This window comes from Rhodococcus sp. 114MFTsu3.1, assembly GCF_000383555.1.
Classification (GTDB): Bacteria; Actinomycetota; Actinomycetes; order Mycobacteriales; family Mycobacteriaceae; genus Rhodococcoides; species Rhodococcoides fascians_E.
The window spans coordinates 55768-112815 of the sequence record NZ_KB911556.1; the positions used below are offsets into that span (position 1 = coordinate 55768).

General features: G+C 65.2%; 54 protein-coding genes and 1 pseudogene (2 of these 55 cut by a window edge). 24 read left to right on the plus strand and 31 right to left on the minus strand.

Features of this window, described 5'->3' with window-relative positions:
* From ychF to edd, 3 genes are all read right to left on the minus strand, one after another.
* On the minus strand, nucleotides 1-1061 hold the 5' portion of the coding sequence (gene ychF, locus H292_RS0120900; RefSeq protein WP_019665448.1) for a redox-regulated ATPase YchF. It extends 19 nt beyond the left edge of the window; only the first 1061 of its 1080 coding nucleotides appear in the window; the start codon lies at nucleotides 1059-1061; its stop codon lies off the left edge, out of view.
* Nucleotides 1062-1152: 91 nt separating this feature from the next.
* Nucleotides 1153-1770, minus strand: a complete 618-nt coding sequence (eda, locus tag H292_RS0120905; protein WP_020112628.1) for a bifunctional 4-hydroxy-2-oxoglutarate aldolase/2-dehydro-3-deoxy-phosphogluconate aldolase — start codon at nucleotides 1768-1770, stop codon at nucleotides 1153-1155.
* 46 nt (nucleotides 1771-1816) lie between these two features.
* Entirely contained in the window at nucleotides 1817-3640 is a 1824-nt protein-coding gene (gene edd / locus H292_RS0120910; RefSeq protein ID WP_020112629.1) for a phosphogluconate dehydratase, read from the minus strand.
* Between the two features lie 148 nt (nucleotides 3641-3788).
* Between edd and H292_RS0120915 the strand changes: the two genes are divergently transcribed.
* The 6 genes and pseudogenes from H292_RS0120915 to H292_RS0120940 all read left to right on the plus strand — a co-directional run bounded on the left by H292_RS0120915 (nucleotide 3789) and on the right by H292_RS0120940 (nucleotide 11131).
* Nucleotides 3789-4964 (plus strand): ROK family protein, encoded by a 1176-nt coding sequence (locus tag H292_RS0120915; protein WP_020112630.1) that lies wholly within the window; start codon nucleotides 3789-3791, stop codon nucleotides 4962-4964.
* Between the two features lie 137 nt (nucleotides 4965-5101).
* Nucleotides 5102-7388, plus strand: a pseudogene (locus H292_RS27285) (carbon starvation CstA family protein).
* A gap of 1 nt (nucleotide 7389) precedes the next feature.
* Nucleotides 7390-7560 carry a YbdD/YjiX family protein gene (locus H292_RS0120925; protein WP_442978572.1) on the plus strand — a complete coding sequence of 57 codons (171 nt, stop codon included), beginning with the start codon at nucleotides 7390-7392 and terminating at the stop codon, nucleotides 7558-7560.
* Between the two features lie 74 nt (nucleotides 7561-7634).
* Nucleotides 7635-9080, plus strand: coding sequence for a DNA-3-methyladenine glycosylase 2 family protein (locus tag H292_RS0120930; RefSeq protein ID WP_037158478.1), 1446 nt, complete (start codon nucleotides 7635-7637; stop codon nucleotides 9078-9080).
* Nucleotides 9077-9589 carry a methylated-DNA--[protein]-cysteine S-methyltransferase gene (locus H292_RS0120935; protein ID WP_020112635.1) on the plus strand — a complete coding sequence of 171 codons (513 nt, stop codon included), beginning with the start codon at nucleotides 9077-9079 and terminating at the stop codon, nucleotides 9587-9589. Before H292_RS0120930 ends, H292_RS0120935 begins: the two co-directional genes overlap by 4 nt.
* A 321-nt stretch (nucleotides 9590-9910) precedes the next feature.
* A complete protein-coding gene (locus tag H292_RS0120940; RefSeq protein WP_019665456.1) occupies nucleotides 9911-11131 on the plus strand; it encodes an AI-2E family transporter in 1221 nt (406 codons plus the stop codon).
* Here H292_RS0120940 and H292_RS0120945 read toward each other — a convergent pair.
* Together H292_RS0120945 and H292_RS0120950 are read right to left on the minus strand one after the other, a co-directional pair.
* Nucleotides 11110-14112, minus strand: coding sequence for an AAA family ATPase (locus H292_RS0120945; protein ID WP_020112636.1), 3003 nt, complete (start codon nucleotides 14110-14112; stop codon nucleotides 11110-11112). The genes H292_RS0120940 and H292_RS0120945 overlap by 22 nt on opposite strands.
* Nucleotides 14109-15305 carry a metallophosphoesterase family protein gene (locus H292_RS0120950; RefSeq protein WP_020112637.1) on the minus strand — a complete coding sequence of 399 codons (1197 nt, stop codon included), beginning with the start codon at nucleotides 15303-15305 and terminating at the stop codon, nucleotides 14109-14111. The genes H292_RS0120945 and H292_RS0120950 overlap by 4 nt, the downstream gene beginning before the upstream one ends.
* Nucleotides 15306-15583: 278 nt before the next feature.
* Between H292_RS0120950 and H292_RS0120955 the strand changes: the two genes are divergently transcribed.
* Together H292_RS0120955 and H292_RS0120960 are read left to right on the plus strand one after the other, a co-directional pair.
* Entirely contained in the window at nucleotides 15584-16750 is a 1167-nt protein-coding gene (locus H292_RS0120955; RefSeq protein ID WP_019665459.1) for a DNA recombination protein RmuC, read from the plus strand.
* A 20-nt stretch (nucleotides 16751-16770) separates the two neighbouring features.
* The gene (locus H292_RS0120960; RefSeq protein WP_027498959.1) at nucleotides 16771-17739 is read left to right on the plus strand and encodes a DUF6542 domain-containing protein; all 969 of its coding nucleotides are present in this window, start codon (nucleotides 16771-16773) and stop codon (nucleotides 17737-17739) included.
* A 31-nt stretch (nucleotides 17740-17770) separates the two neighbouring features.
* On the opposite strand, the gene H292_RS0120965 is transcribed toward H292_RS0120960, so the two are convergent.
* Nucleotides 17771-18781 (minus strand): 4-hydroxy-3-methylbut-2-enyl diphosphate reductase, encoded by a 1011-nt coding sequence (locus H292_RS0120965; protein WP_019665461.1) that lies wholly within the window; start codon nucleotides 18779-18781, stop codon nucleotides 17771-17773.
* Between the two features lie 91 nt (nucleotides 18782-18872).
* On the opposite strand from H292_RS0120965, the gene H292_RS0120970 reads away from it, so the two are divergent.
* The 3 genes from H292_RS0120970 to H292_RS0120980 are packed head-to-tail and all read left to right on the plus strand — an operon-like array spanning nucleotide 18873 to nucleotide 20903.
* Nucleotides 18873-19454: a lipid droplet-associated protein gene (locus tag H292_RS0120970; protein WP_020112640.1), complete on the plus strand. Its 582-nt coding sequence runs from the start codon at nucleotides 18873-18875 to the stop codon at nucleotides 19452-19454.
* Nucleotides 19451-20671, plus strand: coding sequence for an exodeoxyribonuclease VII large subunit (xseA, locus tag H292_RS0120975; protein ID WP_020112641.1), 1221 nt, complete (start codon nucleotides 19451-19453; stop codon nucleotides 20669-20671). Before H292_RS0120970 ends, xseA begins: the two co-directional genes overlap by 4 nt.
* A gap of 10 nt (nucleotides 20672-20681) precedes the next feature.
* Nucleotides 20682-20903, plus strand: coding sequence for an exodeoxyribonuclease VII small subunit (locus H292_RS0120980; RefSeq protein WP_019665464.1), 222 nt, complete (start codon nucleotides 20682-20684; stop codon nucleotides 20901-20903).
* On the opposite strand, the gene H292_RS0120985 is transcribed toward H292_RS0120980, so the two are convergent.
* Complete coding sequence (locus H292_RS0120985; protein ID WP_020112642.1) at nucleotides 20900-21469, minus strand: DUF4245 domain-containing protein; 570 nt, start codon at nucleotides 21467-21469, stop codon at nucleotides 20900-20902. The genes H292_RS0120980 and H292_RS0120985 overlap by 4 nt on opposite strands.
* A gap of 157 nt (nucleotides 21470-21626) precedes the next feature.
* Between H292_RS0120985 and glpX the strand changes: the two genes are divergently transcribed.
* On the plus strand, nucleotides 21627-22667 hold the full coding sequence (gene glpX, locus H292_RS0120990; RefSeq protein WP_026347852.1) for a class II fructose-bisphosphatase: 1041 nt from the start codon (nucleotides 21627-21629) through the stop codon (nucleotides 22665-22667).
* Between the two features lie 80 nt (nucleotides 22668-22747).
* On the plus strand, nucleotides 22748-24151 hold the full coding sequence (locus H292_RS0120995; protein WP_019665467.1) for a class II fumarate hydratase: 1404 nt from the start codon (nucleotides 22748-22750) through the stop codon (nucleotides 24149-24151).
* An 85-nt stretch (nucleotides 24152-24236) separates the two neighbouring features.
* Here the strand turns inward: H292_RS0120995 and H292_RS0121000 are convergent, their stop codons facing one another.
* Complete coding sequence (locus tag H292_RS0121000) at nucleotides 24237-25094, minus strand: acyl-ACP desaturase (RefSeq protein WP_020112643.1); 858 nt, start codon at nucleotides 25092-25094, stop codon at nucleotides 24237-24239.
* 135 nt (nucleotides 25095-25229) lie between these two features.
* Between H292_RS0121000 and H292_RS0121005 the strand changes: the two genes are divergently transcribed.
* Nucleotides 25230-25598 carry a limonene-1,2-epoxide hydrolase family protein gene (locus H292_RS0121005; RefSeq protein WP_020112644.1) on the plus strand — a complete coding sequence of 123 codons (369 nt, stop codon included), beginning with the start codon at nucleotides 25230-25232 and terminating at the stop codon, nucleotides 25596-25598.
* Between the two features lie 37 nt (nucleotides 25599-25635).
* Here the strand turns inward: H292_RS0121005 and H292_RS0121010 are convergent, their stop codons facing one another.
* The 3 genes from H292_RS0121010 to H292_RS0121020 form a co-directional block, all read right to left on the minus strand.
* Nucleotides 25636-26961: a PhoH family protein gene (locus H292_RS0121010; protein WP_170947447.1), complete on the minus strand. Its 1326-nt coding sequence runs from the start codon at nucleotides 26959-26961 to the stop codon at nucleotides 25636-25638.
* Between the two features lie 452 nt (nucleotides 26962-27413).
* Complete coding sequence (gene glyA / locus H292_RS0121015) at nucleotides 27414-28697, minus strand: serine hydroxymethyltransferase (RefSeq protein ID WP_020112646.1); 1284 nt, start codon at nucleotides 28695-28697, stop codon at nucleotides 27414-27416.
* Between the two features lie 58 nt (nucleotides 28698-28755).
* Nucleotides 28756-29952 carry a hypothetical protein gene (locus H292_RS0121020; RefSeq protein WP_026347853.1) on the minus strand — a complete coding sequence of 399 codons (1197 nt, stop codon included), beginning with the start codon at nucleotides 29950-29952 and terminating at the stop codon, nucleotides 28756-28758.
* Nucleotides 29953-30109: 157 nt separating this feature from the next.
* Here H292_RS0121020 and coaA point away from each other — a divergent pair, with 157 nt between their 5' ends.
* On the plus strand, nucleotides 30110-31033 hold the full coding sequence (gene coaA / locus H292_RS0121025) for a type I pantothenate kinase (protein ID WP_026347854.1): 924 nt from the start codon (nucleotides 30110-30112) through the stop codon (nucleotides 31031-31033).
* Nucleotides 31034-31102: 69 nt separating this feature from the next.
* On the opposite strand, the gene H292_RS0121030 is transcribed toward coaA, so the two are convergent.
* The gene (locus H292_RS0121030; protein WP_019665474.1) at nucleotides 31103-31885 is read right to left on the minus strand and encodes an isoprenyl transferase; all 783 of its coding nucleotides are present in this window, start codon (nucleotides 31883-31885) and stop codon (nucleotides 31103-31105) included.
* Nucleotides 31886-32085: 200 nt separating this feature from the next.
* Between H292_RS0121030 and trhA the strand changes: the two genes are divergently transcribed.
* Nucleotides 32086-32751 (plus strand): PAQR family membrane homeostasis protein TrhA, encoded by a 666-nt coding sequence (gene trhA, locus H292_RS0121035; protein WP_019665475.1) that lies wholly within the window; start codon nucleotides 32086-32088, stop codon nucleotides 32749-32751.
* Here the strand turns inward: trhA and H292_RS0121040 are convergent.
* The 3 genes from H292_RS0121040 to mca are packed head-to-tail and all read right to left on the minus strand — an operon-like array spanning nucleotide 32748 to nucleotide 35886.
* Nucleotides 32748-34757 (minus strand): thioredoxin domain-containing protein, encoded by a 2010-nt coding sequence (locus H292_RS0121040; protein ID WP_020112647.1) that lies wholly within the window; start codon nucleotides 34755-34757, stop codon nucleotides 32748-32750. The two genes, trhA and H292_RS0121040, sit on opposite strands and share 4 nt — an antisense overlap.
* 2 nt (nucleotides 34758-34759) lie before the next feature.
* Nucleotides 34760-35011, minus strand: coding sequence for a hypothetical protein (locus tag H292_RS0121045; protein ID WP_019665477.1), 252 nt, complete (start codon nucleotides 35009-35011; stop codon nucleotides 34760-34762).
* Nucleotides 35008-35886 carry a mycothiol conjugate amidase Mca gene (gene mca, locus H292_RS0121050; protein ID WP_026347855.1) on the minus strand — a complete coding sequence of 293 codons (879 nt, stop codon included), beginning with the start codon at nucleotides 35884-35886 and terminating at the stop codon, nucleotides 35008-35010. The genes H292_RS0121045 and mca overlap by 4 nt, the downstream gene beginning before the upstream one ends.
* 124 nt (nucleotides 35887-36010) lie before the next feature.
* Here mca and H292_RS0121055 point away from each other — a divergent pair, with 124 nt between their 5' ends.
* On the plus strand, nucleotides 36011-36436 hold the full coding sequence (locus tag H292_RS0121055) for a DUF4307 domain-containing protein (protein ID WP_020112648.1): 426 nt from the start codon (nucleotides 36011-36013) through the stop codon (nucleotides 36434-36436).
* A 264-nt stretch (nucleotides 36437-36700) separates the two neighbouring features.
* Complete coding sequence (greA, locus tag H292_RS0121060) at nucleotides 36701-37195, plus strand: transcription elongation factor GreA (RefSeq protein WP_026347856.1); 495 nt, start codon at nucleotides 36701-36703, stop codon at nucleotides 37193-37195.
* A 61-nt stretch (nucleotides 37196-37256) separates the two neighbouring features.
* Here greA and H292_RS0121065 read toward each other — a convergent pair whose 3' ends face one another.
* Entirely contained in the window at nucleotides 37257-38048 is a 792-nt protein-coding gene (locus H292_RS0121065; RefSeq protein ID WP_019665481.1) for an ABC transporter permease, read from the minus strand.
* Nucleotides 38045-39013: an ATP-binding cassette domain-containing protein gene (locus H292_RS0121070; protein ID WP_026347857.1), complete on the minus strand. Its 969-nt coding sequence runs from the start codon at nucleotides 39011-39013 to the stop codon at nucleotides 38045-38047. Before H292_RS0121070 ends, H292_RS0121065 begins: the two co-directional genes overlap by 4 nt.
* A gap of 185 nt (nucleotides 39014-39198) precedes the next feature.
* Between H292_RS0121070 and H292_RS0121075 the strand changes: the two genes are divergently transcribed.
* Complete coding sequence (locus H292_RS0121075; RefSeq protein WP_019665483.1) at nucleotides 39199-39573, plus strand: VOC family protein; 375 nt, start codon at nucleotides 39199-39201, stop codon at nucleotides 39571-39573.
* A gap of 26 nt (nucleotides 39574-39599) precedes the next feature.
* Here the strand turns inward: H292_RS0121075 and ilvA are convergent, their stop codons facing one another.
* Nucleotides 39600-40757, minus strand: coding sequence for a threonine ammonia-lyase (ilvA, locus tag H292_RS0121080; protein ID WP_231383883.1), 1158 nt, complete (start codon nucleotides 40755-40757; stop codon nucleotides 39600-39602).
* 59 nt (nucleotides 40758-40816) lie between these two features.
* Entirely contained in the window at nucleotides 40817-41965 is a 1149-nt protein-coding gene (locus H292_RS0121085) for an NAD(P)/FAD-dependent oxidoreductase (RefSeq protein ID WP_020112650.1), read from the minus strand.
* Nucleotides 41966-42040: 75 nt separating this feature from the next.
* Here H292_RS0121085 and H292_RS0121090 point away from each other — a divergent pair, with 75 nt between their 5' ends.
* The 5 genes from H292_RS0121090 to H292_RS0121110 are packed head-to-tail and all read left to right on the plus strand — an operon-like array spanning nucleotide 42041 to nucleotide 44483.
* Nucleotides 42041-42484 (plus strand): Asp23/Gls24 family envelope stress response protein, encoded by a 444-nt coding sequence (locus H292_RS0121090; protein ID WP_019665486.1) that lies wholly within the window; start codon nucleotides 42041-42043, stop codon nucleotides 42482-42484.
* Nucleotides 42481-42804: a hypothetical protein gene (locus tag H292_RS0121095; protein ID WP_020112651.1), complete on the plus strand. Its 324-nt coding sequence runs from the start codon at nucleotides 42481-42483 to the stop codon at nucleotides 42802-42804. The genes H292_RS0121090 and H292_RS0121095 overlap by 4 nt, the downstream gene beginning before the upstream one ends.
* Nucleotides 42801-42980 carry a hypothetical protein gene (locus tag H292_RS0121100; RefSeq protein ID WP_019665488.1) on the plus strand — a complete coding sequence of 60 codons (180 nt, stop codon included), beginning with the start codon at nucleotides 42801-42803 and terminating at the stop codon, nucleotides 42978-42980. The genes H292_RS0121095 and H292_RS0121100 overlap by 4 nt, the downstream gene beginning before the upstream one ends.
* Entirely contained in the window at nucleotides 42973-43947 is a 975-nt protein-coding gene (locus tag H292_RS0121105; RefSeq protein WP_020112652.1) for a DUF6286 domain-containing Asp23/Gls24 family envelope stress response protein, read from the plus strand. The genes H292_RS0121100 and H292_RS0121105 overlap by 8 nt, the downstream gene beginning before the upstream one ends.
* Nucleotides 43944-44483, plus strand: a complete 540-nt coding sequence (locus H292_RS0121110; protein ID WP_020112653.1) for a hypothetical protein — start codon at nucleotides 43944-43946, stop codon at nucleotides 44481-44483. Before H292_RS0121105 ends, H292_RS0121110 begins: the two co-directional genes overlap by 4 nt.
* Before the next feature lie 171 nt (nucleotides 44484-44654).
* Here the strand turns inward: H292_RS0121110 and tuf are convergent, their stop codons facing one another.
* From tuf to H292_RS0121170, 12 genes are all read right to left on the minus strand, one after another.
* Nucleotides 44655-45845, minus strand: a complete 1191-nt coding sequence (tuf, locus tag H292_RS0121115) for an elongation factor Tu (RefSeq protein WP_019665491.1) — start codon at nucleotides 45843-45845, stop codon at nucleotides 44655-44657.
* 123 nt (nucleotides 45846-45968) lie between these two features.
* The gene (fusA, locus tag H292_RS0121120; RefSeq protein WP_019665492.1) at nucleotides 45969-48080 is read right to left on the minus strand and encodes an elongation factor G; all 2112 of its coding nucleotides are present in this window, start codon (nucleotides 48078-48080) and stop codon (nucleotides 45969-45971) included.
* Between the two features lie 135 nt (nucleotides 48081-48215).
* The gene (gene rpsG / locus H292_RS0121125; RefSeq protein WP_003941856.1) at nucleotides 48216-48686 is read right to left on the minus strand and encodes a 30S ribosomal protein S7; all 471 of its coding nucleotides are present in this window, start codon (nucleotides 48684-48686) and stop codon (nucleotides 48216-48218) included.
* Nucleotides 48686-49060: a 30S ribosomal protein S12 gene (rpsL, locus tag H292_RS0121130; RefSeq protein WP_008714048.1), complete on the minus strand. Its 375-nt coding sequence runs from the start codon at nucleotides 49058-49060 to the stop codon at nucleotides 48686-48688. Before rpsL ends, rpsG begins: the two co-directional genes overlap by 1 nt.
* A 301-nt stretch (nucleotides 49061-49361) precedes the next feature.
* Nucleotides 49362-49880: a DUF3558 domain-containing protein gene (locus H292_RS0121135; RefSeq protein ID WP_020112654.1), complete on the minus strand. Its 519-nt coding sequence runs from the start codon at nucleotides 49878-49880 to the stop codon at nucleotides 49362-49364.
* Entirely contained in the window at nucleotides 49877-50389 is a 513-nt protein-coding gene (locus H292_RS0121140) for a DUF3558 domain-containing protein (protein ID WP_020112655.1), read from the minus strand. The genes H292_RS0121135 and H292_RS0121140 overlap by 4 nt, the downstream gene beginning before the upstream one ends.
* A gap of 35 nt (nucleotides 50390-50424) precedes the next feature.
* Entirely contained in the window at nucleotides 50425-51813 is a 1389-nt protein-coding gene (locus H292_RS0121145) for a guanine deaminase (protein WP_027498961.1), read from the minus strand.
* Nucleotides 51814-51924: 111 nt separating this feature from the next.
* A complete protein-coding gene (locus tag H292_RS0121150; protein ID WP_026347861.1) occupies nucleotides 51925-52548 on the minus strand; it encodes a TetR/AcrR family transcriptional regulator in 624 nt (207 codons plus the stop codon).
* 35 nt (nucleotides 52549-52583) lie between these two features.
* Nucleotides 52584-53351: an enoyl-CoA hydratase family protein gene (locus H292_RS0121155; protein WP_019665497.1), complete on the minus strand. Its 768-nt coding sequence runs from the start codon at nucleotides 53349-53351 to the stop codon at nucleotides 52584-52586.
* Entirely contained in the window at nucleotides 53351-54511 is a 1161-nt protein-coding gene (locus tag H292_RS0121160; RefSeq protein WP_019665498.1) for an acyl-CoA dehydrogenase family protein, read from the minus strand. The genes H292_RS0121155 and H292_RS0121160 overlap by 1 nt, the downstream gene beginning before the upstream one ends.
* A gap of 51 nt (nucleotides 54512-54562) precedes the next feature.
* Nucleotides 54563-56554 carry an acetyl/propionyl/methylcrotonyl-CoA carboxylase subunit alpha gene (locus H292_RS0121165; RefSeq protein ID WP_020112657.1) on the minus strand — a complete coding sequence of 664 codons (1992 nt, stop codon included), beginning with the start codon at nucleotides 56552-56554 and terminating at the stop codon, nucleotides 54563-54565.
* A 7-nt stretch (nucleotides 56555-56561) separates the two neighbouring features.
* Nucleotides 56562-57048: the 3' portion of an acyl-CoA carboxylase subunit beta gene (locus tag H292_RS0121170; protein ID WP_019665500.1), read on the minus strand. 1112 nt of this gene lie beyond the right edge of the window; the window shows 487 of its 1599 coding nt (coding positions 1113-1599); its start codon lies off the right edge, out of view; it ends in the stop codon at nucleotides 56562-56564.

Consider the following 57048-nt stretch of genomic DNA (forward strand, 5'->3'; position numbering starts at 1 on the left):
TCGACGACGTCGCCGTCGACCATGATGTAGTCCTTGCCCTCCATACGGACTTTGCCTGCGGCCTTGGCCGAGGCCATGGAGCCGGCTTCGATGAGGTCGTCGTAGCTGACGATTTCGGCCTTGATGAAGCCACGCTCGAAATCGGTGTGGATGACTCCCGCAGCCTGGGGAGCGGTGTCGCCCTGGTGGATCGTCCACGCGCGGGCTTCTTTCGGTCCTGCCGTGAGGTAGGTCTGCAGACCGAGGGTGTGGAAGCCGGCGCGGGCGAGAGCATCGAGGCCCGGTTCGGTCTGGCCGACGCTCTCGAGCAGTTCGGCGGCCGATTCGGCGTCGAGTTCGAGGAGCTCGGATTCGATCTTGGCGTCGAGGAACACCGCGTCTGCGGGTGCGACGGATCGTGCGAGCTCGCCGACGCGTGCGTCGTCGGTGAGGATCGATTCATCGGCGTTGAAGACGTAGAGGAACGGCTTCGTGGTGAGCAGCTGGAACTCCTTGAGGAGCTCGAAGTCGAGCTTGTCCTTCGCGGAGAACAGAGTCTTGCCGTCGTTCAGTACTGCCTGCGCAGCGATGGCGGCGTCGAGTGCAGGCTTGCGGTCCTTCTTGATCCGCGCTTCCTTCTCGACGCGCGGGATGGCCTTTTCGAGCGTCTGGAGGTCGGCGATCGCGAGCTCGGTCTCGATGACCTCGATGTCGGCGGCGGGATCGACGCGGCCGTCGACGTGCACCACGTCGTCGTCGGCGAAGACGCGCACCACCTGGCAGATAGCGTCGGCCTCACGGATGTTGGCGAGGAACTTGTTGCCGAGGCCAGCGCCTTCGGACGCGCCCTTGACGATGCCGGCGATGTCGACGAACGACACGAGCGCCGGAACCTCCTTCTCGGAGCCGAAGACCTCAGCGAGCTTGCCCAGCCGCGGATCCGGCAACGGCACGACACCGACGTTGGGCTCGATGGTCGCGAACGGGTAGTTCGCGGCCAGCACATCGTTCTTGGTCAATGCGTTGAAGAGGGTGGACTTGCCGACGTTGGGCAGTCCGACGATTCCGAGGGTGAGGCTCACGGTCTATGGAGTCTACTTTGACGTCGGGACCAGCACCGCGTCGCCCAGGATCTTCGTCGGAGGACGTGACGACGGGAGAATCATCGCCACCCTAGGTGAGGGCGCGTGCCGCGTGGGCGAGGGTGGTCACGGCGTCCCAATCTTCGGCAGCGAGAACGGGCGCCGGGGTGATCCATGACCCTCCGACGCATCCGACGTTCGGCAGCGACAGGTACGTCGACGCATTGGCCGTGGAGATCCCGCCCGTCGGGCAGAAGCGGGCCGCTGGAACGGGTGAGTGGATCGACTTCAGGAAGTTCGCGCCGCCCGACGCCTCGGCCGGGAAGAACTTCAGGTCGGTGTAGCCGGCTTCCAGCAGGGCGAGCACCTCGGACACGGTGGCGGCACCGGGTAGGTGGGGCAGACCGGTGTCGCGCATCGCCTGTGTCAACCCTGGTGTGCTGCCGGGTGAGACGAGGAACTGCGCGCCGGCGTCGGATGCCTGCTTCGCCTGGCCGGGCGTGACGATCGTGCCCGCACCGAGAAGGATCTCGGGCACCTCGGCGGCAATGCGTTCGATCGCGTCGAGGGCCACCGGGGTGCGCAGGGTGAGTTCGATGACGGGCAGGCCGCCGGCGACGAGGGCGCGGGCGATCGGCACGGCGTGGTCGAGATTTTCGACCACCACCACGGGGATGACGGGTACGCGGTCCAGCAGGGATTCGGTCATGTGTAGTCCTTCTTCTGTGCGTCGGGTCTTCTGAACGGCGGAACTGTCAGCGCATCACGAACATGGCGCCTTCGTCGGCGGGGCCGACAAGAGCGCGCATGCCGGAGAACAGGTCTCGGCCGGTGGAGACCCACTCGTCCTGCGCCGGCGCCCGGCCGGTGACCACTCTGACCTCGAAGTCCGCAAGTGGCACGTCGATGTCGAGCGTTCCGGCGACGGAGTCGAGGGTGATCATGTCACCGTCCTCGATCTTCGCGATCGCACCCCCACTGGCTGCTTCGGGCGTGAGATGAATTGCTGCAGGAACTTTCCCGGACGCTCCGGACATGCGCCCGTCGGTGATGAGCGCGACGCGGTAGCCGCGATCCTGCAGGATTCCCAAGGCCGGCGTCAGCTTGTGTAGTTCAGGCATTCCGTTGGCCTGCGGCCCCTGGTAACGCAGCACTGCGACGAAGTCGCCTTCCAGATCTCCTGCGTCGAACGCTGCAAGGAAGTCCGCCTGGTCGTCGAACACCTTCGCGGGCGCGGTGACCACGCGGTGCTCGGCCGCCAGCGCGGAGGTCTTGATGACGCTCTTCCCGATCGGGCCGGTCAGCATCTTCAGGCCGCCGTCGGCGCTGAACGGTTCGTCGGCGCCGCGAAGCACACTGTCGTCGTGGCTCATTCGCGTACCGTCTTGCCACATCACACCCTCGCCGTCGAGCTTGGGTTCCTGCGTGTAACGCCGAAGACCGAATCCCGCAATGGTTTTCACGTCGTCGTGCATCAGACCGGCATCGAGAAGCGAACCGATCACGAAACCGAGGCCGCCTGCGGCGTGGAAGTGGTTCACGTCCGCCTTGCCGTTGGGGTAGATCCGTGCCATCAGTGGCACGACAGCCGATAGATCCGACAGGTCTTGCCAGGTCAGCGTGATACCGGCGGCGCGGGCGATCGCAACGAGGTGCATGGTGTGGTTGGTCGAGCCGCCGGTGGCCAGGAGTGCAACACAGCCGTTGACGATCGCCTTCTCGTCGACGATTTCGCCGACCGGTGTGTAGTTCTCACCGAGATCGGTCAGACCGGTGACGACATGGGCGGCTTCGCGAGTCAGGGCGTCGCGCAACGGGGTTCCGGGATTGACGAAGGACGAGCCGGGTAGGTGCAGACCCATGACCTCCATCAGCAACTGATTGGAATTCGCAGTTCCGAAGAACGTGCACGTGCCACTGCCGTGGTACGACGCCGCCTCCGCGTCCAGCAACGCTTCTCGTCCCACCTTGCCTTCGGCGTAGAGCTGGCGAGCTTTCGCCTTCTCGCCGTTGGGAAGTCCGGAGGTCATCGGGCCCGCGGGGACGAACACGGCGGGCAGGTGGCCGAAGCTCAAGGCGCCCATGAGCATTCCTGGCACGATCTTGTCGCACACGCCCAGCATGAGGGTGGCGTCGAACATGTCGTGCGACAGCGCAATTGCGGTGGACATCGCGATGATGTCACGACTGAAGAGCGAGAGTTGCATCCCGTCGCGGCCCTGGGTGATGCCGTCGCACATCGCGGGCACTCCCCCGGCGAACTGCGCGATTCCGCCTGCTTCGATGACAGCGGCCTTGAGTGCAGCCGGGTAGGTCTCGAACGGCTTGTGCGCCGAGAGCATGTCGTTGTACGCGGACACGATGGCGATGTTCGGCTTCACCATGCCGCGCAGGGCTTGCTTGTCGGCTTTTCCCGACGCGGCGAAACCGTGGGCGATGTTGGCGCAGGCAAGCCGCCCGCGAGCGGGGCCTCGACTTCCTGCTGCGGCGATGCGATCGAGGTAGGTGGCCCGGGCGGACTGGCTGCGGGCTGCGATGCGGTCGGTGACCTGACGCAGGACCGGGTGGATGGTGTCCATGAGGTGTCTCCCTGTTCGGTCTTTCACGATTCAGACTAGAGGCACTTACGCGTCACGACAACCCAACTTACGTTTTTCAAAGTCCTAAGTCCGCGATCTTGCGTTGTTGCCGCAAAGGTTGCGGATTGGTTGAATGACGTATATGCGAATGTCACGTGCAAGTGCTCCACCTGCGACAGCAGGTGAGATGTTCGCGCTGATCCGTGACGGTGATGCCGACACCCGAGCGGACCTCGGAAAGACGACCGGCCTGTCGCGATCGGCCGTCGCCGCACGCGTCACTGCGCTCACCACACTCGGATTGATCGTCGAAACCGAGGACACTCTCTCGACCGGGGGCAGGCCACCTGCCCGGTTGTCGTTCGACGTCGACGCGGGAATCGTGCTCGCTGCAGCCATCGGCCGAAGTCGTTCACAACTGGGCGTGTTCACCCTCGGTGGCGAATTCCTCCTCGGCGACACCGTCGACCAGGAGATCGGCATCGGACCGGACGAGTTGATGCCGCAGATCACCAAGCGACTGGAAGCGCTCGTCGACGACGCTGCACGCAGTGATCACCGCATTCTCGGAGTCGGCCTGTCCATCCCCGGCACCGCGGACACCGCTCGTGGGTGCAGTCTCGACTCCCCGATCATGCACGGCTGGGACGGAGTTCCCCTCGCACCGTTCTTCGCCGACACGACCGACGCGCCGGTCTTTCTCGACAACGACGCCAACGCGATGGTGCTGGCCGAACGCCGCGACAACCGGCATCGATTCACGAATGCGCTGCTGGTCAAGGCGTCGACGGGTCTCGGCGCGGGGATTGTCGCCGGCGGCGAACTGCAGCGCGGATCGCTCGGCGCAGCAGGAGAATTCGGCCATACCAAAACCTCCGCCGCGGCCGGAGTCGCATGTCGATGCGGAGACAGCGGCTGCCTGGAAGCCATCGCAGGCGGCTGGGCACTGGTACGCGCATTGCAGGAACAGGGCAGAAGTGTCGGCCACATTCGAGGCGTCGTCGACCTGGCGGTGAGCGGCGACCCCGAGGCGCGTCGGCTCATTCGCGACAGCGGCCGCCACATCGGCGAGACGCTGGCAGGCGCCGTGAACCTACTCAACCCCGAGGTCCTCATCGTCGGCGGAGACATGGCCAAGGCCTACGACATCTTCGTCGCCGGGTTACGTGAGACCGTCTACGGAAATGCGACGGCACTGGCCACCAAGGCCTTGACCATTCAAGCGACAACACACGGCGACTACTCCGGTGTCATAGGTAGCGCGGCAATGGTATTGGACCAGGTACTGAGCGCGCGAGCGGTCGACGACGCACTGGGCGGCTGACGTCCGCCCACGGCGCTTCTCCCGTTCGGCGCAGGATCGGAACCATTGACCGCAGCTACACCGGAATGTGGCCGGGCTGTCACCAGGAGCGTCTAGGGTGATCGCTGTCACATTCGCGAATGCTGAAAGCGGTCCCCATGGCTTTGAAAGCGGCAGACGATCCGAACATCGAGTTGTTGAAGACCGATGCGGATCTGCCCCCGGTCGGAGTAGTCGACAAATCTCCGATGACTCCCGCCAAACGCGTCCTGTTCGTCCTCATCGGATTGCTCGGTGGTGTGGCCTGGACGGTCGTCGCGATCGTCCGAGGCGAGAACCCCAATGCGGTGTGGTTCGTGATCGCAGCGGTCTGCACCTACATCATCGCGTTCCGGTTCTACGCACGGTTGATCGAGCGTAAGATCGTCTTCCCTCGCGACGACCGAGCCACGCCTGCCGAGATCCTCGAGAACGGCAAGGATTACATGCCGACGGATCGGCGGGTGCTCTTCGGTCACCACTTCGCCGCGATCGCCGGTGCAGGCCCCCTCGTCGGCCCTGTTCTGGCCGCTCAGATGGGCTACCTTCCGGGCACGATGTGGATCATCATCGGCGTCGTGTTCGCCGGTGCCGTGCAGGATTTCCTCGTCCTGTGGATCTCGACGCGACGCCGGGGCCGCAGCCTCGGCCAGATGGCCCGCGGACGAGCTGGGAGTGGTCGGCGGCACCGCGGCACTCATCGGCGTCTTCGTCATCATGATCATCATCATCGCCGTGCTCGCGCTGGTGGTCGTCAACGCTCTCGCGGAGAGCCCGTGGGGCGTCTTCTCCATCGCACTGACCATCCCCATCGCGTTGTTCATGGGCGTCTACCTGCGCTACCTGCGTCCCGGCAAGGTGTCCGAGGTGTCGTTGATCGGCGTCGTGCTGCTGCTGTTCGCCATCGTCGCCGGCGGCTGGGTCGCCGAAACCGAATGGGGCACCGATTGGTTCACTCTCTCGAAGGTCACCGTCGCCTGGTGCCTGATCGGATACGGCCTCGCCGCCTCGATCCTGCCGGTGTGGCTGCTTCTCGCTCCGCGTGACTACCTGTCCACGTTCATGAAGGTCGGCACCATTGCACTGCTGGCCGTCGGCATCCTCATCGCACGGCCCGAGATCCAGATGCCCGCGATGACGTCGTTCGCCACCGAGGGCAACGGTCCTGCGTTCTCCGGCTCGCTGTTCCCGTTCCTGTTCATCACCATCGCCTGCGGCGCCCTGTCCGGGTTCCACGCCCTCATCTGCTCCGGCACCACTCCGAAGCTGCTGGAGAAGGAAAAGCAGATGCGGATGATCGGCTACGGCGGCATGCTCACCGAATCCTTCGTCGCGATCATGGCGCTCGTCACCGCATGTGTTCTCGATCAGCACATCTACTTCGCGCTCAACGCTCCGGCGACGCTCACCGGCGGAACCCCGGAAACCGCGGCGGACTACGTCAACGGGCTCGGCTTGAGCGGCGGGGACATCACCGCAGCGGAATTGAGCCAGGCGGCATCCGACGTCGGCGAGGAATCGATCATTTCCCGCACCGGTGGTGCACCGACGCTCGCATTCGGTATGTCCGAGGTGCTGCATCAGGTCTTCGGCGGCGAAAGCCTCAAGTCGTTCTGGTACCACTTCGCGATCATGTTCGAGGCACTGTTCATTCTCACGACGGTCGACGCAGGCACGCGCGTTGCACGCTTCATGCTCTCCGACAGCATCGGCAACCTGCCCGGCTCGTCGGCCAAGAAGTTCAAGGACCCGTCGTGGCGACCCGGCGCATGGGTGTGCTCATTCATCGTCGTCGCAGCGTGGGGCGCAATCCTTCTCATGGGCGTCACCGACCCGCTCGGCGGCATCAACACGCTGTTCCCGCTCTTCGGCATCGCAAATCAGTTGCTCGCCGCGATCGCCTTGACGGTGGTCCTGACCATCGTGATGAAGCGCGGCCTGTTCAAGTGGGCCTGGATTCCCGGTGTCCCCCTTGCCTGGGATCTGATCGTGACGATGACCGCGTCGTACCAGAAGATCTTCTCGTCGGTGCCCGCCATCGGATACTGGGCGCAGCACTCCCAGTTCGTCGACGCCAAGAACCAGGGCCTCACCGAATTCGGCAGCGCCAAGTCCGCCGAAGCAATCGACGCCGTCATCAGGAACACGTTCATCCAGGGAACGTTGTCGATCATCTTCGCCGTGCTGGTCATCATCGTCGCCGCAGCCGGCATTCTGGTCTGCATCAAGGCTGTTCGAGCAGGCGGACTCCCGGACAACGAAGAACCCGAGGTTCCGTCGAAGATCTTCGGACCCGCAGGCTTCGTCCCGACCGCGGCAGAGAAGGAAATCCAGGGCGAATGGGACAAGCTCATCGCCGACGGCACCGTCCGCGCACCGGGTGCGGCGCACGCAGGGCATCACTGACATGCGCGGGCTTCTGTGGTGGATCACTTCGGTGATGGGCGACAAGGACTACGAGCGCTACGTCGCCCACATGCAGCGGGTCCACCCCGACGAACCGGTTCCGTCCGAACGTCAGTTCTGGCGGGACCGCTACGCCGACGCCGACACGAACCCCGGCGCCCGCTGCTGTTGAGGTGAACTGGCGTCGTACATGCGTGTCCGATTCCCGCTAGCGACTACAGGGGGCGCGGTGACACAGTGGAGTCCATGGAATTGGACTTCGACCGGTGTTACCGCGCCGTCTCGGCACGAGACACCCGTTTCGACGGGCAGTTCTTCACTGCCGTGCGCACGACGGGCATCTACTGTCGCCCGTCGTGCCCGGCGACCACCCCCAAGGCACAGAACGTCACGTTCGTTCCGACCGCTGCCGCCGCGCAGCACGAGGGATACCGTGCGTGTCGACGCTGTCAGCCCGACGCCACTCCGGGCTCACCGCGATGGAACATCCACTCGGATCTGACGTCGCGCGCCATGCGCTTGATTTCCGACGGCGCGGTGGAGCGCGGTGGCGTCGACGCCCTCGCCGATACTCTCGGGTACTCGACCCGGCAGTTGACGCGGGTGCTGACCACAGAGATCGGCGCGGGCCCGCTCGCGCTGGCCAGGGCCCACCGCGCCCACACGGCCCGCACCCTGATCCAGACGACCGACATGTCGATGAGCGACATCGCATTCGCATCGGGGTTCTCGAGCATCAGGCAGTTCAACGACACCGTTCGGGAAGTATTCGCCGTCAACCCCACGACGTTGCGCGACGAAGCGAATCGCCGAAAGACCATCTCGTCCAACGGAACCGTGTCGGTGAGACTCCCCTATCGGCAGCCGATGGACACCGGGTGGCTCGAGTGGTTCCTCGAAGGCCACGCGGTACCCGGCATCGAATCGTTCGAGAACGGCCTCTACCGGCGGTCACTGCGTCTCCCCCACGGTCATGCCGTCGTCGGGATGCGCTTCGTCGACGGGTACGTCGAGGCAACGCTGAGCCTGATGGACATGCGAGACCTCGCCCCCGCCGTCGCCCGGATCCGTCACCTGCTCGATCTGGACGCCGACCCCGAAGCCGTCGACTCCGCGCTGTCCGAGGACCAGGCGTTGGCGTCGAACATCGCCGCACACCGCGGGATGCGAGCGCCCGGCAGCATCGACGGTGAGGAACTGTTGCTGCGCACCATGATCGGGCAGCAGATCTCACTACGCGCCGCCGCCACCCACACCGCGCGCCTGGTCGACGCGCTCGGCGACCACATCGAGGATCCACTCGGCGGCACCGTCACGCGGTTGTTTCCCAGCGCGGCCGTCATCGCCGAACGCGGACACGAGGTACTCACCGGCCCGCGTGCACGGGTCAGTTCGATCATCGGCGTCGCCGACGCGGTGGCGTCGGGCAAGATCGTCCTTCATCCGGCCCGGCCGGCCGAGGAGCTGGAACGGGACTTGCTCGCGCTCAAAGGGATCGGCCCGTGGACGGCGCGGTACGTCGTCATGCGCACTCTCGCCGACCCGGATGTATTGCTCGACACCGATCTCGTCGTCCGCCAGGGCGCCGAGGCACTCGGACTTTCGCTGAAGGACTCGGACCGCTGGGCGCCGTGGCGGTCCTACGTCTCCATGCACCTGTGGAACATCGCCCTGACAAGGAGAGCAGCATGACTGCATCGTTCGCCACCACCGACACCCCGATCGGCCCGTTCACGACCGTCGTCGACGACGCGGGGTCGGTGCTCGCCGCCGGATGGACGGACTCGATCGACAATCTGGGCCCGCTGATCCACGCAAGTCTCCGGCCTACCGATCTTCGGCAGGCCTCGACGCTCGGCAGCGTGACCGCAGCCGTCGACGCCTATCACCGCGGCGACGTGCACGCCATCGACGACGTACCGGTATCGCAACAGTCGGGAGAATTTCTGGTCCACGCCTGGAAGGTTCTGCGGACAGTGCCTGCCGGGTCGCCGGTGACGTACTCGCAATTCGCGGAAATGGCCGGGCGCCCGGCGGCAATTCGAGGGGCTGCGTCCGCCTGCGCGCGCAATGCTGCCGCACTGTTCGTGCCGTGCCACCGAGTGTTCCGAATCGGCGGCGCGCTCGGCGGATTCAGATGGGGTCTGCCGGCGAAGGAATGGCTCCTGACACACGAAGCAGGAGTGGAGCCTGCGGAATGACCAGGGAAGCAGGAGTGGAGCCTGCGGAATGACCAGGCACGCAGGAGTGGAGCCTGCGGAATGACCGGTGGAGGCAGGAGTGGAGCCTGCGGAATGACCAGGCACGCAGGAGTGGAGCCTGCGGAATGACCGGTGGAGGCAGGAGTGGAGCCTGCGGAATGACCAGGCACGCAGGAGTGGAGCCTGCGGAATGACCGGTGGAGGCAGGAGTGGAGCCTGCGGAATGACCAGGGGAGCGGGAGTGGAGTCATGAAACGTTAAGGTCACTCGGGTGGATCGAACGATGCACCGAGCGGCGGGGCGACGGAAGGAACGTGCAGCGTGACGGACAAGACAGCGCCCGAAGTGAAACCGGGGCGTGATCGTGGCGACCTCATCGGTGTCGGCGGAATCTGGTTGGCGAAATGGTCGCTGATCCTGGTGTCCGTCTCGGCGGGTGCCTGGGTTCTCGGCTGGCTCATCTCGGCGTTGTGGGTGGTGATCCTGCCGGCTCTGCTCGCGATCATCGTCGCGACGGTCCTGTGGCCACCGACCAAATGGATGATGCGCGTCGGGCTGCCTCCGGCGTTGTCCGCGACTGCCGCACTCGTCGTGTTCTTCCTCGTCATCGGCGGCATCATCACGTTGATCGTGCCGTCGGTGGTGGACTCGGCACCCGAACTCGCTGACAAGGCGACCGACGGCGTCGCGCAGGTTCAGGATTGGCTCAAGGGCCCGCCGGTCAACTTGCAGGACGAGCAGATCGACAACGCCGTGTCGGCGATCACCTCGCGACTGCAGGACAGTGGCACCGCGATCGCCTCGGGCGTGTTCACCGGCGTCTCCGCTGCGGGTTCGATTCTCGTCACGCTCGCGTTGGTGCTCGTTCTGTCGTTCTTCTTCGTCAAGGACGGCGTCCGGTTCATTCCGTGGCTGCACGGAATCGCCGGCGGCCGCGCTGGTCGCCACCTCGCCGAGGTCCTCGCGCGTATGTGGGCGACGCTCGGCGGCTTCATCCGCACTCAGGCCATCGTGAGTCTGATCGACGCCTTCTTCATCGGCCTCGGCTTGGTCATTCTGGGCGTGCCGCTGGCCCTGGTGCTGGCGACGTTGACGTTCCTGGGTGGCTTCATCCCGATCGTCGGTGCGTTCGTCGCAGGTGCGTTGGCCGTGTTGGTCGCGCTCGTCGCGAACGGGCCGACTACGGCACTCATCGTGCTCGTCATCATCATCGCGGTGCAGCAACTCGAAGGTAATGTGCTGCAACCGATTCTGCAGAGCCGCAGCATGAACCTGCATCCCGCGATCGTTCTGTTGGCGGTCACCGGCGGTGGTTCCGTCTTCGGCATCATCGGCGCGTTCCTGGCTGTCCCCGCAGCAGCCGTGGCAGCTGTGCTGATCCGCTACGTGTCGGAACAGATCGACAGGCACTCCAACGAATCAGACCGAGTGGAGCTCGAGGAACAGGCTCCGGACACGGAGGATCTCGTCACCGACGAGGACGGTGTCAACAAGGATTCCAAGGAGAAGAAACAGAAGGATCAGGACGCCGCGAAGAGCTGAAGCCTCGATCCCTCTCGCTCACGAATGACGTGCAGGCGCGTCGGGATGCGTTGACGCATCTCGTCGACGTGGCTGACAATGCCCACCACCCGGCCGCCTGCACGTAGTTCGTCCAGAACTCCCATCACCGATTCCAGGGTGTCGGCGTCCAGCGTGCCGAAGCCCTCGTCGATGAACATGGTGTCCAGGACGACACCGCCGCTCTCCGCTGCGACGACGTCGGCAAGGCCGAGTGCCAAAGCCAGCGAGGCCAGAAACGATTCGCCCCCGGACAGAGTCTTCGCCGAGCGCACGGCACCGGTGTAGTCGTCGCGGATGTCGAGACCGAGCCCACCGCGTCGACCCCGCGATTCCGCCTCGTCGGAGTGGACGAAATCGTATCGGCCCGAGGACATTCGACGCAGTCTCGCCGACGCGGATTCCGCGACCTCCTCCAACCGCGACGCCAACACGTACGACCGGAGGGACATCTTCCGCGAGTTCTGACCGCGTCCGGCCACTACGTCGGCGAGTGCCGCGAGTTCGTCGTGCTTGGTCTGCATGGGCGCAGCACGGTCGATGGCCGCCCACAAGCCTGCCGTCAACTCCTCCAACTGTTCGGCCCGCCGCTTGCACTCGGCGTGCTCGGCAACGGCAGCATGCAAGCGTACTTGCGCGTCCTCGACGGCGACCCGCGCCGCCGCGGTGTCGACGGGGTCGAGGTTCGCGACGGCCGCGATCGCGGGTTCGGCGAGCACTTGCTCGGCGTGGGCGCGGATGTCGTTGGCTTGCGCGAGCTGCTTTTCGATGGACTGCGCCCGCGCCGGAGACACCACGGCGGCCGCAGCCTCGCGGGCAGTCGAGAAGCCCGACTCCGCGATCAGCGCATCCAGCCTTCGAGTCACGTCCTCCATGTCGAGGAGCGCGCGCGAAGCCTCCTCTCGCCGCTCGACGACGACGGACGACAGTGAGATGAGCGTCTCCAGCCGCTTCACCTCGGCGTCGATTCCCTCCGTCCCGTCGACGGCTGCGGCAATCGTGGCTCTCATCTGCGCCACGTCGTCGGCCATCTGCGCGGCCCGCGCACTCAATCCTGCTGCCGCGGCCTGCTCATCGGCTATCGCGGCGGCGAGTCTCTGATCCTCGCCGCGCAGGTGCGTCAGCCGTGCGTCCAGGCTCTCTCGTTGCTCCGCGGCCGTCCGTGCGGATCGGAGCGCTACGGAGACCTTGTCCAGGGAAGCGACCAACTCTGCGCTGTCACGGTCTCCCGATTGCTGAACCAGCACGTCGCGGGTACGCAGCAGGGCGGTGACCTCCTCCGCCTTCTTCTCGGCGATGGTTCCCGCCCGACGCTCGCTGGCTGCGGCGTCCGCCTCGTCGTCCTTGGTGACGGTCGACTCCTCGGCGCGGGTCGGCGCGGGATGCGACAGTGACCCACACACTCCGCACGGCGCACCGTCGACCAGGCTCGACGCCAACTCGGCGGCCATTCCGGACAGCCGTTGCTCGCGCAGGTCCAGGGTGTGAGCGCGCGCATCGTTGAACGACGCGACCGCTACGTGATGCGCCTTCTCCGCAGCAACGAGCCGCTTCCGAGTCTTCGCGAGTTCGATCGCTGCTTCCACGGCGCTCGTGATACGAGACCACTCTGCCTCGAGCGCAGGCACTTCGGCAGCCGCGTGCACGGCCGCGCGCAACGACGATTCGGCCTGAGCGATCTGCTCGGGCAGGACGTTGCGATCGGCGCGGTGAGCGCTCGACTTCTTCTCGACGGCTGCGTGCTCGGCCAGAAGAGACCGAGCCGATCTGTCCGCTGCGTCGGCCTTGCGCGTCAGCACACGAAGCTCTTCGAAGGCCGCGACCTCCGTCGTCCACTGCCGTACTGCTGCCGCGACGACGGCCCGGGCCTCGGGCGTGTCCGAGGCGTCGGGCGACCGATCCACCGCCAGGGCGTCGAGCACGACGGTCGATCCTTCGGTGCGCTCGAACAGCGTTCGGACGGAGTCGAATTCCCGCGTCGCGGCCTCGCTCGCCGAGGTGATACGCGCGCAGTCCGCGGCAAGAGCTGCGATGGGGCCTGCCGCTGCGGATTGCTCCAGTTCCTTGGCGAGTGCGTCCCTCGCGGACGCGGCGGCGTGGAATTCCGCCAGCTGCTGCCGGGCCAGCTCTCTGCGTGTCTGCAGTTGCCGAGTTGCGTCCAGTGCCGCGAGTTCTTTGGTTGCCGACTCGGACACCTCACGGGCGAGGGCCAGCGTGCGCGCAGCGTCCACCGATGCGTGCCGCGCCGATTCGAGAACGTCGCCCGCCCACTCCACCGGCGGTCGATCCAGCTCCTCCGCCACGCCCGACGCCGTGGAAATCTGCCCCAGTAGTTTGTCCGTTGCAATCCGGCTCGATTCGAGAGCCGCGGCGCTGGTACGACGTTGCTCCGCGAACCATTCCTCGATGTCACCGAACCGTGCCGTGTCGAACAATCGCTCGAGCAAGTTGCCGCGCTCGTCGCTGTCCGCCCGGAGGAACCGGGCGAACTCACCCTGGGGAAGCAACACCACCTGGAAGAACTGATCCGCACTCATACCAAGAGCCGCGCCGACGGCGTCGCCGATCTCGTCCAGCCGCGTCAAGTTCTGACTCTTGCCGTCCAGCCACGTCATCGACGCCTTGGCGTTCTGCTTCGTGGTGCCCGTTCCGCGCTTCTTCGGGCGGTGGAACTCCGGGCTGCGAACGATGCGAATCCGCCTGCCGCCCAACGTCGCTTCCAATGTGACCGTGGGGACGGCGCCGATCTCCGCGTGATCGGACAGCAGACGCTTGCCTTCTTTCCTGGCACCGGGCACCGTCCCGTACAGGGCGAACGCAACGGCGTCGAGCACAGTGGTCTTGCCGGCGCCGGTACGACCGTGCAGCAGAAAAAGCCCGTCTGCTCCGAGAGCGTCGAAATCCACTTTCTCCGTACCGGCGAACGGCCCGAATGCAGTGATCTCCAGAGAATGCAGCCTCACGCGGACTTCCCGAACAGCTCGTACTGGCCGGTCGCCTCGTCGGCTGTGACCTCGTCTCGCTGAACGCTGGCCAGGGCGCGTTCGAGCAAGCGGATCTCCGACGCACTGGGCGCGCTGCGCATGTCCGTCACGAACGAGGCCATGATCTCGCTGTCGGTCCGGCCGCGCACGCGGTCACGGTAGCGAACAGTGGAATCGTCTGCGGGACGCTTCCATTCGAGGTGAATTGCATGGGGAAACCTCGTCTGCAAGGAACGCATCGCGTCGACCGGCCGTACGGCGTCGGTCAGCACGGCAGAGACGTAATGATCCTCGGCCTCGGTGAAGCGATCGTCGGTGAGCAGTTCCTCGACCGTCCCCTGGACCTGGCTCAGTCCGCGAACGATGGGAAGGTCCACGCGTTCGACGTCGGCGAGACCCTGAGCGTCGAGATCGAGAATCCAGACGGCCTTACGGTGGCTGCGCTCGCCGAACGAATACGGCAGCGGCGACCCGGAGTAGCGGACCCGGTCCGTCAGAGTCTGCGGAGAATGCAGGTGACCCAGCGCCACGTAGTCCACACCGTCGAACGCCGATGCCGGCGCCGTCTCCACCCCGCCGACGGAGATCGACCGTTCCGAGCCGGTTGCTTCCCCGCCGACGACGAACGCGTGCGCCAGTACGACCGACCGCACCGCATCACCGTTGCTGCGTCTCTGCTCCAGGTCTGCCGTCACTCGACTCATCGCGGCCTCGAGCACCTCGGCGTGGCTACGTGCGCCCGGGATGTCGAGCTCGCCGCGGGTGGTCTCCGGCTCGAGATACGGGATGCCGTAGAACGCGACGGGGCCGAACCGGTCCTCGAGCAGCACCGGTGTGCCCACCTCGGACACGCGGGTCATCAGATGCAACCCGCCTGCAGCGGCGAACGCGGACCCAGCGCCCAGGCGTGCAGGCGAATCGTGGTTGCCCGACGTCGCGACGATGACCGCTCCCGCGGCACGGATGGCCTCGAGCCCGCGGTTGCACACGAGCACAGCGTCGGCGCTGGGCACCGCCCTGTCGTAGATGTCGCCCGGCACGACGACGACGTCCACAGTGCGCTCGGCAACCAGATCTGCAATGGCGCTCAACGCAGCAGCCTGGTCGGCAAGCAGATCGGTGCCGTGAAACGTGCGGCCGATGTGCCAGTCCGACGTGTGCAGGATCCTCATGGAACAAGACGCTAACTTCACCTACCGACAAACTCCGTGACGTGGCGCGGCCTGTCGGCGGGAGTGGAGCCTGCGGAACGACCCGGGGGGCGGGAGTGGAGCCTGCGGAACGACCCGGGGGGGCGGGAGTGGAGCCTGCGGAACGACCCGGGGGGCGGGAGTGGAGCGTCCGGCGGAACTGTGTGCCGCAATCGTCGGACTGCGGAACGACCTACAGGGTCGGGAGTGGAGCCTGCGGAGCGGCTGGTGTGTCGGTGCCCTCGTGCATCATCGGCGTCATGAACGCTCTGACTGCCCTCGGGATGATGCTGGCGCTGCTCGTCGGGGCCGCCATCGGGTGGCTGCTGCACGCGTCCCGCACCGGGGATCGCGCGGTTCGAGCCGAAGCGCAGTTGGCCGCGTTGCGGGACAACGAGGCGCTTCTTCGTCGGTCTCTCGCTGCGGTGAACGAGGACTCGGCACGCAGACACTCGGGAGCCATCGGCCAGCAGGTCTCGCATCTCGTCGAGCCGTTGCACGACGCTGTCGACGCGTTGACCGAGCACGTTCGCCAGGTCGAGCACAATCGCATCCGCGCCTACGCGGGGCTCAGCGAGCAGGTGACGGGTATGCACCGTGCGTCGGTGCAGCTGTCGACCCAGACTTCGCAGTTGGTCACTGCGCTGCGGGCTCCGCAGATCCGCGGCCGGTGGGGTGAGATGCAGCTGGAGCGTGTGGTCGAGCTGGCAGGCATGGTCAAACACTGCGACTTCGACACGCAGGTCTCCAAGGACGGGATTCGTCCGGACATGATCGTCAGGCTCGCCGGTGGTCGGCAGATCGTCGTGGACGCCAAGGTTCCGTTCGCCGCCTACCTCGACGCAGCGCAGGAGGAGGACCCGGAGCGGCGCGGCAAAGCGATGACGCGTCACGCACGCCACCTCAGGACCCACGTCGATCAGTTGGCGGCCAAGGAGTACTGGCGTTCGTTCGAGCCGACGCCGGAGTTCGTCGTTCTGTTCGTTCCCGGAGACCCGTTCCTCGACGCAGCGTTGACATCCGATTCGTCGCTTCTCGAGTACGCCTTCACCAGGAACGTGATACTTGCCACCCCGACCACTTTGGTCGCGCTGCTGCGGACGGTGGCGTACACGTGGAAGCAGGAATCACTCGCCGAGGACGCTGCTCGTATCCAGCAGCTCGGACGCGAGCTGTACACCCGGCTCGGCGTCGTGTCCTCGCACCTCGACAAGCTCGGATCGCATCTCGGCAAGGCCGTCGACTCCTTCAACTCGACGGTGTCCTCGGTGGACGCACGTGTAGGCGTCACCGCCCGCAAGCTTCACGAACTGGAACTGTTCGACGCGGACGTCGTGGACGTGAAGCGGATCGATCAACGCCCGAGAACGTCCGATTCGTCGCACTCTCGGGGGCAGTTCGGTCATGTCAGCGACGCGGTGGGGTGAACAGCCGCTAACCTCGAGGGGTGTCTACCTCCCAACGTGCCCGTTCCGGGGTACCGCTGGATCAACGTTCAGCTCTCGCTTCCGTGCCCGGCGTCCCTGCTTGGGGGGCAGTGGCCATCGCCGTCGGCGCGACGTTTCTCGGTGTCGCCATCGATGCTGCACGCGGATCGGAACTGACGTCGGCTTTCGCGTCCTTCTACATCGTCGGCACCGTCGCTGCCGTCGTGCTGGTGCGCTACCGCGGGTTGTTCACCGCGATGGTGCAAGCACCGCTGATTCTGTTCGTCGCTGTGCCGCTCTCGTATCAGTTCATGATCGAGAACGCAGGGACGAGCCTGCGCGACATTCTGCTGAACGTTGCGATTCCGCTGGTCAACCGGTTCCCGCTGATGCTGCTCGGCACGGTACTTGCCCTTGCCGTCGGCGGGGCACGCATCTTCCTGAAGAAGCAGGCGAGCCACGCACCGGCAGGCGCTGCCAAACGAACCATCCGTGACCGAGCGCAGGAAACCCGCCAGCGCGCCCGTGACAACCGTCAGACAGCACAAGACAACCGCCGGGCGGCACAGGACAGTCGTCGGACGTCCCGAGACGGCGGCCAGAGGACGCAGACCAGAGCTGCCGAGCGCCGGGGCGCCGACACTCGCGCTGCCCACGGCCGCGGCGAAGCCGTGACCGCGACGCGTGCCGATGCAGGCGAGGGTCGCAGGAGCCGTCGCGAACGCGTCGATCCTCTGCTCGATCGGCCGGCCGCTGATCCGTACCGGCCTGCGCGGACCGAACAGCCTGCTGCAGATCCCGCGCGCCGACCTGTCCCCAGGTCACAGCCCCCGCGGGTTCCTCGGCCACCCGAGGTGGACCCGTACTCGGCCCCTCGCGCTGCCACACCCAGACCGACTCCGACACCCCGACCCGCTTCGCAAGGCGGCGCGCACATCCCGCCGCATCCCGTACCGCAGGTGCGCTACCGCGATCGCGGAGACGCCTGAGGCGTCGCGATCGGGGCTGACCGGAACCGGCTCAGGCCTTCGCCGGGCGCAGCTCGCGGGGAAGGGAGAACACCAAGGTTTCGTTGGCCGTGGTGACCGGTTGAACATCCCCGAAGCCGTGCTCGGCGAGCAATTCGATGACGCCCTGCACCAGGATCTCCGGCACCGACGCGCCCGAGGTGATGCCCACGGTGGTGATGCCGTCCAACCAGGCGGTGTCCACCTCCTTGGCGTAGTCGACGAGGTAGCTGGCGCGAGCGCCTGCCGTCAGTGCGACCTCGACGAGGCGCACCGAGTTGGACGAGTTCTTCGATCCCACCACGATGACGAGGTCGCACTCGGGTGCCATCGCCTTGACGGCGACCTGACGGTTCTGCGTCGCGTAGCAGATGTCGTCGCTCGGCGGATCCTGCAGCGTCGGGAACTTCTCGCGCAGGCGAGCAACCGTCATCATCGTTTCGTCGACACTGAGCGTCGTCTGGGACAGCCAGATCACCTTGTTCTCGTCGCGCACGGTGACGTTGTCGACCGAGTCGGGGCCGTCGACGAGCTGAACGTGGTCCGGAGCCTCGCCTGCTGTGCCCTCGACCTCTTCGTGTCCTTCGTGACCGATCAGCAGAATGTCGTAGTCGTCACGGGCGAAGCGCTTGGCTTCCTGATGCACCTTCGTCACCAGCGGGCAGGTGGCGTCGATGGTGCGGAGCTGGCGCTCGGCCGCCGATGCGTGCACAGCCGGGGACACCCCGTGCGCGGAGAAGACGAGCAGAGAGCCCTCGGGAACTTCGTCGGTCTCCTCGACGAAGACGGCGCCGCGGTCCGCCAACGTCTCCACGACGTGCCTGTTGTGCACTATCTCCTTGCGGACGTAGACGGGCGCACCGTGCTTCTCCAGCGCTTTCTCCACCGTCTCGACGGCGCGGTCCACCCCAGCGCAGTAGCCGCGTGGCTCTGCGAGGAGGACTCGTTTGGCACCGGAGTACGCAGGTGCGCCGTCGCCGGACGGACGTGCGATACCGAGATTCAAGGGAACAGCCGAAGACATGTCCCCAAGGATACGTGCCCGGCTCGGCTTCACCGGCCGAGCACAGCATGTCGGCTACCCAAACACTCGGAATTCAGGCACTCTGGTGCGCATGACTCGTGTTCCGTTCGCCGCACGCGTAGCTGCCGGTGTGGCCGTGACGGTCGTCGAAGAAGCTCGCAAACTCCCCAGTACTGCGATCACGCTTCCGATGACCGTCGTCAGCGAAGTCCTGGCGAGCACGATGCGCTTTCAGCAGCAAGTGACGGCGCTGGCCATCAAGGGCGATCAGGCGATCTCGTCGCTTCCGCTCATCGGGACACCGGATCAGGAGCAGCCGTCCTGGGCGGTGTTCGAGGACGACGTTCCCGGGGCCACCGACGGTGACGTCGACATCCCCGATCACGACGATGTCGCCGGCGAGCCGGTCGCTGCGTCAGGGCGCTTCGCGCTGTACTCGACGCCTCCGGAGGAGATCCAGAAAGACGACGTGCCGACGGTCGCAGCCGACCGTCCGGAAATCGTCGAGATGGTGGATTACGACACCCTCGCCCTCGCTCAGCTGCGTGCCCGGCTGCGGTCGCTGTCTCTCGCGGACCTCGAGGCCCTGCGTGAGTACGAGGATGCGTCGCTGCGCCGCGCTCCGTTTCTGACCATGCTCGACAATCGAATCACCACCGCGAAGGCCAAGTGACCGCAAGTACTGCAGAGGAGCCGTGGCCTGTCCGAACCGTCGCCATGAAGGTGGCGGGATGGATCGACAAGCTCGGCAGCGTATGGGTCGAAGGTCAGCTGACGCAGATCAACGCTCGGCCGGGTACACGCACTGCATTTCTCGTTCTTCGTGATCCGTCCGCGGACATGTCGCTGTCGGTGACGTGTTCGCCTCAGTTGCTCGACCGCTCCCCCGTCCCGCTCACCGAGGGCGCGCGGGTGATCCTGTACGGCAAGTTGTCGTTCTACACGGGCCGTGGAACTATCTCGTTGCGCGCCACCGACATTCGCGCCGTCGGCGTCGGCGAACTGCTGGCACGCATCGAACGCCTGCGGGCCCTTCTCGCCGCCGAGGGACTGTTCGATCCTCGCCTCAAGCGCCCGTTGCCGTTCCTCCCCCGCACCATCGGACTGGTCACGGCCCGCGCGTCGGCAGCCGAGAAGGACGTTCTCACTGTCGCCCGACGGCGTTGGCCCGCAGTGCACTTCGAGGTTCGGCACACCCCGGTCCAAGGGCCGACCGCAGTACCGGCGATCCTCGACGCACTCTCCGACCTCGACGGCACTGTCGACGTCATCATCCTCGCTCGCGGCGGCGGCAGCGTCGAAGACCTCCTGCCGTTCTCGGACGAGGCCCTGTGCCGTGCCATCTCGAAGGCCACGACCCCGATCGTCAGCGCCATCGGACACGAACCCGACAGCCCGCTCAGCGACCACGTCGCCGATCTCCGCGCCGCAACACCGACCGACGCGGCCAAGCTGGTGGTTCCCGACGCCGTCGCCGAACAGAATCTGATCGCCGAGCTGCGCTCCAGAACAGCTGCTGCACTGCGCAACTGGGTCCAACGTGAAGCACGTGCGCTCGAGATGATCCGACACCGGCCCGCACTGGCCGACCCCGTCGCGGGCATCGACCGGCGCAGCGAAGAGATCACCAGACTCGTCGACGCAGGGAGGCGCGACGTCCTGCGCGAGTTGGCGAAGCAGGAGACTCTCGTCGAACATCTGCGGGCACGTCTGCAGACGCTCGGGCCCGCAGCGACGCTGGCGAGGGGTTATGCCGTCGTCCAGCGCGTGGTGGCGGGCACCGATCCAGAGGTGTTGAGGTCGGTGGACGACGCCCCTCCGGGTACCCAGATCCGAGTACGAGTGGCCGACGGCGCAGTCACCGCCGCGGTCATGGGCAAAGTCAAATGAGAGGAACACCATGAGCGAGGAAACACCGGTCACCGAACTCGGCTACGAAGCAGCCCGCGACGAACTGGTCGACGTGGTGAAGGTCCTGGAGCAGGGCGGACTGGATCTCGACGCCTCGCTTGCGCTGTGGGAGCGCGGCGAACAGTTGGCCACCCGGTGCGAGGAACACCTTGCCGGTGCACGCAAGCGCGTCGAGAACGCACTCGCGCACATCGAGGAAGAAGAGAACTAGGGAGTGAGCGGCTCGGCGCTCGTCGTTGCGGCGGCAAGCGTCGTGAATTCCTCGGTGCTGCCGCTACCGGTCACCAACAATCGGACGTCACCCAGATCGGTGACCCATACCGCCTCGCTTCCCTCCTGGTCGTAGACGATCCACTCCGCACCGTCGATCGATTCGGTGCCGGACGCGTAGCGCGCCTCGCCGACGGCGAACGGAACGAGGACCTCCTCGCTCGCGCTGGACTGCGTCAACTTGATGTAGCGACCAGCGTCGGAGATGAAACCGACGTTGCTGACGTCGCCGCCCTGATCCCCCGCGATGGACTGGCGGCTGCCGGAGTTCGGAGTCCACCCTTCAGGCACCCGAGGGTTGCGGACCGGGAAGTTCAGCTCGGAGGCGTCGTACTGCAGGGCAGCGTCGACGTCGAAGTTCGGGATGGGGCCCTGCGTCGGTCCGCCGGGGCTGAGAGAGCACTGGGAGGCGATACCGGCGATCAGCAGACAGGCGATGACAAGCGGAATGAGGGACCACACCATGTCGCGGTTGTTGTTGAGGATCCGGGGTTTGCTGTTCGCCACGCCTCCAGTATCCCGCGAGAGCAGCCTGCGGAACGACCCAGGGTGTCCGCTGCATGCCAGCGCTCGGTCGGCGCATGCCCTAGCTCGCATGACGCGGCTCACGAATGAGATAATCGCGCCTGGGTAAGACCCCCATCTACCAGGAGGCTACAAACCGATGACGGCCAGCACCGAGTCCACTCGCGCCATGGCGCCAGATCGCAACCTCGCCCTCGAGCTCGTTCGTGTCACCGAGGCCGGTGCGCTCGCGTCGGGTCGCTGGGTGGGACGTGGCGACAAGGAAGGTGGCGACGGGGCCGCTGTCGACGCCATGCGTCAGCTGGTCAGTTCCGTCTCGATGCGCGGCGTCGTCGTCATCGGCGAAGGCGAGAAGGACGAAGCGCCGATGCTCTACAACGGCGAGCAGGTCGGTAACGGCAACGGTCCCGACGTCGACTTCGCCGTCGATCCCGTCGACGGAACCACGTTGATGGCCAAGGGCATGCCCAACGCGATCTCGGTGCTGGCTGTCGCCGAGCGCGGCGCGATGTTCGATCCGTCGGCGGTGTTCTACATGGAGAAGATCGCCGTCGGCCCCGAGTACGCCGATGTCGTCGATATCACTGCACCGGTCAAGGAGAACATCGCTCGGATCGCGAAGGTCAAGAAGGGCTCCGCATCCGACGTCACGGTGTGCATCCTGGACCGTCCGCGCCACGCCGAACTGATCCAGCAGGTCCGCGACGCCGGCTCCCGCATCCGTCTCATCTCCGACGGTGACGTCGCGGGCGCCATCGCCGCAGCACGCCCCGATTCCGGCACCGATCTGCTCATCGGTATCGGCGGAACTCCCGAGGGCATCATCGCCGCCGCCGCGATGCGGTGCATGGACGGCGCCCTGCAGGGACGCCTCGCCCCGACCGACGACGCCGAGCGACAGAAGGCCATCGACGCAGGTCACGACCTCGATCGCGTCCTGAACACCCGCGACCTGGTCTCCGGCGAGAACGTCTTCTTCACTGCCACCGGCGTCACCGACGGCGACCTTCTGCGCGGCGTCCGCTACGCAGGCGGTGGTGCACACACCCAGTCCATCGTGATGCGCTCCAAGTCCGGCACCGTGCGCATGATCGACGCCTACCACCGCCTCGAAAAGCTACGCGAATACAGTTCCGTCGACTTCGACGGCGACGAATCAGGGCAAGCTCCGTCGTTCTGATCCGGGTCGTTCCCGCAGGCTCCACTCCCGGCCCAGGGCGCGCTCACCCCTCCGCAACTTCAACTGGCAAAGTAAGGCTCATGACGCAGACAGACGAACAGCAGTACCGGATCGAGCACGACACCATGGGAGAGGTTCGCGTCCCCGTCGACGCCCTGTGGCGTGCACAGACGCAGCGCGCGGTGGAGAACTTCCCCATCTCCTTCCGCCCCCTCGAGCGCACTCAGATCCGCGCAATGGGCTTGCTGAAGGCTGCTTGCGCACAGGTCAACAAGGACCTCGGGCTGCTCGACGGCACCCTCGCCGACGCCATCATCTCCGCGGCAACCGAGATCGCCGACGGCAAGCACGACGATCAGTTCCCCATCGACGTCTTCCAGACCGGTTCCGGCACCAGCTCCAACATGAACGCCAACGAGGTCATCGCGTCCATCGCCAAGGCCAACGGTGTCGAGGTTCACCCCAACGACCACGTCAACATGTCGCAGAGCTCCAACGACACCTTCCCGACGGCCACGCACGTCGCCGCCACCGAGGCAGCCGTCACCTCACTGGTGCCTGCGCTGAAGCACCTGCACGAGGCACTGGCCGCCAAGGCGACCGAGTGGAAGACCGTCGTGAAGTCCGGCCGCACGCACCTCATGGACGCCGTGCCGGTCACGCTCGGTCAGGAATTCGGCGGCTACGCCCGTCAGATCGAAGCAGGCATCGAGCGCGTCGAGGCCACCCTTCCCCGCCTGGGCGAGCTGCCCATCGGCGGCACCGCCGTCGGCACCGGCCTCAACGCACCCGACGGCTTTGGCCCCAAAGTTGTTGCCGAACTGGTGAAGTCGACCGGAATCGACGCCCTGACCGCAGCGAAGGACTCCTTCGAGGCACAGGCAGCACGCGACGGCCTCGTCGAGGCATCGGGCGCACTGCGCACCATCGCCGTGTCGCTGACCAAGATCGCCAACGACGTCCGCTGGATGGGCTCGGGACCACTCACGGGCCTCGGCGAAATCGCCCTCCCCGACCTGCAGCCCGGTAGCTCCATCATGCCCGGCAAGGTCAATCCCGTTCTGCCCGAGGCAGTCACGCAGGTCGCCGCACAGGTCATCGGCAACGACGCCGCCGTCGCATTCGGCGGTGCATCGGGTGCCTTCGAGCTCAACGTCTACATCCCGATGATGGCGCGCAACGTCCTCGAGTCGTTCAAGCTCCTCGCCAACGTCTCGGTCCTCTTCGCGGACAAGTGCATCGTCGGCCTCGAAGCCAACGTCGACCACCTCAAGACCCTCGCCGAGTCCTCGCCGTCCATCGTGACGCCGCTGAACTCCGCAATCGGCTACGAGGAAGCAGCCGCCGTCGCCAAGCAGGCTCTGAAGGAGAAGAAGACCATCCGTCAGACCGTCATCGACCGCGGGCTCATCGGCGACAAGCTCAGCGAGGAAGAACTGGACAAGCGTCTCGACGTCCTCGCCATGGCAAAGGTCAAGGACTAGTTTCGTCCGCTCCCTTCCGGCATGAATGTGCCACCGCAACGGTCATACAGTTGCGGTGGCACAGTCATGTTCGGGGGGGTCGAGCTCAGGCGAGGTGAGCTAGCTCCTCACGAGCTTTCTTGCCGTCGTCGCCGAGGTCGTCGCGGCCGAAGAAGTTCCAGCGCTCCAGAAGCGGCTTGAACACCTTGTCTCGCTGCTGGTCCTCGTCGTAGATGCCGGCTTCCGCGAGAGCCTCGGTGCTGTTCTTCTTGCTCGGCAGGTCGACGACGGGGATCGCGAAGCCGCTCACTCGATCCGCGATAGCACGAGCCATCTGGTCCGGTGCGACGCCGAACGCCTCGTTGACGACATTGACGTAGAACGTTGCCTGACGGGTGTCGTCGGCCGCGATCTTGGTCAGGATCTTGCCCAGCACCTCGTCGCCGCCGAGGGCGACGGTGTTGGTGTTGCGCAACGCTGCCGCGGTCTCGTCGATGGCGAAGTGCGAGATGATGTCCAGCACGTGCAGGCTCGGGGCGCTGTAGCCCCTCGTCATTTCCTCCATGCGCACCCGTTCGAGCGCGACGGGGTCCACTGCGCGCGTCAGTACCAGGTAGTCGCGCAGCACGATGGCTTGACGGTTCTCTTCCGACGTCCAGCGACCCGTCCACTTCCACCAGGCGCCGAGGCCGGAGAGCGCACGAGCGAGTTCGCGGTGGTATGCGGGCAGATTGTCTGCGACCAGTACCCCGACGGTTGCGGACAGGATCTCCACATCGGACAGGTGCGACTGCTCGGGAGCCCAGTCCTCGCCGCCGAGGAACGCGAAGTTGCGGCCCTCGTCCCAGGGTGCGAAGTCGTGCGGATGCCAGTCCTCCGCCTCCTCGATGTGGCGGCTGAGGTTCTCTTCGACGGCTGGCTCGAGTCGAAGCAGCAGGTCACCGTCCGTCAGATTCGTAGACATACAAGCAACCGTAGCGTCTGGCCCGGTGAGCGCGGAGTAGTGCCCCGGACGTCTGTGAACTTTCATAGACTGCGGGCTCACGTCCTAGGTGAAGGAGCGGACCGAGTGATCGATACGACGAAGGCGAACGAGGTAGTGGAGGGCATGTTCGACGCCCTGAGGAACCGCGACGTCGAGAGGGTCGTCGACCGTCTCGACGACGCGGTGGTGTGGCACAACGTGGGATTGCCTCGGGTTCGCGGCAAGAGAAGGGTCGGCAAGTTCATGCGACTTCTCGCGAAACCCCAGTACGGCTTCGACGTCACCATCCACAACATCGCGTCCGACGGCGACACCGTGCTCACCGAACGAACCGACGTGCTGATCTGGCGGCGGCTGCGGATCGAGTTCTGGGTGTGCGGCACCTTCGAACTACGCGACGGCAAAATCCTCGTCTGGCGTGATTACTTCGACAACGTCGATTTCCTCAAGGGCCTGATCAGAGGCGCGCTCCGCGCGCTGTGAGTGGAAATGTAGGCCAGGGCCTACATTTCCACTCATGTCAGGCGCCGGCGGGGCCGAACTCTTCGAGCATTTCGGTCACCAGTGCCGCGATCGGGGACCGCTCGCTTCGGGTGAGGGTGATGTGCGCGAAAAGCGGATGACCTTTGAGCTTTTCGATGACGGCAGCGACGCCGTCGTGACGCCCGACGCGCAGGTTGTCTCGCTGCGCGACGTCGTGGGTGAGGACCACGCGTGAGCCGCTTCCGAGCCGGGACAGTACGGTCAGCAGCACGTTGCGTTCGAGTGACTGTGCCTCGTCGACGATCACGAAGGAGTCGTGCAGCGAACGGCCGCGAATGTGCGTCAGCGGCAGCACTTCCAGCATTCCGCGGGCAATGACCTCTTCCATCACCTCGGGGCTGGCGAGACCGTCGAGGGTGTCGAAGACTGCCTGGGCCCACGGACCCATCTTCTCGCTTTCGCTGCCCGGCAGGTAACCCAGCTCTTGACCACCGACGGCGTACAGCGGTCGGAACACGACGACCTTCCGGTGGGTTCGGCGTTCGAGGACGGCTTCGAGACCTGCGGTCAACGCCAGCGCGGACTTGCCGGTTCCGGCCTTGCCGCCGAGCGAGACGATGCCGATGCTCTCGTCGAGCAGAAGGTCGAGTGCGACGCGCTGTTCCGCTGATCGACCGTGCAACCCGAATGCTTCACGCTCGCCGCGGACGAGCTGGATCTGCTTATCTGCCGTGACGCGTCCGAGTGCGCTCGAGCGTCCACCGAGCAGTCGAACACCGGTGTGGCACGGCATGTCCCGTGCACCGTCGAGGTCGATGACGCCTTCGGCGAACAGTCGATCGATGTCGCTTGCCTGCACGTCGAGCTCGGCCATTCCGGTCCAGCCCGACGGGACGACGTCGTGTGCGTGGTACTCGTCGGCAGGGAGGCCCACAGCACCTGCTTTGACGCGAAGTGGGATGTCCTTGCTGACCAGGACGACGTCCTTGCCTTCGGCGGCTAGGTTGAGGGCGCAGGCGAGGATGCGAGAGTCGTTGGAGTCGGTGCGGAACCCGACGGGAAGCACGGACGGATCGGTGTGGTTGAGCTCGACTTGCAGTGTGCCCCCGTCGGTTCCGATGGGAACCGGCTGATCGAGGCGGCCGTGCTCGACGCGAAGATCGTCGAGCATACGCAAGGATTCCCGCGCGAACCATCCCAATTCGTGGTGGTGGCGTTTACCCTCCAGTTCGCTGATCACGATCAGCGGAAGAACCACATTGTGCTCGGCGAACCGGATGACAGCCCAGGGATCCGACAGCAGAACCGAGGTGTCCAGCACGAATGTCCGAAGGGGGGCGGAAACGGAGCGTGAAGTGGTCACGTGGGGCTCCTACGTCCGGCGCGGCACCGCGCGGACATTTGTCGCTCGGCCGGTCGGTCCTGGCGTGTCAGATGACACGAGGGCCGGGTGCCGGCCCTCTCGCGCTCACTAGCTCAGTCACGTATCAGAACCTCCCGCACAGGTAGCTTCCCCGCTGCCTGTTACTGCCGACGGTACAGCCGAAACCAGCAATTGGCTCGGCGAGTTCAGGGCGTGTCGGTGAACAACACGTTAACCGGGTCAGGCGTACCAGAATGGCTGAAACGCAACGAAACCAGGCGTGTCCGCGTACGTTCTGCGGCGCCCGGTCGGTGAGCACTCGACGTTCGACTGCTCCTTCTTCTACATGTACCACCTCCGCACTGTCCGGGCGGGACCAAACGGCGAAAAACGGACCAGAACGCACGAAAGGCCCACTCGAACGAGTGGGCCTTTCGTGCGACGACGGGTGCCTATCCCAGCAGTCCCCAGTCCTCGAGACCGTCGTAGAGCGGCTTGGACTGAGCGACCTTGACGACGCGCTCCTTGAGCGAGTCGCTTGCCTCGCCGGTGGCGAGAGCAGTGGCGATGATGTCCGCGACCTCGGTGAACTCGGCTTCGCCGAATCCGCGGGTAGCGAGTGCCGCGGTTCCGATGCGCAGACCCGAGGTGATCATCGGCGGGCGAGGATCGAACGGAACGGCATTGCGGTTCACGGTGATTCCGACCTCGTGCAACAGATCCTCTGCCTGCTGGCCGTCGAGGTCCGAGCTACGCAGGTCGACGAGCGCGAGGTGGACGTCGGTGCCACCGGTGAGGACGGAGATGCCCTTGTCCGCGACGTCCTTGGCGTTCAACCGATCGGCGAGGAGGGATGCACCGAGCAGGGTGCGCTCCTGACGTTCCTTGAACTCCGGCGTCGCCGCGATCTTGAAGGCAACGGCCTTCGCTGCGACGGCATGCATGAGCGGCCCACCCTGCTGACCGGGGAAGACGGCGGAGTTGATCTTCTTGGCCCATTCCTTCTTGGCGAGGATCAGGCCGGAGCGGGGGCCACCGAGCGTCTTGTGCACCGTCGAGGACACGACGTCGGCGTACGGCACGGGGGACGGGTGGACACCCGCGGCGACCAGACCGGCGAAGTGGGCCATGTCGACCCACAGGAGGGCACCGACCTCGTCGGCGATGGAACGGAACGCCTTGAAGTCCTGGTGGCGCGGGTAGGCGGACCAGCCGGCGATGAGAACCTGCGGCTTGGACGTCAGTGCCTGCTTGCGCACCTCGTCCATGTCGATGCGGTGGTCTTCCTTGCTGACTCCATAGGACTCGACCTCGTACAGCTTGCCGGAGAAGTTCAGCTTCATACCGTGCGTCAGGTGACCGCCGTGCGCCAGGTCGAGGCCCATGATCTTGTCACCCGGGTTGATCAGTGCCATCAGGACCGCGGCGTTGGCCTGCGCGCCCGCGTGGGGTTGCACGTTGGCGAATTCGGCACCGAACAGTTCCTTGGCACGATTGCGCGCCAGATCCTCGACGACGTCGACGTGCTCGCACCCGCCGTAGTAGCGACGTCCCGGGTAGCCCTCGGCGTACTTGTTCGTCAACACGCTGCCCTGTGCCTGGAGGACTGCGCGTGGAACGAAGTTCTCCGACGCGATCATCTCGAGCGTGTCGCGCTGACGACCGAGTTCGCCAGCCATGGCTTCGGCTACCTCGGGGTCGAGTTCGGCGAGCGACTGGGTGTTGACGTCGGTCATTACAGGTGTCTCCAAGGGTGAGCTGCGGGATTGGCGCATTCAGTTTACGAGATGCACCTCAGTGCTCACGCAGCGCGCTGGGGATGAGCGGTTCGTCGAGCAGGCGGCCGAACAGCGCGGATCGCTCGCTGACCGTTTTGCCCTTGTCGAGCCACCCACCGAGAAGCTTGTAGCCCTCGACGTAGGTACTGATGTACGCGCGCCACAACGGCGACGACAGAAACTTCAGACTCTGCCGGGCGCGCTGCGGCGACGTCAGCGACCAGCGTTCGAGGTAGGCAGCGACGTCGTCCTGCGACTTGTGCTGATCGTGCAGCAGCAACGCCGCGTCCTGACGCACACCGAGCAGCTGCCCCGACGCCTCGGACAACCGTTCCGCCTTCTCACCGTCGAAGCGCAGCCCCAGGTCGGCGTAGATCTCCTGCGCCCACACACCCCACCCCGGCCCGACGATCGACTTCAACGCGAGGTCGGCGAGCCCCTCGGCCATCAGGCATTGCGGAGTGTTGACCAGGAACAGGGTCTGCTCCGTCTGGCCCGACGCCACCAGCCCGGCTTCCTTGCGGCAGTGCTCGGTGTGATGACCCGGGTACGCCTCGTGCGCGATCAGGTGAGGCAGGTTCGCCATCTGCTGCTGCAGGTCGGAGTTGATCGCGACGGTGGACTTGTAATCACCGAGGTAGTAGTTGAACCCCGACCACGGTTTGTCTCCGACGACCTCGTAGGTGACCTGTTCGGTGTCCGGCAGCGTGTATTCGGCACGCACGCGGTCCCGCAGGGCACTGGAGAAGGCGTCGACGCACTCCTGCAACCGATCCGCGGGTACGACGTCCTGCGCCCGGTGTGCGGCAAGACGTTCGGCGAGCGAACCGGGGCCGGCCAACACGTCGTCCATCTTTCGGTGGGCCTGGCGGTACTCGTCCTGATCGCCCGGCTCGATGTGGACGTCGAAGTACGCGAAGACCTCGTCGACGAAGCCGATGTCCTCGCCGGCGAACTTGCGGGCCGAGCATTCGAGCGCCCGAAGATGAACGTCGACGAACTCGGCACGCTGCTCGGGCAGGCCTGTGTTGCCGAGTTCCTTGCGAAGCTCCCCTGCTCGACGCGCAAGCTCCTTAGGCTCGGGCGCCGGTGCGTTCTCCACCTGCCGTCGTAGCTCGGGGTCACCGGTGTACGCGTCGACGAACCCCTCTTCGAGGCGATCGAATTTCAGGCCGAGGGTGAGGTAGTCGCGGACGAAGGAATCGGCGTTCATGCTGTCCGACACTAGCGTCACCGACCGGGTGAACAACCAGTGAACTACCCCGCCCGTGCGAGTCCTCGTGGCACCGAGCACAATCGTCATTCATGCGACTCGCGCTCCCCCGGAGTTCACGCCTGCAGGAACGGACCCATCGTGGTGGACGGCGCGCATGAGCGAGACCAGCCCGTACGTCGAGTTCGACCGTGCGCAGTGGAGAACGCTCCGTCAGTCCACCCCTCTGGTTCTGACCGAAGAGGAACTGGTCGGGCTTCGCGGACTGGGTGAGCAGATCGACCTCGACGAGGTGGCCGAGGTGTATCTGCCGTTGGCCAGACTCATCCACCTTCAGGTCGCGGCGCGGCAACGGTTGTTCGCGGCTACCGCAACGTTCCTCGGTGAGAAACACCCGGATCGACAGGTGCCGTTCGTCATCGGCGTGGCGGGAAGCGTCGCCGTCGGCAAATCGACGACGGCCCGTGTGCTGCAGGCGCTTCTGGCACGGTGGGATCACCATCCTCGTGTCGACCTGGTGACGACCGACGGTTTCCTGTACTCCACGGCCGAGCTGATGCGCCGCGGAATCCTGCACCGCAAGGGCTTTCCGGAGAGCTACGACCGACGCAAGCTTCTGCGCTTCGTGACCGAGGTGAAGTCCGGTGCGGAGGAAGTGTCGGCGCCGGTGTACTCGCACGTGTCGTACGACATCATCAAGGGCCAGTTCCACATGGTTCGCCAGCCGGACATCCTGATCGTCGAGGGCCTCAACGTTCTGCAGACGGGTTCACGGTTGATGGTGTCGGACCTGTTCGACTTCTCGATCTACGTCGACGCGCGCATCGAGGACATCGAGCACTGGTACGTCAAACGCTTTCTTGCACTGCGCGAGACGTCGTTCGCCGATCCGGACGCACACTTCCACCACTACGCGAATCTTTCGGACGAGCACGCGAAGATCGCGGCCGAAGACCTGTGGCACTCGATCAACCTGCCGAATCTGGTGGAGAACATTCTTCCGACGCGTCCGCGCGCCACGATGGTGTTGCGCAAGGACGCCGACCACACCATCAACAGGCTGCGGCTACGCAAGCTGTGAGCGGAAATCCAGGCCAGGGTCGGCAGGGGCAGAGCCTGCGGGGTGACCACGAGGCACATTTCCGCTCATCTAGATGCCGAAGCGGCGGTGCCGGGCGGCGTAGTCGCGCAGTGCGCGCAGGAAGTCGACGCGCCTGAATTCCGGCCAGTACGCCTCGGTGAACCAGATTTCCGAGTACGCGCTCTGCCACAGCAGAAACCCCGAGAGCCGCTGTTCGCCGGAGGTCCGGATCACCAGGTCCGGATCGGGCTGGCCCGATGTGTACAGGTGGGAGTCGATGCCGTCGACGTTGACCGAGCCGATGAGCTCTTCGCCGGTCAATCCCTCGGCGATCTTCTCGCTCAGCAGCGCTTGGACGGCGTCGGCGATCTCTTGTCTGCCGCCGTACCCGACTGCGACGTTGACGTGGGTTCCGGTCCGACCGGCCGTCAGTTCCGCGGCTTCCTTGAGACGACGTGCAGTTGCGGCCGGGAGAAGGTCGAGTGTTCCGACTATCTTCACGGTCCAGTTCTGTTCCGGGCCGGAAATTTCCTCGACGACGTCGGTGATGATCTCGAGCAGCGATTCCAACTCGTCGGGGTCGCGTCGAAGGTTCTCGGTAGACAACAGGTAGATCGTCGCCATCTCGATGCCTGCTGCGTCACACCAGCCCAGCATCTCGGCGATCTTCAAGGCCCCCATCCGGTGCCCGTGCGCGACGTCGGTGAAGCCGTTCTCTCGAGCCCAGCGGCGGTTGCCGTCGCACATCACAGCGACGTGGCGGGGATGCGCCACGTCGTCGAGTTGTGTCAGCAGGCGTCGCTCGTACACGTTGTAGAGGACGCTGCGCACCTTGGTCGGGAGAATCTTCACCGAGACATCACCACGGGGCACAACCTTACGCCCGGCAGGAGTGGAGCCTGCGGAATGACCCGGGAAGCAGGAGTGGAGCCTGCGGGATGACCGTCTCGTTCGACCGTGTCGAGCTACTCGCCGGTACAGTAGGCAGCGAACTTACGGTTGCGTAGGTTCTGCAGGGAGCGGATCTTGCGTTTCGAGTCGGAGGTGGGGCTATGACGATGTTCGGGATCGACGAGCTACCGGTCAAACCACGCATGCGCGGTTGGATCCATCTCTATGCGTTCGGAGTGGCGGTGGTGTCCGGCATCGTGTTGGTCACGTTGGCCTTCACACTGGTGTCGGTCGGCGCGGGGATCGCGACGGCCGTGTATGCGGTCACCGTTTGCGGCGTGTTCGGCGTCAGCGCTACCTACCACCGTGTCCACTGGGACAACCCGGCCCACCGTGTGTGGATGAAACGCGCCGACCATTCGATGATTTTCGTGTTCATCGCGGGCAGTTACACCCCGTTCGCGATACTGGGCCTACCGACGAGCACCGGCCGGACCCTGTTGATCATCGTCTGGCTGGGTGCTCTCGGCGGGGTTGCGCTGAAGATGTTGTGGCCGCAGGCGCCGCGGTGGGTCGGTGTTCCGCTCTACCTCATTCTGGGGTGGGCGATTGTCCCGGTCGCGCCGACGCTTATCGATCACGTCGGCTATGCACCGTTCGTTCTGCTGCTGGTCGGCGGCATTCTGTACAGCGTGGGAGCTGTTCTGTACGCCACGAAGTGGCCGAACCCGTGGCCGACGACATTCGGCCACCACGAGTTCTTCCACGCCGCTACGGTTCTCGCCGCGATCTGCCACCTCGTCGCGGTGTGGCTCGTGCTGTTCTAGCGGCGCAACGCCGCAACCAGTTCTTCCTCCGTCGTCACCGGTCTGTCACAGACGAACCCGCGGCACACGTAGGCTGCCTCGTTGCCGTCGACGGTCGGCCGGTCCGTGAGGAGCGGAGACGAATCGACGGCGCCTGCAACTATGGTGGTGCCGCCCGGTGCGTGTCTGCGAGCAACATCCAGCAGTCGACTGTCACCGTCGACCGATATCGCGACCTGCAGCGGACCGCGTACGGATGCCTCGGCTACGGCCAGCCAGTGCCCTGCCGACCGAGGCGCGCGTTCCATCACGACCGACGCCCGAGCCAGGCCCGCTGCCGCCAGGTCACCGTACGTGGCGGCGGACTCCGACGGCACGAGCGCTTCGATCGCGAGCAATGCCTCGGTGATGGTCGACGCGCCGGACGGGGTGGCGTTGTCGAGGGGGTCCCTGGGCCGGGTGACCAATGCTTCGGCGTCGTCGGCGGTGTCGAACCAGCTGCCGGGGTTGTCCGGGTCGGCGAAGTGCGCGATGGCTGCGTCGACGAGTCGGACGGCGCGTTCCAACCACACCGTGTCCCCGGTCGCGGACAGCAGCGACAGCGATCCGACGGCCATGCAGGCGTAGTCCTCGAGCACTCCGGCCGCCTCGCCCACGTGAGGTCCGAGCGATGCCCGACGCAGCCGGCCGTTCTCCTCGTGCCGGGCGAAGATCTGTTCGCCGCATTCGGCGGCGGCATCGACCCAGGTACTGCGTCCGAGTCCGGAGCCTGCCTCGGCGAGAGCGGTGATGGCCAGGCCGTTCCACGCGGTGATCACCTTGTTGTCGCGTCCCGGTTGTGGGCGCAGGTCACGAGCGGCCATCAGGGTTGCGCGCACTTGCTCGAAGCGTTCGGTGTCGTCGGGATCCTCCGGTAGTTGGAGCACCGACATGCCGGCCTCGAACGTGCCCGACGAGTCGACGGCGAACAGCCCCGCTGCCCAGACGCCGTCCTCGAAGCCGAGGGTTTCCACGAGTTGCTCGGGAGTCCACACGTACGTGAGACCCTCGACGCCTTCGGTGTCCGCGTCCAGCGCAGCGGCGAAACACCCCTGCTCGGTGCGCATCGCGCCGAGAACGAAAGCAGCGGTGGCGTCGGCTACCCGCGTTGCCAGCGCGTCACCGGTGACGCGGGCGAGGTGACCGTAGAACCTGAGCAGCAGGGCATTGTCGTAGAGCATCTTCTCGAAATGCGGAACGATCCACTCCGCATCGACGGCGTATCGCGCGAATCCGCCGCCGATCTGATCGTGAATCCCGCCGCGAGCCATCGCCGACGCGGTGCGCGTGACGGCGCCCCGCACCGACGTCGACCCGGTTCGCTCGTAGTGTCGGAGCAGACCTTCCAACAGCGAGCTCGGCGGGAATTTGGGCGCGCCACCGAATCCGCCTCTCTCTGCGTCCTCGTCGGCCAACACCGAGGACACTGCATCCGCGAGCAGGTCCGCGTCGACGGGTTTGCCCGACGCCGGGAGCCGGCCGGAGTTGTCCCGGAGGGCCTCGGTGATCGCGGCGGAGGCGTCGAACACCTCGGCGCGGCGGGTCGTCCAGGTGTCCGAGACTGCCTCGAGCAACTGTGTGAACGACGGGGTTCCCGCTCGCGGTCGGGGCGGGAAGTAGGTTCCGCAGTAGAACGGCTCGGCGTCCGGAGTGAGAAAGCATGTCATCGGCCAACCGCCCTGGCCGGTCATCGCGACGGTTGCGCTCATGTACACGGCATCCAGGTCGGGACGCTCTTCGCGATCGACCTTGATGCAGACGAAGTTCGCGTTCATCGACGCGGCCGTCTCGGCATCTTCGAACGATTCGTGTGCCATGACGTGGCACCAGTGGCACGCCGAGTACCCGATGGACAGCAGGATCGGGACGTCGCGCTCGCGGGCGGACTCCAACGCCTCCGTCGTCCACTCCTGCCAGTGCACCGGATTGTCCGCGTGCTGACGCAGGTAGGGGCTGGTGGACCTGTCGAGCGCGTTGGCCCCGAGCACGATCAGCTCTCGCCGGGCTTGGTCTCGCGTGCCTCTTCGCGTACGGCGCCGCGGTCCGTGCCTTCGTCGAGCGCCTGGTCCGGCCCCGGATCGTCCTTTTCGAAGGACTCGGGCAGCTTCTTGATCTGTTTGTTCATCGACCAGATCAGCAACGCTGTTCCCACGAGCAGGGCGACGATGATGACCAGGCCGACGGGCGAGGATTTACCGAACTCCGGGCCTGGGGCGCCCTGCGCCAGCAGCGACACGATCATGTGGCGGTCTCCGGATCGATCCCGGCGAAGAGCTCGGTCTCCGGGATGGACGTCTTGACGCGGGTGCGAGCGAGCTCGTACTCCTCCGTCGGCCACAGCTTGCGCTGCACCTCGATCGGCACGGCGAAGAACGATCCGTTGGGATCGATCTGTGTTGCGTGCGCGCGCAGTGCGTCGTCCCGCTGCTCGAAGTAGTCGCCGACGGTGACCTGCGTGGTGATGCGTTCCATGATCTCGTCGCGGTCCGTGGTCCACCTCTTCAGCCAGTCGACGAAGGGGCTTTCCTCACCGCGGTCGATGAACCAATCGTGGAAGAGCTGCATCTTCTTCCGCAGAAATCCGTGGGAGTAGTACAGCTTCAACGGCGTCCAGGGTTCGCCGGCGTCGGGGAACTTGCTGGGATCACCCGCTGCCTCGTACGCCGCGACCGACACCTCGTGGCACCGGATGTGGTCCGGGTGCGGGTAGCCGCCCTTCTCGTCGTAGGTCGTGATGACGTGGGGTTTGAATTCGCGAACTACTTTGACAAGCGCTTCGGTGGATTCCTCGAGCGGCACCAGTGCGAAGCATCCCTCGGGAAGCGGCGGTAGTGGATCACCCTCGGGCAGGCCGGAGTCGACGTAGCCGAGCCACGTCTGCCGGACGCCGAGAATGCGAGCGGCCTCGGCCATCTCCTCCCGCCGAACTTCGTTGATTCGGTCCTTGACACCCGGAATGTCCATCGCGGGGTTGAGAATGTCGCCGCGCTCGCCGCCGGTGAGGGTGACGATCAGGACGTCGTTACCTTCGGCTGCGTACCGAGCCGTCGTTGCGGCACCCTTGCTCGACTCGTCGTCGGGATGGGCGTGCACCGCCATGAGCCGTAGTCCGGACACGTTCTTTCCTCACCTCAGCTTCACCGGAAACTTATCCTCCCCCTATAGTTCCACTTGGCGCCGACGCTGCACGCACCGGCTGCCGCAAGGAAATCGACGGTTCCCCCTCGAAAGCGACGTTCCCATGACTGCCACCCTTCCCGAAGGCCGCTACCCGGCGTCCAGCTCGCGGCGGGGAGTGGCACCCCGGACGAGAAATCTTCTGCTCGTCGTGGCCGTGGTGGTCGGGCTCGTGGTCGCATACCTCGCGTACCAGCGATTCGCGGTGCAGGACGTCGAGGGCAAGGCGTTGACGTTCGATCTGGTGGACGACGAGACCATCTCCATCAGCTTCAGCGTCACCCGGGCGGACCCGGAGCAGGAAGCTGTTTGCATCGTTCGAGCGCGTTCTCGCGACGGCTCGGAAACCGGCCGCCGCGAGGTCTTCGTACCGGGTTCCTCGGATCAGGAGGTCCAGGTGACCACCGTTCTGCGCACATCGCAGCCTCCTGCCGTCGGTGACGTGTACGGATGCAGCACGAATGTTCCCGAGTATTTACGGGCAGGCTGACCTCCCGCCGTCTCGTGGTAAGATAGGCCTGTACACGGTTCCGCACTGGAACCGTGTATTGCTGCATTGACGGCCCTTCAGGCCTGCGGGGTTGCCGAGTTGGCCCTGCACGACGCCGACAGCGACCGCTGGAGCAGCCGGCTCAGGCAGTGGGCCGCACCAGGGGGATCCGCCCAATTCCAGGGGGACCCGCCTAGAGGCATGCCCTCCGTCAGCAACAGACCGGGAGTCCACCGCGACTTCGACTACAAGGGAGTGATCGAGATGACCGAGACCCAGGTGACCTGGCTTACCCAGGAATCCCACGACAGGCTCAAGAGCGAACTCGACCAACTCATTTCCAATCGCCCGGTCATCGCCGCCGAGATCAACGAGCGACGCGAAGAGGGCGATCTGAAGGAGAACGGCGGCTACCACGCTGCACGCGAGGAGCAGGGTCAGCAGGAAGCTCGTATCCGGCAGCTGCAGGAGCTGCTCAACTCGGCGAAGGTCGGCGAGGCGCCCACTCAGTCCGGTGTGGCACTGCCCGGATCCGTCGTCAAGGTCTACTACGACGGTGACGAGTCCGATACCGAGACGTTCCTCATCGCCACCCGTGAAGAGGGTGCCCGCGACGGCAAGCTCGAGGTCTACTCCCCCAGCTCGCCGCTGGGTGGCGCTCTCATCGACGCCAAGGTCGGCGACACTCGCGAATACGCTCTGCCGAACGGCAAGACCATGAAGGTCACGCTGCTCAGTGCCGAGCCGTACCACACCTAAGAGTCGACGTACGAGAAAGCCCCCGACCGTTCGTGGTCGGGGGCTTTCTCGTGTCTCGGTCTCAGGCGGTGAGAGTTCTCTCGTACTTGCGCACCGACAGCGGCACGAAGATGACGAGGAACAGCACAACCCAGATGAGCGTGTACAGAATCGGGTTCTGCAGTGGCCAGGCTTCCGGCGGTGGGGCGAGCGGGTTGGTGTTGCCGAACAGCTCGCGTACGGCGAGAGCCACCGAGGAGATCGGGTTCCACTCCGCGATGGTCTTGAGGACCGTCGGGAAGCCTTCGATGGGTACGAACGTGTTCGCGATGAACGTCAACGGGAAGATCACGATGAACGACGCGTTGTTGAAGATCTCCGGCGATCGGACGGTCAATCCGACGAATGCCATCACCCACGAGATGGAGTACGCGAACAGCAGCAGCAAGACGTAGCCGGCGACGGCTTCGAGGAACGACGACGTGATGCGCCACCCGACGATCAAACCGGTGATGGACATGATGGTGATCGTCACGATGTTGTTGCCGACATCCGCTGCGGTTCTACCGATCACGACGGCGGACCGTGCCATCGGCAGGGACCGGAACCTGTCCATCACGCCCTTCTGCAGATCCTCGGCGAGCGAGGACCCGGTGATGGATGCACCGAAGATCATGGTCTGCACGAAGATGCCGCCCATGAGGAAGCTCTTGTAGTCGACGCCGGGGATGTCGATGGCGCTTCCGAACACGTACGCGAACAGCAACACGAACATGATCGGTGACAGCGTCGCGAAGAACAGTAGATCCGGAACTCGCTTGAGCTTGATCAGGTTCCGTTTGGTGATGATGAGGGAATCGCGCAGCACGCTCATTTCTCTTCCTCCACTGCTTGTTCGTCCTCGGCGGCGCGGCCGGTGAGGGTGAGAAAAACGTCGTCGAGATTCGGCCGTCGTAGCCCGACGTCGACGACGTGGATGTCGGCTTCCTTGAGTGCGACGAGAGCGGTCGTCAGATCGTCGGCTCCGCCGCTGACCGGCATGCCGAGTCGCCGGGTCTGCGCGTCGTACGACGGCGCGTCGAGGCCGATGGGCGTGAGGATCTCGAGCGCCCGGTCCTTCTGCGATTCGTCGGTGAGGACGAATTCGAGGCGTTCACCACCGACCTGCGCCTTGAGCTGATCCGCTGTGCCCTCGGCGATGATCGACCCCTTGTCGAGGACGATGATCCGATCGGCGAGGCGGTCCGCTTCTTCGAGGTACTGCGTCGTCAGCAGAATCGTCGTACCGTCCTTGACGAGGTCGGAGATGAAGTCCCACATGGCCATTCGACTTCGAGGGTCGAGGCCTGTCGTCGGCTCGTCGAGGAACACCACCTTCGGCCTGCCGATGAGGCTGGCCGCGATGTCGAGGCGACGACGCATACCGCCGGAGTACTGCTTCGCGGTGCGGTCACGTGCGTATTCCAGATCGAAGCGCGCGAGCAACTGGTCCGCCCGTGTCTTCGCTTCCGACTTCTTCAGGCCGAACAGCCTGCCCACCATCTCCAGGTTCTCGTACCCGGTCAGGTATTCGTCGACGGCCGCGAACTGTCCCGTCAGCCCGATGGTGTTACGGACCTCGTTCGGGTTGTCGCCGACGTCGATTCCATGCACCCGCGCGGACCCGGACGTCGCTTTCAGGAGGGTCGCGAGAATGCGGACCGCCGTCGTCTTCCCCGCCCCGTTGGGTCCGAGGACGCCCAGAACCGTGCCCTCCGGCACGGAGAAACTGATTCCGTTCAGCGCCGTGTTCTTGCCGTACTCGAGTACCAAATTCTCGACTTCGATGGCGTTCGCCATGATCTGTTCCCCATTCATTTGGTGCTTACGTACTGCAGACTCGATGCCCGACGAGAACTCATCGGCCCTCCCGAGAACCGACGACGGAGATCCTACGTGCAGCCACCGACAATCTCTTGCTTCGCCGCCGTGACTCGCGTTAGTCTCGCACCTGCGCCCCCGATGGGCCTAGCAGAAGGCACACCATGTCGATCACGTTCGATCACACCATCATTGCCACTACCGACACACGGTCGACCGCAGAGTTCTACGTCGACGTTCTCGAAGCGAAACACGCCCCGTCCTGGGGTCCGTTCGTCAACATCACTCTCGACGATTCGGTGATGCTCCAATTCGCGACTCCACCGATCGATTACCACCCTCAGCATTACGCATTTCTGGTCGACGACGCACTGTTCGACCGGGCGTACGCCCGTCTCCGGGAGCGCGGCGCCCCACACTGGGCGGATCCGCAACGGACCCGTCCGGGTGAAACCAACACCGAGCACGGCGGACGAGGAGTGTATTTCCTCGATCCGGGCGGGAACTACCTCGAGATCATCACGAAGCGCTATTTCTGACCGGACCGGGAGTACCCGCGTCGCGCCTAGGACGAGATGTCGACGGCGAATCCCGCGGCGCCGAGTGCGTCGAGGACGTCCTGGCGATGTGCCGGGCCGCGGGTTTCGACGGTGAGCATGACATCGACTTCCTCGAGTCCCAGCTGACCGCCGGTGCGGGAGTGAACGACGTCGACGACGCTCGCGCCGACTCCCTTGACGACGTCGAGGAGCCCGATCAGTCCGCCAGGCCTGTCCGAAATGGTGACGCGGACAGCGAGATAGCGTCCTGCGGCTCGCAATCCGTGGGTGATGACGTGGGTCAGCAGAAGGGGGTCGATGTTGCCGCCGGACAGGATGGCACACACCGGTCCGTCCAGCCGGAGGTCCTGCCTGGTCATCAGCGCGGCAACGGCGGCGGCGCCCGCGGGCTCGACGATCAGCTTCGCCCGTTCGATGCAGAGCAGCAGCGCTCGGGACAGCGCGTCTTCGGAGACGGTCACGATCTCGTCGACGCGGTCCACCACGTGGTCGAACGGAACGCTACCGGGTAGGCCGACGGCGATACCGTCGGCCATCGTCGACATCGACTGTGCGGCAACGGGATACCCGGCTTTCAGCGACACCGGCCAGGCGGCGGCGCCTTCGGCTTGCACGCCGACGACGCGAACGTTCGGCTTGTGCAGGTGAACCGCGGCTGCGACGCCTGCCAGCAATCCACCGCCGCCCGTCGGAACGACGATGGTGCCGACGTCGGGCATCTGACGAAGTAGCTCGGTCCCCAGAGTTGCTTGTCCCGCAACGATGTCCGCGTGGTCGAACGGGTGGATCAGCACGGCGCCGGTGCGAGCGGCGAATTCGTGCGCGTGCATGAGCGCTTCGTCGACCGTGCGGCCGGTCAGGTGGACGTCCGCGCCGTAGGCCTTGGTGGCGACGAGCTTCGGCAACGAGACGCCGGTAGGCATGAAGACCGTCGACGTCGTACCCAGCTGCGTCGCAGCCCAGGCGACACCTTGCGCGTGGTTGCCCGCGCTGGCGGCCACTACACCGTGTGCGCGTTCCTCCGGTGAGAGCCGTGCTATGCGGTTGTACGCTCCGCGGGGCTTGAAAGAGCCTGTGCGTTGCAGATTCTCGCATTTGAGTCGCACTTCGTGCCCGGTCGTATCGGACAGAATCCGTGACGCCACGACAGGGGTTCTTCGCATGACCGGCTCGAGCAATTCCTCGGCGTCGGCGATGTCCGACGCCGTCAGCAGCGCACCGCTCACGTGGGCTGACCGATCTTCGCACGCATCTTCATCACTGCTCCTGCCATACCGGCGCCGACCACGGCCGTAAGAATTCCGTCACGGACGTAGTATGCCAGGAATTTTCTGCCGTCGTCCTCGACGATCTCGACGGAATCATCGGCGGATGGGCTGCCCAACGCCTGGATCTTGACGTCGTACTGATCACTCCAGAAGTACGGAACGACAGGCCGAGGTGCGGCCGCCGGTTCCTTGCCCAGTAGAGCCGGAACCATGACGCGAACCTGGTCACCGACATTGCTCCAGTGCTCGACCCGTCGGCGACCGTGCTGCGGGTGATCCCAGGCTGCGACGTCGCCGACCGCCCAGACGCCCAGGACATCGGTGCGCCCGTACGCGTCGGCAACGACGCCGTTGTCGACGGTGACTCCCGACGCCTCCAGCACCTCGACCACCGGTGTCGACCCGATTCCGATCACCACCAGGTCTGCCTCGACTTCGGTTCCGTCGCTCAGCACGACGTGCGTGACCCGGTCCGTTCCGCGCAGAGTGTCGACGCCGACTCCGGTGCGCACCGTCACGCCCTCGTCGCGGTGAAGCCTCGACACCAGCTCGCCGACCTCGGAGCCGAGGACCGACGCGAGAGGGGTGGCTTGCGGCTCGACGAGCGTGACATCGACGCCGAGGTGCCGTAGGCCTGCGGCGACCTCGCACCCGACGAATCCGGCCCCCACCACGACGGCGCGTGCGGCAGCAGAGGCGTCACGGCGCAACGACTCGGCGTCGTCGCGGCTGCGAAGGACGTGCACTCCGTGCAGGTCCGGCAACGACGGCACCCGTCTCGGCCGTAGGCCCGTCGCGATCACCAGCTGGTCGTAAGGGAGCGTCGAGCCGTCGGCCAGCTCGAGCGTCGTGTTCTCGGTATCCACTCGGACCGCTGCCACACCCAACCGCAGCTCGATGCGGTTCTCGGCGAAGTACTCCTCGCTTTCGAAGGTGGTGTCCTCCCGCTCCCCGCGGATCACCTCCTTCGACAGCGGCGGCCTGTCGTACGGAAGGTGCGGTTCGTCTCCGACGAGCACAAGACCGCCGTCGTACCCCTGTTTGCGCAGTTCCTGAGCCGTACGTAATCCGCCGAGGCCTGCTCCTACGATCACGATCGTCATGGGGAGATCTCTACCAGAGAACGAACTCCGTCCACTGAGCAACGGAGGCTCGGTTGCGCGTCTACGATCGAGACCATGACCACAGACCCCAGCTTCGCGGCCGCCAGTTCGGCCGCGCTGACCACCACGCAGGGTCGAACGATCATCGCCGACGCGGTCGTCGCGAAGATCGCCGGAATCGCGACGCGTGAGATCGACGGCGTCCACGACGTCGGTGGCGGAACCGCTCGGGTCGTCGGTGCGCTCCGGGACCGCATCCCCGGCGCCCGCGTCAACCACAGCCAGGGCGTCGCCGTCGAGGTCGGTGAGAAACAGGCTGCCATCGACATCGGCATCGTCGCCGAGTACGGCGTCGCATTGCACGAACTCGCGGCAGGCATCCGACGCAACGTCATCACCGCCGTCGAGCGGATGACGGGCCTCGAGGTCACCGAAGTGAACATCACCGTCTACGACGTCATCCTGTTCGACGAGCTCGAGACCGGCGTGGACCCGGACATCGCACCTCGGGTCCAGTGAGCGCCGAAGCGGATTACCAGCTCGCCGACGCCATCGCCGCCGCCGCGACGACCGTGTCCGGTGTAGCAGGCCTGCACGCCGGGGAGTTCGGCGAGATCGCGACCTATCTGCCCGGCAGAAAGGTCGTCGGTGTCCGCGTCGACGACGAGCGGTGCGAAGTGCACATCACCGCCGAATACCCGTCCGACGTACACGGCGTCGCCCGCGGAGTCCAGGCAGCGATCGGGCAGCTGGTGTCGGTACCCGTCGCGGTCGTCGTCGAGGACATCGATTCAGGGGACATCGATTCAGGGGACATCGATTCAGGGGAGAGTTCATGAGTTACACCGTCGTCGGACTGCTCACCGGTCTGCTGCTCGCTCTCGCCGGGATCATCGGCGGGTTCAGCGGATTCGTGCTCGCACTGTTCCTCGGCGCGGTCGGGTTGGCTGTCGGCGCTCACTTCGACGGTCGCCTCGATCTGACGTCCCTGCTGCGCAGCCGCGGCCGTGGCTGACGGCGGCAAGGACGTAGCGACCCCGAGTGTCGATCCGGACTTCGTGGCCGAGGAGGTCCCGGGAACCGGCGGCCCCGGCACGCTGGTCATCAAGGAGCGCGCCGTCTCCCGTGTCGCGGTCGCCGCGGCGCTGACCGTTCCTGCGGTCGTACGGCAGGTCGGCGGGATGTCGAAGCTGACCGGACGTGAACTGCCGCGTGCGGATGTGTCCGTCGGCGAGCATTCGGTGTCGGTCAACCTGTACGTGGCACTGGCCTGGCCCTGCCGGATCGCCGACGCCGGGGCTGCGATCGCCGAGAAGGTCGGACGCGCGTTGAACGACATCATCGGTCTGCCGCTGCATCAGCTCAACGTTCTGGTGGTCGGTACGTCGCCCGCTGGTTCGCCTGAACCGTCTGCGCCGTCCGACGCTGCTGCGTTTCGTCCGAGGCCCCCGACGGCGAGCCCGGCCGCTGTACCGGTCGCTCTTGTCCTGTCGCTCGTTCTGCTCGGTGTCGCCTTCGTCGCCGGACGAGAGTTCCTGATCGCGCACGACACCATCGACGGCTCACCGTGGATCGCCAACGCCGTGAACTGGATCGCGGAGTTGCATTGGCAGCCATGGATGATCGGTGCGGCGGCTGCCTGCGTCGTGGTGGGTGCGATACTCGTCGTTCTCGGTCTGAAGCCGCGGACGAAAACTCACACGGGCGCCGGGTCGAAGGCGTCGCAGTATCCGATGGTGTGGTTGCGTCCCACCGACGTCGCCCGGATCTGTAGCGATCATGCAGGCTCGGTGCCCGGCGTGGATTCCGCGCGGACCACCGTGACGCCGAAGCGGGTGACCGTCGACGTGCATCGTGCCGCCGGCAGTACCAACGGTTCCACCGCTGCGGTCGAATCCGTCCGCGCTGCAGTGGAACCCACAATCGCATTGCTGGCCGACACGAGGACCGTCCGCGTCCGAGTGAAGGAGAGCAAGGCGTGAAGCGCGCGACAACGTTGATCGATCGCCTGTTGGTCACGCTTCTCGGCGTCGCACTCGTCGGCGCAGGGGCGTTCGCGGTCGCGTGGTACTACGACGTTCCGTTCGCCGTGGAGTCCCTGTCCAGATTCGACCGTGACGTCTTCGCGGCGTTGCCTGCGCAATCGTGGTGGGAGGCCGCACTGGCCGCGACCGCCGTCGTCGGCACACTCGTCGGCGTCGCGCTCCTGATCGGGAACCTCTCCCCCAGAAGAACAGGCACCGTCGAGATCTCGACGAGCGAATCTCATTCCCTACGAATCGACCTGGGCGCGTTGGCCCGTGGCATTGCCGCGGACCTCGCCGACTTCCCCGGCGTCGAATCGGCCCGGGGTCGAGCCATCGACGATCGCGGCACCCCGACGTTGGCCGTCACGGTGCAGACTTCACCGGGCATCGACATCGAGGCATTCACTCGTACTGCCGAAGAGCGCGCCGTATACCTCGCCGGCGCAGTCGAGGGCAGCGACGTAGCCCTACGGGTACAGCTGCACGTCTGAGTGCGCAGCTGCACCCCAGGGGACGGCTGCTACTCGCACAGTTTCCAGTTCCTCGCTCATGTTGCATCCTGTGCGGGGGCCTGCAACCTGTGCGAAACGCCCCTTGGCACAACGAAAAGCGGCACCCACCCGAAGGTGAGTGCCGCTCTCGGTGTTGCTGGTGAAACTAGATCACTTGATGATCTTGGTGACGCGACCGGCGCCGACGGTACGACCGCCCTCGCGGATAGCGAAACGCAGGCCCTCGTCCATGGCGACCGGCTGGATCAGCGTGACGGACATCTCGGTGTTGTCACCGGGCATGACCATCTCGGTGCCCTCGGGGAGGGTGACGACGCCCGTAACGTCCGTGGTACGGAAGTAGAACTGCGGGCGGTAGTTGTTGAAGAACGGCGTGTGGCGGCCGCCTTCGTCCTTGGACAGGATGTAAGCGTTGCCCTCGAACTCCGTGTGGGGAGTCGTGGTGCCCGGCTTGATGATGACCTGTCCACGCTCGACGTCTTCGCGCTTGATGCCACGAACGAGGAGGCCGACGTTGTCGCCTGCCTGGCCCGAGTCGAGCAGCTTGCGGAACATCTCGATGCCGGTGACCGTGGTCTTGGTCGAGCCGGGACGGATGCCGACGATCTCGACCTCTTCGTTGACGTTGATCGCGCCACGCTCGATACGACCGGTGACGACGGTTCCACGACCGGTGATCGTGAAGACGTCCTCGACGGGCATGAGGAACGGCTTGTCGGTCTCACGGACGGGGTCCGGGATGGAGTCGTCGACAGCCTGCATGAGCTCTGCAACGCTCTCGGCCCACTTCGGGTCACCCTCGAGTGCCTTCAGTGCGGAGACCTTGACGACCGGTGCGTCCTCGTCGAAGTCCTGCGCAGCGAGGAGCTCGCGGACCTCCATCTCGACGAGCTCGATGATCTCGTCGTCGTCGACCATGTCGGCCTTGTTGAGGGCGACGAGGATGTACGGAACGCCGACCTGCTTGGCGAGGAGCACGTGCTCACGCGTCTGCGGCATCGGGCCGTCCGTAGCTGCCACGACCAGGATTGCGCCGTCCATCTGGGCAGCACCGGTGATCATGTTCTTGATGTAGTCGGCGTGTCCCGGAGCGTCGACGTGCGCGTAGTGGCGCTTGTCGGTCTGGTACTCGACGTGGGAGATGTTGATCGTGATACCACGAGCCTTCTCCTCAGGCGCCTTGTCGATCTCGTCGAAGGCCGAGGCCTCGTTGAGGTCCGGGAACTTGTCGTGCAGAACCTTGGTGATTGCTGCCGTCAGCGTCGTCTTGCCGTGGTCAACGTGACCGATGGTCCCGATGTTGACGTGCGGCTTCGTCCGCTCGAACTTCGCCTTCGCCACTGTGTGTCCTCCTGGACTGTTGGTGCTTGCTTGAAATGCAGCAGTGCGGTTGTCTCGTACAGCTCTTTTGAGCTGCATGGTCGTGCGGTGTTACGGATCCAGCGTGTCCAGCTCGGGAGAGATCTACTCTCCGGTCGCCTTCGCGATGATTTCCTTCGCGACGTTCGCAGGAACCTCGGCGTAGGAATCGAACACCATGGAGTAGTTAGCGCGGCCCTGAGTCTTCGACCGAAGGTCTCCGATGTAGCCGAACATCTCCGACAGCGGAACCTGTGCCTTGACGACACGAGCGCCGCTACGTTCCTCCATGGCCTGAATCTGACCACGGCGGGAGTTCAGGTCGCCGATGACCTCACCCATGTAATCCTCGGGGGTCGTGACCTCGACGGCCATGACGGGCTCGAGAATGACCGGGCTGGCCTTCTTGGCGGCTTCCTTGAACGCTTGTGAGCCGGCGACCTTGAAGGCCATTTCCGACGAGTCGACGTCGTGGTATGCACCGTCGAGCAGTGTGACCTTGACGTTGACGAGCGGGTATCCGGCGAGGACACCGTACTGCATGGCGTCCTGAGCTCCGGCGTCCACCGAAGGGATGTACTCCCTCGGCACACGACCACCGGTGACCTTGTTCTCGAACTCGTAGGTCGCACCGTCTTCGCCCTCGAAAGGCTCGAGACTGATGATGACCTTCGCGAACTGGCCGGAGCCACCGGTCTGCTTCTTGTGGGTGTAGTCGAGCTTTTCGACCTTCTTGCGAATGGTCTCGCGGTACGCAACCTGCGGCTTACCGACGTTGGCCTCGACCTTGAACTCACGCTTCATACGGTCGACCAGGATGTCGAGGTGGAGCTCGCCCATGCCGCCGATGACGGTCTGGCCGGTGTCCTCGTCCAGCTTCACCGAGAAGGTGGGATCCTCTTCGGCGAGCTTCTGGATGGCTGTTCCCAGCTTCTCCTGGTCGGACTTGGTCTTGGGCTCGATGGAGACCTCGATGACCGGGTCCGGGAAGGTCATCGACTCGAGGATCACCTGGTTCTGCGGATCGCAGAGGGTGTCACCCGTCGTCGTGTCCTTCAGACCGATCACGGCGTAGATGTGACCTGCCGAAGCGGTCGCGATCGCGTTCTCCTTGTTGGAGTGCATCTGGAAGAGCTTGCCCAGACGCTCCTTCTTGCCCTTGGTCGAGTTGATGACCTGAGCGCCGGAGTCGACCTTGCCCGAGTACACGCGGACGTAGGTCAGCTTGCCGAAGAAGGGGTGGGTCGCGATCTTGAACGCGAGAGCCGAGAACGGCTCGTCGGCAGACGGCTTACGGAGGAGGAGTTCCTCTTCGTTGCCGGGTGCGTGACCCTGGACCGACTCGACGTCGAGAGGCGACGGGAGGTAGTCGATGACCGCGTCGAGCATGGGCTGAACGCCCTTGTTCTTGAACGCGGAGCCACAGAGAACCGGGTACAGCTCGCTGTTGACGGTCATCTTGCGGATGGCGCCCTTGATCTCGTCGATCGAGAGCTCTTCGCCACCGAAGAACTTCTCCAGCAGAGCTTCGTCGGACTCGGCGACGATCTCGAGGAGTTCCTGGCGGTACTGCTCCGCCTTCTCCTGGAGGTCGGCCGGGATGTCCTGAACCTCGTACTTCTCACCGAGCTTGGTCTCACCGCTCCAGACCTTCGCCTTCATCTCGACGAGGTCGACGATGCCTTCGAAGTCGTTCTCGGCGCCGATGGGCAGCTGGATGACCAGCGGCTTGGCTCCGAGGCGGTCCTTGATGGTCTGCACGGTGAAGTAGAAGTCAGCGCCCAGCTTGTCCATCTTGTTGACGAAGCAGATGCGCGGGACGTCGTACTTGTCGGCCTGACGCCAGACCTGCTCCGACTGCGGCTCGACGCCTTCCTTGCCGTCGAACACTGCGACGGCGCCGTCGAGAACACGCAGCGAACGCTCGACCTCGACGGTGAAGTCGACGTGTCCGGGCGTATCGATGATGTTGATCTGGTTGTCGTTCCAGAAGCACGTCGTGGCAGCAGAGGTGATCGTGATGCCACGCTCCTGCTCCTGCTCCATCCAGTCCATCGTGGCTGCGCCGTCGTGGACCTCACCGATCTTGTACGAGATACCGGTGTAGAAGAGGATGCGTTCGGTAGTGGTGGTTTTACCAGCATCGATGTGGGCCATGATGCCGATGTTGCGGACCTTGTTGAGGTCTGTCAGCACGTCCTGTGCCACGGAATTCATCCCGCCTTGTAAGTCGAAGAAGTGGGACTGGGCCAGCTTGTCACCAGTATGTGAACGGTGAGCCGGGCCGGACCAGGTACTCGGTACAACGCCGGAAAGGTGCGGAAAGTTTCACCGCACCCTCCCGGCCGGAAGTCACCAGCGGTAGTGCGCGAACGCCTTGTTGGCTTCAGCCATCTTGTGCGTGTCCTCGCGACGCTTCACAGCGGCACCGAGGCCGTTGCTGGCGTCGAGAAGCTCGTTGGCCAGACGCTCGACCATGGTCTTCTCACGACGAGCGCGCGAGAAGGTGACCAGCCAGCGCAGTGCCAGCGTGGTCGAGCGACCGGGGCGAACCTCGACGGGGACCTGGTAGGTCGCGCCACCGACGCGACGGCTGCGAACCTCGAGGGCCGGCTTGACGTTGTCGAGTGCACGCTTGAGCGTGACGACGGGGTCGGTGCCGGTCTTCTCACGAGCCTGCTCGAGAGCCTGGTAGACGATGCGCTCGGCGGTGGACTTCTTGCCGTCGAGAAGGATCTTGTTGACGAGCTGCGTGACCAACGGGGATCCGTAGACCGGGTCGTTGATCAGCGGCCGCTTGGGTGCTGGGCCCTTGCGTGGCATTAGCTCTTCTCCTTCTTGGCGCCGTAGCGGCTGCGAGCCTGCTTGCGGTTCTTGACACCCTGGGTGTCGAGCGAGCCGCGGATGATCTTGTAACGCACACCCGGGAGGTCCTTCACACGACCACCGCGAACGAGCACCATGGAGTGCTCCTGCAGGTTGTGGCCCTCACCGGGGATGTAGGCGGTGACCTCTACCGAGCTGGTCAAGCGCACACGCGCGACCTTACGCAGAGCAGAGTTCGGCTTCTTCGGAGTGGTGGTGTACACGCGAGTGCACACACCACGACGCTGGGGACTGCCCTTGAGGGCAGCGGTCTTCAGCTTCGCAACCTTGTCGGTGCGACCCTTGCGGACCAGCTGGTTGATAGTTGGCATGAACCGGCTTTCTTTGTGTCGCGAGTCTTCTTCTCGAAAGACCCAGGGATCTAGCAGTTGGAGCAAGAGAACACTGCTCCTCACCCGTACTACTGTCGTTCTTGTACTGCATACCGCGGGTCTCTTGCACCCCGCGGTCGGGTGTGTCGCATACCCCCACACGGCAGCCGCATCGCACGCTCGGAACTGAACATGAGCACGGCTGTACCTCGCATAGGCACACAGACGGACCGGCCAGGCCGGACACGACCCATAACGATACCCGGCGGCGCGCCTTCGGGTCAAAACGGGCCCCGCCGTGCTACCGACTCAGATTGATCGTCAGATCCATCAGCGTCGTCGCAGCCTCACACGGATCAGGCGCGCCCGATCCAGGCAGGTACTGCACCCACCATCCGACCACTCCGGAGTCCGGAGACCCGGCCGTGACACCGCAGGACGTCGGCTCGTTCGGCGGCTGGGTTCGAATTGCCTTGCGGCCCTGCACGGTTATGTCCTGGACCAGGTACATCATCTTCTCGTTGGCCTCTCGCTCGGCGTCGAGCGAGCCGTTCTCGAACCAGTTGAACGTCACCTTCACGATGCCGTTGGGACCGGCCACGTCCCACCGGCAGATCGCCCCGAAGAAACCGCGAGCGATGGCGTCGCCACCCACCGTCGCGGCGATTCGATCGTCGGCGACGGCGTCGCATTCGGTCAGGAGATCTCGGAACTCCGTGTCGCCGCCGCTGTCGAACGTTTCGGGTGTCGCGGTGCCCTGAACCGTCGTACCGCATCCCGCCAGCACCACGACGAGCGCGGACATCCACAGCCGTTTCACTGCGCGCGCTCCACGGTGAGGGTTGCCAATCGAGTGGCGACGTCGCACGGATCGGACGACGGCGGCTGGTCGCCGTACGTAACCGACCAGTGCATGAAATCCTTCCCGAACTGAACCCCGACCTCGCACAGGTAGTCGTCCGTGGCCGCGGAGAAACCAGGGTTCCCGTCGATCTCGATGTCGTCGGCGGGTCGACCGATCAGCTCGGACCCGGACCGCTCCCGATCGATGGGGCTGCCGCGGTACCAGGAGAAACTCACCGAAGGGCCGGTGCTGCCCGCGACCTCCCATTCGCACCCCACCGAATTCCTGGTGATCATCGTGAATGCCGGCACGGCGAAGGTACTCAGAACTTCGTCGTCGTTCACCGAACCGCACTGCCCGAAGAACGGACCGGCCTCCCCCGGCGACGCCGACGTGGAGTTCTGCTGCGGCGAGGCGTCGTCACCCGTTCCGCATCCGGCCAGAACGGCAGACAGCACACCCAGGAGAATCACCGTCCGCCGCATGGTCTTCAGACCCTACCCAGTCCGACCGACACCGATCAGGTGGAGTCGACGCGTCGACCCCGCACGTAGACCTCCGTGATCGCAGGCTCGCGCATCGCCATGAGCAGGGCGAACAGAGTCTGGTCGCGAGCCATGTCCGGGTCGACGGAACGGATGCCACGACGAATCAGATCGTCGAGGGGCTGCCACTTCGCCGGATCGACGACGATGAAATCGGCTTCCTTGCCCACGTCGAGGTTGCCGATGCGGTCCTCCATGTCGAGCGCCCGCGCCCCGGCCAGGGTGCCGGTGAAGAGCAGCTCGGCGGGATGCAGGGGTACGCCCGCGTCTCCGGGTTCGGAGATGTGCACCTTGTACGCGTCGCCGAGCACGCGAGAGAGAAGGAACTCGTCACCGCCTCCGTAATCGGAACCGAGGGCGATGTTCACCCCTGCGGCCACGGTTCGGTTCCACGGCATGGTGCCCGACCCGAGGAATTGCTGCGATGTCGGGCAGTGCGCGATGGACGTGCCCGTCTCCGCCATCCGTGCGAGCTCGTCGTCCTGGCAGTGCACGGCGTGGGCGAGAATCGTCCGCTTGCCGAGAAAGCTCTTGCCACCGGCCACCGAGCCGGGGAGGAACTTGCCGTCGTAGGTATCGAGGTACGAGTCGACCTGGTAGGTCTCGAGTGTCGTTGCGATCTCGCCCGTACCGGGCCTGTTGTTCTCGTTGAGGTGGGTGTGGAAGTAGACGCCGCGGTCCCGCACGGAGTCGTACAGCTCGCCGAGGTTCCTCAGTGTCTCCGTGGTCACCGACAGAGAGAACCGTGGAACGACGGCGACGTGCAGCAGAGCGGTGTCGACGTCCCCGGTGTCGGCGGCATGCCACTTCTCGATCTCCTCCGACACCAGCCGTACCGCGTCCTGTTCGGTGGTCACGAGTGCCTTCGCCGAGTCGGGGCCCGTCGTCTGCACTCCCCTGCCGCTGACGACGCGCAGTCCTCTACGAAGGGTCTCCTCGAACAATGCGTCCTGCGCGTGCGGGAACGCCGACCCGAACACCATGGCCTGCGTCGTACCGGCCGCGATACGTCGATCGCAGAACGCGGCCGCCGCCTCCGCCGCGAACTCCGGGTCCTCGAACATCGATTCCGACGGGAAGATGCAGGTGTTCAACCACTCGAGCAGCTGCCCGCCGCCGTAGGCGTCCCCGGCGAACGTCTGCGGGAAATGCACGTGAGTGTCGATGAACCCGGGAAGAAGAAAACCAGGACGATGGTCGACGACGGTGCCGCCCCCGACCGTGACCGCGTCGAACGGTCCCGAATAGGTGATGACACCGTCGTCGTCGACCACCAGGGCACCGTCGGGGATGGAGACCAACGCGTCCGCAGCAGCGGTCACCGTCGGCGATCCGGCGATATGGAAAACATGGCCCCGATGTATTTCAGGTGCGCTGTGTTTCTCAGGTGCGCTGTGTTTTTCAGGTGCACTGCGTATCCGACTCACGGTGAGAGCGAACCACGAACCTGGCACCGCCGCAGATCGAGCGCTCGCCTACCCGGCCGCGGTGGTGGCGTGGTCGATCTTCAGGCTTGCGTCGAGGACGCCTGCCCATGCCTTGACGATTTCGCTGCGTCGGCGTGAGTCGTCGCTCAGGACGTCGGCGAGGCCGAGCCCGCGCGCGAGGTCGAGGGTCGCCTGCACGAGCCGGTGTGTCTGCGGGTCGCTGTCGTCGGCGCCGAGTTGGTCGACGGCCATGCGGTGGGCAACTCGACCGAACTTCTCCTCGAGCGGCAGCACCCTGGCCCGCATGTCCGGGTCCGCGGCGGCAGCGGTCCACACCTGCAGGGCCGCTTTGAAGACGGAACCGGTGTAGTACTCGACGAGCCTTTCGACGACGCGTTCGGTGCGGGCCGGGCCGTGTGGCAGCGCCGCGGATTCACGGCGTGCGTCGTCCATGCGAGTGTCGAACATGTAGTCCAACGCCGCGGTGATCAGGTCTTCTCGGGTGGGAAAATGGTGCTGGGTCGCCCCGCGGGAGACTCCTGCTCGCGCCGCGACGACGCCCACCGTCGTCGGGCCCCATCCCTGCTCGGCGAGCGAGTCGATAGTGGACTCCAACAGCCGCTGACGCGTCGCCCTACTTCGATCCTGCTTGGGTTCCCGCGCCGTCACCATCGGTCCTGCTTCTCCCTACTTCTGCACCGGCCCGCTCATTCCGCGGGCGCCACTCGCGAGGCCACCCACCTGGGCGGTCGCTTCTCCAAGAAGGACATCATCCCCTCTCGCGCTTCCTCGGATGCAAACAGCCTCGCAGAACGGTCCGACAAGTCGGTTCCGTGAGCGTCGAAGTCCGCCAGAATCGCCGACGTCGTGAGCCGCTTCGACTCGGCGAGGCCCTGCGGGGATCCTTTCCGGAGAGCCTCGAGAATGTCTCCGACGGTGGATGCCGGGTCGGCTGCGGCCTCGCTGATCAGGCCGATGGCCTCGGCCTCGTGGGAGCCGAACTTCTCACCGGTGACGAAGTAGCGGCCTGCCGCGCGGGAGTTCATCCGAGGCAACAGCGTCAGCGACACGATGGACGGGGCCAGACCCAGGCGGGCCTCCGTCAGCGCGAATGTGGAGTTCGGTCCTGCGACGACGATGTCGCATGCACCGACAAGCCCCATGCCTCCCGCGCGCACGTGGCCGTCGATCTGTCCGACGACAGGCTTCGGGGTCTCGAGGAGTGTACGAAGCAGTCCGAGCATCTGCGCCGTGCGTCCTTCGACGGTTCCGCCGGCTTCGGTGAGGTCGGCCCCCGCGCAGAACGTTCCACCGGTGTGAGTGAGGACGATTGCCCGAACGTCGGGATCCTCGCCCGCATCGTGCAGCCCTGCCGTCAGTTCGTCGACGAGGGCCGTGGACAGGGCGTTCCTGTTGTGCGGGGTGTCGAGAGTGAGGGTGGTGACTGCGTCGGCTGTATGTACCTGAACTGCCATCAGTACGACCTGGGTAGTCCGAGGGAGTGTTGGGAGACGAAGTTGAGGATCATCTCCCGGCTGACCGGCGCCACCCTCGCGATCCGCGCTGCACCGAGCATCGCGGCGAGACCGTATTCCTCGGTCAAGCCCGCCCCGCCGTGGGTCTGGATGGCCTGATCGAGCGCTTTGATACTCGCTTCCGCGGCCGCGTACTTGGCCATGTTGGCGGCCTCGGCAGCACCGAAATCGTCGCCGGAGTCGTACAGGACCGCGGCCTTCTGCATCATCAGCTTGGCGAGCTCGAGTTCGATCTTGACCTGCGCCAGCGGATGCGAAATGCCCTGGTGCGCGCCGATCGGCGTCTTCCAGACCGTGCGCTCGTTGGCGTATTTCACCGCCGCGTCGAGTGCGTAGCGGCCCATCCCGACGGCCATCGCCGCGCCGAGAATGCGCTCGGGATTCAGACCCGCGAACAGCTGCATCAGCGCGGCGTCGGCCTCACCGACGAGGGCCTCTGCCGGGAGCCGCACGTCGTCGAGGAACAACGTGAACTGATGATCCGGCTCGATGATGTCCATCTCCATCCGAGTCTTCTGCAAGCCCTCGGAATCGGTGGGGACGATGAACAGCGCCGGCTTCAGCTTGCCGGTCTTGGAATCTTCGGTGCGAGCGACGATCAACACCGCGTCGGCCTGGTCGACGCCGGAGATGTAGATCTTGCTGCCCTTGAGGATCCAGTCGTCACCGTCTCGCCTGGCGGTCGTGGTGATCTGGTGCGAGTTGGATCCGGCGTCGGGTTCGGTGATGCCGAAGGCCATGATCTTCGAACCGTCGGCGAGAGCGGTGAGCCACGTCTGCTTCTGATCCGCCGTGCCGTACTTCCCGATGATGGTGCCGCAGATCGCCGGGCTGACGACGACCAGCAGCAACCCCGCCCCGTGTGCCGCGAGTTCCTCCTGGACGAGGGCGAGTTCGTAGATCCCTGCGCCTCCGCCGCCGTACTCCTCGGGCAGGTTCACGCCGAGGAATCCGAGTTTGCCTGCCTCGTTCCACAATTCACTGAGGGGTTCACCCTTGCGAGCCTTCGGCAGCACGTAGTCGATGTAGTTGTAGCGCTTGCCGAGCGAGGAGACCGAGGTCCGCAGGCCCTTCTGCTCTTCGGTTTCGATGAAACTCATGATTCTCCTTTTGAAATGGTCATTCCGCGGGCTCCACTCCTGTTGAAATGGTCATTCCGCGGGCTCCACTCCTGCTGTTACGACTGCTAGGACGGCGCCGACCTCGACTTGCTGGCCTTCGGAAACGTTCAGTTCGGTGAGCACACCGTCGGCCGGCGCAGTGACGGTGTGTTCCATTTTCATTGCTTCGAGCCAGAGAATCGGCTGCCCGGCCGTGACGGTGTCACCCTGCGCTGCAGCCACTCTGACGACGCTGCCCGGCATCGGAGCGAGCAACGATCCGGCTGCGACCTCCTCGGTGGGATCGACGAATCGCGGCGCCTTGACCAGCCGCACCGGACCGAGCGAGGAGTCGATGAAGACATCCGGTCCGTACCGCGCGACGTGGAACGTTCGACGAAGCTTGTTGTCGTCCAGCACCACTCGATTCGGAGTGTTCTCGATCAGCGCGACGCCGTCGAGATCGGTCTTCAGGCCGTAGCGCCCGAGGGTGTATTCGACAATCTCATCCCCGTACTGCTTTCGCTGCGGTTGCGACGGGAGGTTGCGCCAGCCGCTGGGGAGCCCCTTGTTCACGCGAGCCGACGCCCGGTTGTGGGCGGCGTCGGCCAGTGCGGCTGCCAGTGCCGACAGCCGCACTGCACGTCCCTGAGCGATCGGCTGCGCCAGGACGTCCAGACCGTGGGTGTCGAAGAACGCCGTATCGGTGTCACCGGCGAGGAATGCCGGGTGCTGCAGGACGTTGACGAGCAGATCTCGGTTGGTGACAAGCCCGTGAATCGTGGCTTTCTGCAGCGACTTCGCCAGCAGATTCGCGGCCTGCTCTCGGGTGGGCGCGAACGAGATCACCTTCGCGAGCATGGGGTCGTAGAAGGTGCCCACGTGTGACCCTGTTTCGACGCCGGAATCCACACGAATTCCGGATTTGTTCAGCACGGAGAACCGCTCGCCGGGGATGTCGAACGTGTGCACCGGCCCGCTCTGGGGCTGCCAGTCCTGACTGGGATCCTCGGCGTACAGCCGAACTTCGATGGAGTGCCCCCGCGTCGCCGGCTGATGGGCCGGGAGAGGTTCGCCCGACGCCACGCTGATCTGCAACGCAACCAGGTCGAGGCCCGTCGTACATTCGGTGACGGGATGCTCCACCTGCAGACGGGTGTTCATCTCGAGGAAGAAGAAGTTGCCCTTCTCGTCGGCGAGGAACTCGACGGTACCTGCGCCCTCGTACCCGATGGCCTCGGTGGCGAGTCTGGCGGCGTCGAACAACCTCTCGCGCATCCCGTCGATACGTTCGACGAGCGGTGAGGGCGCCTCCTCGACCACCTTCTGGTGCCGACGCTGGATGGAGCACTCGCGTTCTCCGACCGTCCACACGGTGCCGTGGCGGTCGGCCATGACCTGAACTTCGATGTGTCGGCCGGTTTCGATGTACCGCTCGACGAACACCGTTCCGTCGCCGAAGGCCGAAAGAGCTTCTCGCCCTGCCGTCTCGATTTCCCGCTGCAGGTCCTTCAGATCGCGGACGATACGCATGCCGCGTCCACCACCGCCCGCCGACGCCTTGACGAGCACCGGCAGTTCGTCCTCGGTGATCTGCGACGGATCGAGTCGGGTCAGGACCGGCACCCCGGCGTCGGCCATCATCGCTTTGGACTCCACCTTCGAGCCCATGAGTTCGATGGCTTTGACGGGTGGTCCGATCCACGTCAGTCCGGCGTTCTGGACCTGCTGGGCGAATTCGGCGTTCTCGGAGAGGAATCCGTAGCCGGGGTGAACCGCGTCGGCGCCTGCTTGTACAGCTGCGGCGATGACGAGTTCACCGCGCAGGTACGTCTCGCCGGGCGAGTTCCCCGGCAGGTTGACCGCGACGTCGGCTTCCCGGACGTGCGGGGAGTTCGCGTCGGCGTCGGAGAAGACTGCGACGGTGTCGATGCCTTCGGCGCGGCAGGTAGCGAAGACACGGCGGGCGATTTCACCGCGGTTTGCGACGAGTACCGAAGTGGCAGGAGCGGAGCCTGCGGAGTGACCAGATTGGTTTGTCATCTGCGCTTCACATCCGGAAGACGCCGAAGTTCTCGGTGCCTTCGATCGGGGCGGTGGCAATGGCCGACAGGCACATTCCCACCACCGTGCGGGTGTCACGGGGGTCGATGACGCCGTCGTCGTAGAGGCGTCCGGAGAGAAACATCGGCAGCGACTCGGCTTCGATCTGGTTCTCGATCATCGCGCGCAGGCCTGCGTCGGCTTCCTCGTCGAATGCTTGGCCGCGGGCTTCCGCTGCTGCCCGTCCGACGATGGAAATGACGCCCGCAAGTTGGGCTCCGCCCATGACAGCGGATTTGCTGCTGGGCCACGCGAAGAGGAACCGGGGATCGAAGGCGCGGCCGCACATGCCGTAGTGGCCGGCGCCGTACGACGCTCCGAGCAGAATCGAGATGTGTGGGACCTTGGAGTTCGAGACGGCGTTGATCATCATCGAGCCGTGTTTGATCATGCCGCCTTCCTCGTACTCCTTTCCGACCATGTAGCCGGTGGTG

Bases quoted from the DNA above. Each gene is read 5' to 3' on its own strand.
- eda (WP_020112628.1), bottom strand. From the start codon at position 1,770: ATGACCGAATCCCTGCTGGACCGCGTACCCGTCATCCCCGTGGTGGTG.
- edd (WP_020112629.1), bottom strand. From the start codon at position 3,640: ATGGACACCATCCACCCGGTCCTGCGTCAGGTCACCGACCGCATCGCA.
- H292_RS0120915 (WP_020112630.1), top strand. From the start codon at position 3,789: ATGTCACGTGCAAGTGCTCCACCTGCGACAGCAGGTGAGATGTTCGCG.
- H292_RS0120925 (WP_442978572.1), top strand. From the start codon at position 7,390: ATGCGCGGGCTTCTGTGGTGGATCACTTCGGTGATGGGCGACAAGGAC.
- H292_RS0120930 (WP_037158478.1), top strand. From the start codon at position 7,635: ATGGAATTGGACTTCGACCGGTGTTACCGCGCCGTCTCGGCACGAGAC.
- H292_RS0120935 (WP_020112635.1), top strand. From the start codon at position 9,077: ATGACTGCATCGTTCGCCACCACCGACACCCCGATCGGCCCGTTCACG.
- H292_RS0120950 (WP_020112637.1), bottom strand. From the start codon at position 15,305: ATGAGGATCCTGCACACGTCGGACTGGCACATCGGCCGCACGTTTCAC.
- H292_RS0120955 (WP_019665459.1), top strand. From the start codon at position 15,584: ATGAACGCTCTGACTGCCCTCGGGATGATGCTGGCGCTGCTCGTCGGG.
- H292_RS0120965 (WP_019665461.1), bottom strand. From the start codon at position 18,781: ATGTCTTCGGCTGTTCCCTTGAATCTCGGTATCGCACGTCCGTCCGGC.
- H292_RS0120970 (WP_020112640.1), top strand. From the start codon at position 18,873: ATGACTCGTGTTCCGTTCGCCGCACGCGTAGCTGCCGGTGTGGCCGTG.
- H292_RS0120980 (WP_019665464.1), top strand. From the start codon at position 20,682: ATGAGCGAGGAAACACCGGTCACCGAACTCGGCTACGAAGCAGCCCGC.
- glpX (WP_026347852.1), top strand. From the start codon at position 21,627: ATGACGGCCAGCACCGAGTCCACTCGCGCCATGGCGCCAGATCGCAAC.
- H292_RS0120995 (WP_019665467.1), top strand. From the start codon at position 22,748: ATGACGCAGACAGACGAACAGCAGTACCGGATCGAGCACGACACCATG.
- H292_RS0121000 (WP_020112643.1), bottom strand. From the start codon at position 25,094: ATGTCTACGAATCTGACGGACGGTGACCTGCTGCTTCGACTCGAGCCA.
- glyA (WP_020112646.1), bottom strand. From the start codon at position 28,697: ATGACCGACGTCAACACCCAGTCGCTCGCCGAACTCGACCCCGAGGTA.
- H292_RS0121020 (WP_026347853.1), bottom strand. From the start codon at position 29,952: ATGAACGCCGATTCCTTCGTCCGCGACTACCTCACCCTCGGCCTGAAA.
- coaA (WP_026347854.1), top strand. From the start codon at position 30,110: ATGAGCGAGACCAGCCCGTACGTCGAGTTCGACCGTGCGCAGTGGAGA.
- trhA (WP_019665475.1), top strand. From the start codon at position 32,086: ATGACGATGTTCGGGATCGACGAGCTACCGGTCAAACCACGCATGCGC.
- H292_RS0121045 (WP_019665477.1), bottom strand. From the start codon at position 35,011: ATGATCGTGTCGCTGCTGGCGCAGGGCGCCCCAGGCCCGGAGTTCGGT.
- H292_RS0121055 (WP_020112648.1), top strand. From the start codon at position 36,011: ATGACTGCCACCCTTCCCGAAGGCCGCTACCCGGCGTCCAGCTCGCGG.
- greA (WP_026347856.1), top strand. From the start codon at position 36,701: ATGACCGAGACCCAGGTGACCTGGCTTACCCAGGAATCCCACGACAGG.
- H292_RS0121065 (WP_019665481.1), bottom strand. From the start codon at position 38,048: ATGAGCGTGCTGCGCGATTCCCTCATCATCACCAAACGGAACCTGATC.
- H292_RS0121070 (WP_026347857.1), bottom strand. From the start codon at position 39,013: ATGGCGAACGCCATCGAAGTCGAGAATTTGGTACTCGAGTACGGCAAG.
- H292_RS0121075 (WP_019665483.1), top strand. From the start codon at position 39,199: ATGTCGATCACGTTCGATCACACCATCATTGCCACTACCGACACACGG.
- ilvA (WP_231383883.1), bottom strand. From the start codon at position 40,757: ATGCGAAGAACCCCTGTCGTGGCGTCACGGATTCTGTCCGATACGACC.
- H292_RS0121085 (WP_020112650.1), bottom strand. From the start codon at position 41,965: ATGACGATCGTGATCGTAGGAGCAGGCCTCGGCGGATTACGTACGGCT.
- H292_RS0121090 (WP_019665486.1), top strand. From the start codon at position 42,041: ATGACCACAGACCCCAGCTTCGCGGCCGCCAGTTCGGCCGCGCTGACC.
- H292_RS0121100 (WP_019665488.1), top strand. From the start codon at position 42,801: ATGAGTTACACCGTCGTCGGACTGCTCACCGGTCTGCTGCTCGCTCTC.
- fusA (WP_019665492.1), bottom strand. From the start codon at position 48,080: ATGAATTCCGTGGCACAGGACGTGCTGACAGACCTCAACAAGGTCCGC.
- rpsG (WP_003941856.1), bottom strand. From the start codon at position 48,686: ATGCCACGCAAGGGCCCAGCACCCAAGCGGCCGCTGATCAACGACCCG.
- rpsL (WP_008714048.1), bottom strand. From the start codon at position 49,060: ATGCCAACTATCAACCAGCTGGTCCGCAAGGGTCGCACCGACAAGGTT.
- H292_RS0121140 (WP_020112655.1), bottom strand. From the start codon at position 50,389: ATGCGGCGGACGGTGATTCTCCTGGGTGTGCTGTCTGCCGTTCTGGCC.
- H292_RS0121150 (WP_026347861.1), bottom strand. From the start codon at position 52,548: ATGGTGACGGCGCGGGAACCCAAGCAGGATCGAAGTAGGGCGACGCGT.
- H292_RS0121155 (WP_019665497.1), bottom strand. From the start codon at position 53,351: ATGGCAGTTCAGGTACATACAGCCGACGCAGTCACCACCCTCACTCTC.
- H292_RS0121160 (WP_019665498.1), bottom strand. From the start codon at position 54,511: ATGAGTTTCATCGAAACCGAAGAGCAGAAGGGCCTGCGGACCTCGGTC.
- H292_RS0121165 (WP_020112657.1), bottom strand. From the start codon at position 56,554: ATGACAAACCAATCTGGTCACTCCGCAGGCTCCGCTCCTGCCACTTCG.